The sequence below is a fragment of the Pseudomonas sp. NPDC088414 genome (genome assembly GCF_044753325.1).
Taxonomy (GTDB): domain Bacteria; phylum Pseudomonadota; class Gammaproteobacteria; order Pseudomonadales; family Pseudomonadaceae; genus Aquipseudomonas.
Genome location: NZ_JBIVMY010000003.1, coordinates 1 through 56,295 on the forward strand (window position 1 = coordinate 1; position 56,295 = coordinate 56,295).

The 56,295-nt window shown below is 61.2% G+C and carries 42 protein-coding genes; 20 read left to right on the plus strand and 22 right to left on the minus strand.

Annotation, left to right across the window (positions count from 1 at the left end):
* The first annotated feature begins 40 nt into the window (after positions 1-40).
* From ACIP8I_RS05000 to ACIP8I_RS05015, 4 genes are all read left to right on the plus strand, one after another.
* On the plus strand, positions 41-1,060 hold the full coding sequence (locus ACIP8I_RS05000) for an alpha-ketoacid dehydrogenase subunit beta (RefSeq protein ID WP_400759176.1): 1,020 nt from the start codon (positions 41-43) through the stop codon (positions 1,058-1,060).
* Positions 1,061-2,341 carry a dihydrolipoamide acetyltransferase family protein gene (locus ACIP8I_RS05005; RefSeq protein ID WP_400759179.1) on the plus strand — a complete coding sequence of 427 codons (1,281 nt, stop codon included), beginning with the start codon at positions 1,061-1,063 and terminating at the stop codon, positions 2,339-2,341. It abuts the gene before it with no gap.
* Between the two features lie 4 nt (positions 2,342-2,345).
* Entirely contained in the window at positions 2,346-3,719 is a 1,374-nt protein-coding gene (lpdA, locus tag ACIP8I_RS05010) for a dihydrolipoyl dehydrogenase (protein ID WP_400759182.1), read from the plus strand.
* 319 nt (positions 3,720-4,038) lie between these two features.
* Positions 4,039-5,058, plus strand: a complete 1,020-nt coding sequence (locus ACIP8I_RS05015) for a branched-chain amino acid aminotransferase (RefSeq protein ID WP_400759185.1) — start codon at positions 4,039-4,041, stop codon at positions 5,056-5,058.
* 160 nt (positions 5,059-5,218) lie between these two features.
* Here ACIP8I_RS05015 and ACIP8I_RS05020 read toward each other — a convergent pair whose 3' ends face one another.
* The 3 genes from ACIP8I_RS05020 to ACIP8I_RS05030 form a co-directional block, all read right to left on the minus strand.
* On the minus strand, positions 5,219-6,040 hold the full coding sequence (locus ACIP8I_RS05020) for a TIGR03915 family putative DNA repair protein (RefSeq protein ID WP_400759188.1): 822 nt from the start codon (positions 6,038-6,040) through the stop codon (positions 5,219-5,221).
* Complete coding sequence (locus ACIP8I_RS05025; RefSeq protein ID WP_145595444.1) at positions 6,037-7,257, minus strand: putative DNA modification/repair radical SAM protein; 1,221 nt, start codon at positions 7,255-7,257, stop codon at positions 6,037-6,039. The genes ACIP8I_RS05020 and ACIP8I_RS05025 overlap by 4 nt, the downstream gene beginning before the upstream one ends.
* A 136-nt stretch (positions 7,258-7,393) precedes the next feature.
* Positions 7,394-8,152 (minus strand): ArsR/SmtB family transcription factor, encoded by a 759-nt coding sequence (locus ACIP8I_RS05030; protein ID WP_400759191.1) that lies wholly within the window; start codon positions 8,150-8,152, stop codon positions 7,394-7,396.
* Between the two features lie 78 nt (positions 8,153-8,230).
* Between ACIP8I_RS05030 and ACIP8I_RS05035 the strand changes: the two genes are divergently transcribed.
* Positions 8,231-9,334, plus strand: coding sequence for a cytochrome P450 (locus ACIP8I_RS05035; RefSeq protein ID WP_400759194.1), 1,104 nt, complete (start codon positions 8,231-8,233; stop codon positions 9,332-9,334).
* Here ACIP8I_RS05035 and dmeF read toward each other — a convergent pair.
* Together dmeF and ACIP8I_RS05045 are read right to left on the minus strand one after the other, a co-directional pair.
* On the minus strand, positions 9,331-10,257 hold the full coding sequence (dmeF, locus tag ACIP8I_RS05040; RefSeq protein ID WP_400759197.1) for a CDF family Co(II)/Ni(II) efflux transporter DmeF: 927 nt from the start codon (positions 10,255-10,257) through the stop codon (positions 9,331-9,333). The genes ACIP8I_RS05035 and dmeF overlap by 4 nt on opposite strands.
* A 12-nt stretch (positions 10,258-10,269) precedes the next feature.
* Positions 10,270-10,545, minus strand: coding sequence for a metal/formaldehyde-sensitive transcriptional repressor (locus ACIP8I_RS05045; RefSeq protein ID WP_400759199.1), 276 nt, complete (start codon positions 10,543-10,545; stop codon positions 10,270-10,272).
* Positions 10,546-10,834: 289 nt separating this feature from the next.
* Here ACIP8I_RS05045 and ACIP8I_RS05050 point away from each other — a divergent pair, with 289 nt between their 5' ends.
* Both ACIP8I_RS05050 and ACIP8I_RS05055 read left to right on the plus strand, forming a co-directional pair.
* The gene (locus ACIP8I_RS05050; protein ID WP_400759202.1) at positions 10,835-11,158 is read left to right on the plus strand and encodes a type II toxin-antitoxin system RelE/ParE family toxin; all 324 of its coding nucleotides are present in this window, start codon (positions 10,835-10,837) and stop codon (positions 11,156-11,158) included.
* Between the two features lie 3 nt (positions 11,159-11,161).
* Positions 11,162-11,473, plus strand: coding sequence for a helix-turn-helix domain-containing protein (locus ACIP8I_RS05055; protein WP_400759203.1), 312 nt, complete (start codon positions 11,162-11,164; stop codon positions 11,471-11,473).
* Positions 11,474-11,523: 50 nt separating this feature from the next.
* On the opposite strand, the gene ACIP8I_RS05060 is transcribed toward ACIP8I_RS05055, so the two are convergent.
* Together ACIP8I_RS05060 and ACIP8I_RS05065 are read right to left on the minus strand one after the other, a co-directional pair.
* Entirely contained in the window at positions 11,524-11,862 is a 339-nt protein-coding gene (locus ACIP8I_RS05060) for an FKBP-type peptidyl-prolyl cis-trans isomerase (RefSeq protein ID WP_007965615.1), read from the minus strand.
* Positions 11,863-12,050: 188 nt separating this feature from the next.
* Positions 12,051-12,359: an RcnB family protein gene (locus ACIP8I_RS05065; RefSeq protein ID WP_007965617.1), complete on the minus strand. Its 309-nt coding sequence runs from the start codon at positions 12,357-12,359 to the stop codon at positions 12,051-12,053.
* 470 nt (positions 12,360-12,829) lie between these two features.
* On the opposite strand from ACIP8I_RS05065, the gene ACIP8I_RS05070 reads away from it, so the two are divergent.
* Entirely contained in the window at positions 12,830-14,122 is a 1,293-nt protein-coding gene (locus ACIP8I_RS05070; RefSeq protein WP_400759208.1) for an MFS transporter, read from the plus strand.
* A 12-nt stretch (positions 14,123-14,134) separates the two neighbouring features.
* Positions 14,135-14,902: a substrate-binding domain-containing protein gene (locus tag ACIP8I_RS05075; RefSeq protein ID WP_400759211.1), complete on the plus strand. Its 768-nt coding sequence runs from the start codon at positions 14,135-14,137 to the stop codon at positions 14,900-14,902.
* Here the strand turns inward: ACIP8I_RS05075 and ACIP8I_RS05080 are convergent.
* Positions 14,892-15,806: a LysR family transcriptional regulator gene (locus tag ACIP8I_RS05080; RefSeq protein WP_400759213.1), complete on the minus strand. Its 915-nt coding sequence runs from the start codon at positions 15,804-15,806 to the stop codon at positions 14,892-14,894. The genes ACIP8I_RS05075 and ACIP8I_RS05080 overlap by 11 nt on opposite strands.
* 248 nt (positions 15,807-16,054) lie before the next feature.
* Between ACIP8I_RS05080 and ACIP8I_RS05085 the strand changes: the two genes are divergently transcribed.
* The gene (locus tag ACIP8I_RS05085; RefSeq protein ID WP_400759214.1) at positions 16,055-17,863 is read left to right on the plus strand and encodes a monovalent cation:proton antiporter-2 (CPA2) family protein; all 1,809 of its coding nucleotides are present in this window, start codon (positions 16,055-16,057) and stop codon (positions 17,861-17,863) included.
* A 168-nt stretch (positions 17,864-18,031) separates the two neighbouring features.
* Here the strand turns inward: ACIP8I_RS05085 and hcnC are convergent, their stop codons facing one another.
* From hcnC to ACIP8I_RS05105, 4 genes are all read right to left on the minus strand, one after another.
* Complete coding sequence (hcnC, locus tag ACIP8I_RS05090; RefSeq protein ID WP_400759217.1) at positions 18,032-19,291, minus strand: cyanide-forming glycine dehydrogenase subunit HcnC; 1,260 nt, start codon at positions 19,289-19,291, stop codon at positions 18,032-18,034.
* Positions 19,284-20,693 (minus strand): cyanide-forming glycine dehydrogenase subunit HcnB, encoded by a 1,410-nt coding sequence (hcnB, locus tag ACIP8I_RS05095; protein WP_400759220.1) that lies wholly within the window; start codon positions 20,691-20,693, stop codon positions 19,284-19,286. Before hcnB ends, hcnC begins: the two co-directional genes overlap by 8 nt.
* Positions 20,690-21,004 carry a (2Fe-2S)-binding protein gene (locus tag ACIP8I_RS05100; protein WP_007965626.1) on the minus strand — a complete coding sequence of 105 codons (315 nt, stop codon included), beginning with the start codon at positions 21,002-21,004 and terminating at the stop codon, positions 20,690-20,692. The genes hcnB and ACIP8I_RS05100 overlap by 4 nt, the downstream gene beginning before the upstream one ends.
* A 485-nt stretch (positions 21,005-21,489) precedes the next feature.
* On the minus strand, positions 21,490-22,431 hold the full coding sequence (locus ACIP8I_RS05105; protein ID WP_367084887.1) for a hypothetical protein: 942 nt from the start codon (positions 22,429-22,431) through the stop codon (positions 21,490-21,492).
* Positions 22,432-22,738: 307 nt separating this feature from the next.
* On the opposite strand from ACIP8I_RS05105, the gene ACIP8I_RS05110 reads away from it, so the two are divergent.
* Positions 22,739-23,422 (plus strand): response regulator transcription factor, encoded by a 684-nt coding sequence (locus ACIP8I_RS05110; RefSeq protein ID WP_027613239.1) that lies wholly within the window; start codon positions 22,739-22,741, stop codon positions 23,420-23,422.
* Positions 23,400-24,794 (plus strand): HAMP domain-containing sensor histidine kinase, encoded by a 1,395-nt coding sequence (locus tag ACIP8I_RS05115; RefSeq protein WP_367084888.1) that lies wholly within the window; start codon positions 23,400-23,402, stop codon positions 24,792-24,794. Before ACIP8I_RS05110 ends, ACIP8I_RS05115 begins: the two co-directional genes overlap by 23 nt.
* Positions 24,795-25,025: 231 nt before the next feature.
* Here ACIP8I_RS05115 and ACIP8I_RS05120 read toward each other — a convergent pair whose 3' ends face one another.
* From ACIP8I_RS05120 to ACIP8I_RS05130, 3 genes are read right to left on the minus strand one after another with little or no spacing between them, the layout of a single operon-like run.
* Complete coding sequence (locus ACIP8I_RS05120) at positions 25,026-25,436, minus strand: SRPBCC family protein (RefSeq protein ID WP_400759224.1); 411 nt, start codon at positions 25,434-25,436, stop codon at positions 25,026-25,028.
* Between the two features lie 30 nt (positions 25,437-25,466).
* The gene (locus ACIP8I_RS05125) at positions 25,467-26,264 is read right to left on the minus strand and encodes an SDR family NAD(P)-dependent oxidoreductase (RefSeq protein ID WP_400759226.1); all 798 of its coding nucleotides are present in this window, start codon (positions 26,262-26,264) and stop codon (positions 25,467-25,469) included.
* Positions 26,261-27,283 (minus strand): aldo/keto reductase, encoded by a 1,023-nt coding sequence (locus ACIP8I_RS05130; protein WP_400759228.1) that lies wholly within the window; start codon positions 27,281-27,283, stop codon positions 26,261-26,263. The genes ACIP8I_RS05125 and ACIP8I_RS05130 overlap by 4 nt, the downstream gene beginning before the upstream one ends.
* A gap of 112 nt (positions 27,284-27,395) precedes the next feature.
* On the opposite strand from ACIP8I_RS05130, the gene ACIP8I_RS05135 reads away from it, so the two are divergent.
* Positions 27,396-28,358: a LysR substrate-binding domain-containing protein gene (locus ACIP8I_RS05135; protein ID WP_400759230.1), complete on the plus strand. Its 963-nt coding sequence runs from the start codon at positions 27,396-27,398 to the stop codon at positions 28,356-28,358.
* 557 nt (positions 28,359-28,915) lie between these two features.
* On the plus strand, positions 28,916-29,575 hold the full coding sequence (locus ACIP8I_RS05140; protein ID WP_400759232.1) for a methyltransferase family protein: 660 nt from the start codon (positions 28,916-28,918) through the stop codon (positions 29,573-29,575).
* A 105-nt stretch (positions 29,576-29,680) separates the two neighbouring features.
* Here ACIP8I_RS05140 and ACIP8I_RS05145 read toward each other — a convergent pair whose 3' ends face one another.
* Together ACIP8I_RS05145 and ACIP8I_RS05150 are read right to left on the minus strand one after the other, a co-directional pair.
* Entirely contained in the window at positions 29,681-30,349 is a 669-nt protein-coding gene (locus tag ACIP8I_RS05145; protein ID WP_400759234.1) for an HAD-IA family hydrolase, read from the minus strand.
* Positions 30,350-30,427: 78 nt separating this feature from the next.
* The gene (locus ACIP8I_RS05150) at positions 30,428-30,841 is read right to left on the minus strand and encodes a response regulator (RefSeq protein ID WP_007965948.1); all 414 of its coding nucleotides are present in this window, start codon (positions 30,839-30,841) and stop codon (positions 30,428-30,430) included.
* Positions 30,842-31,040: 199 nt separating this feature from the next.
* On the opposite strand from ACIP8I_RS05150, the gene ACIP8I_RS05155 reads away from it, so the two are divergent.
* Both ACIP8I_RS05155 and ACIP8I_RS05160 read left to right on the plus strand, forming a co-directional pair.
* Entirely contained in the window at positions 31,041-31,982 is a 942-nt protein-coding gene (locus tag ACIP8I_RS05155; protein WP_400759237.1) for a class I SAM-dependent methyltransferase, read from the plus strand.
* Positions 31,983-32,170: 188 nt separating this feature from the next.
* On the plus strand, positions 32,171-36,541 hold the full coding sequence (locus tag ACIP8I_RS05160; protein WP_400759239.1) for a hypothetical protein: 4,371 nt from the start codon (positions 32,171-32,173) through the stop codon (positions 36,539-36,541).
* A gap of 168 nt (positions 36,542-36,709) precedes the next feature.
* On the opposite strand, the gene ACIP8I_RS05165 is transcribed toward ACIP8I_RS05160, so the two are convergent.
* The 3 genes from ACIP8I_RS05165 to ACIP8I_RS05175 form a co-directional block, all read right to left on the minus strand.
* Positions 36,710-37,069, minus strand: coding sequence for a DUF6124 family protein (locus tag ACIP8I_RS05165; protein ID WP_400759241.1), 360 nt, complete (start codon positions 37,067-37,069; stop codon positions 36,710-36,712).
* Between the two features lie 135 nt (positions 37,070-37,204).
* Entirely contained in the window at positions 37,205-37,576 is a 372-nt protein-coding gene (locus ACIP8I_RS05170; RefSeq protein WP_400759242.1) for a DUF6124 family protein, read from the minus strand.
* A gap of 887 nt (positions 37,577-38,463) precedes the next feature.
* Positions 38,464-47,808, minus strand: a complete 9,345-nt coding sequence (locus tag ACIP8I_RS05175) for a retention module-containing protein (protein WP_400759245.1) — start codon at positions 47,806-47,808, stop codon at positions 38,464-38,466.
* A gap of 532 nt (positions 47,809-48,340) precedes the next feature.
* On the opposite strand from ACIP8I_RS05175, the gene ACIP8I_RS05180 reads away from it, so the two are divergent.
* The 3 genes from ACIP8I_RS05180 to ACIP8I_RS05190 all read left to right on the plus strand — a co-directional run bounded on the left by ACIP8I_RS05180 (position 48,341) and on the right by ACIP8I_RS05190 (position 53,555).
* Entirely contained in the window at positions 48,341-49,699 is a 1,359-nt protein-coding gene (locus ACIP8I_RS05180) for a TolC family outer membrane protein (RefSeq protein WP_007962570.1), read from the plus strand.
* 158 nt (positions 49,700-49,857) lie between these two features.
* A complete protein-coding gene (locus tag ACIP8I_RS05185; RefSeq protein WP_400759247.1) occupies positions 49,858-52,020 on the plus strand; it encodes a type I secretion system permease/ATPase in 2,163 nt (720 codons plus the stop codon).
* A gap of 173 nt (positions 52,021-52,193) precedes the next feature.
* Positions 52,194-53,555 carry an HlyD family type I secretion periplasmic adaptor subunit gene (locus ACIP8I_RS05190; RefSeq protein WP_400759250.1) on the plus strand — a complete coding sequence of 454 codons (1,362 nt, stop codon included), beginning with the start codon at positions 52,194-52,196 and terminating at the stop codon, positions 53,553-53,555.
* A 59-nt stretch (positions 53,556-53,614) separates the two neighbouring features.
* On the opposite strand, the gene ACIP8I_RS05195 is transcribed toward ACIP8I_RS05190, so the two are convergent.
* Together ACIP8I_RS05195 and ACIP8I_RS05200 are read right to left on the minus strand one after the other, a co-directional pair.
* Positions 53,615-54,211, minus strand: coding sequence for a tRNA-uridine aminocarboxypropyltransferase (locus ACIP8I_RS05195; protein ID WP_400759252.1), 597 nt, complete (start codon positions 54,209-54,211; stop codon positions 53,615-53,617).
* A gap of 5 nt (positions 54,212-54,216) precedes the next feature.
* Positions 54,217-55,110 (minus strand): LysR family transcriptional regulator, encoded by an 894-nt coding sequence (locus tag ACIP8I_RS05200; protein WP_400759254.1) that lies wholly within the window; start codon positions 55,108-55,110, stop codon positions 54,217-54,219.
* 383 nt (positions 55,111-55,493) lie between these two features.
* Between ACIP8I_RS05200 and speB the strand changes: the two genes are divergently transcribed.
* The coding region (speB, locus tag ACIP8I_RS05205; RefSeq protein WP_400759255.1) for an agmatinase at positions 55,494-56,295 on the plus strand (802 nt) is incomplete at its 3' end.

The window sequence follows — 56,295 nt, forward strand, 5'->3', positions numbered from 1 at the left end:
CATGAACGATCACAAAAACAAAAATCACTAGGAAACCTCAATGACCACGACCACAATTACCATTATCCAGGCCCTGCGCTCGGCCATGGATGTGATGCTTGAGCGTGACGACAATGTGGTGGTGTTCGGTCAGGACGTCGGCTACTTCGGCGGCGTGTTCCGTTGCACCGAAGGCCTGCAGACCAAGTACGGCACCTCGCGGGTATTCGATGCGCCGATCTCCGAGAGCGGCATCGTCGGTGTGGCGGTGGGCATGGGCGCTTACGGCCTGCGTCCGGTGGCCGAGATCCAGTTCGCCGACTACGTTTACCCGGCTTCCGACCAGATCATTTCCGAAGCCGCACGCCTGCGTTATCGCTCGGCCGGCGAGTTCACCGCGCCGATGACCCTGCGCATGCCCTGCGGCGGCGGGATCTACGGCGGCCAGACCCACAGCCAGAGCATCGAGGCGATGTTCACTCAGGTCTGCGGCCTGCGTACCGTGATGCCGTCCAACCCGTACGACGCCAAAGGCCTGCTGATCGCCTCCATCGAAAACGATGACCCGGTGATCTTCCTAGAGCCGAAACGCCTGTACAACGGCCCGTTCGACGGCCACCACGACCGTCCGGTGACCCCGTGGTCGAAACACCCGCAAGCCCAGGTGCCGGACGGCTACTACACCGTGCCGCTGGACGTCGCCGCGATCACCCGTCCGGGCAAGGACGTCACTGTGCTGACCTACGGCACCACCGTGTACGTGTCGCAAGTGGCCGCCGAAGAATCCGGCGTTGACGCCGAAGTCATCGACCTGCGCAGCCTGTGGCCGCTGGACCTGGAAACCATCGTCAAGTCGGTGAAGAAAACCGGCCGCTGCGTGGTGGTACACGAAGCTACCCGCACCTGCGGTTTTGGCGCCGAGCTGGTGTCGCTGGTGCAAGAGCATTGCTTCCATCACCTGGAAGCGCCGATCGAACGCGTCACCGGTTGGGACACCCCCTACCCGCACGCGCAAGAGTGGGCGTATTTCCCAGGGCCGTCCCGAGTGGGCGCGGCGTTGAAACGGGTCATGGAGGTCTGAATGGGCACGCACGTTATCAAGATGCCGGACATCGGCGAAGGCATCGCAGAAGTAGAACTGTCGCAGTGGCACGTCAAGGTCGGCGACCTGGTGGTTGAAGACCAGGTGCTGGCGGACGTGATGACCGACAAGGCGATGGTCGATATTCCATCGCCGGTGCACGGCAAGGTGATTGCCCTCGGCGGTCAGCCGGGTGAAGTGATGGCGGTCGGCAGTGTGCTGATCAGCATCGAAGTTGAAGGCGCCGGAAACCTGAAGGAATCCGCCGCACCAGCACCGGTTGCTGCGAAAGAAGCACCTGCTGCGCCGAAAGTTGAAACAGCAGTCGAGAGCAAACCTGCCGCCGCTGCCGCGCCGCGTCCGGCACCGGTTTGCCAGGGACCGATGGTTGCCCGTGAAGCTGATGAGCGTCCGCTGGCCTCCCCGGCCGTGCGCAAACATGCGCTGGATCTGGGCATTCAGCTGCGTCTGGTACGCGGTTCCGGCCCGGCCGGTCGAGTGCTGCACGAAGACCTCGAGGCCTATCTGGCGCAAGGTCAGTCGAATGCTTCGGCGCCGGCAGCCGCCGCTTACGCCCAGCGTCACGATGAAGAGCAGATTCAAGTGATCGGCATGCGCCGCAAGATTGCCCAGCGCATGCAGGACGCCACCCAGCGCGCCGCACACTTCAGCTACGTCGAGGAAATCGACGTCACCGCGATTGAAGAACTGCGCGCGCATCTTAATGAAAAACACGGTGCCAGCCGGGGCAAGTTGACCTTGCTGCCGTTCCTCGTCCGCGCATTGGTCGTTGCCCTGCGCGACTTCCCGCAGATGAACGCCCGTTACGATGACGAAGCCCAGGTCATCACCCGCCTCGGCGCAGTGCATGTCGGTGTCGCCACGCAAAGCGATGTGGGCCTGATGGTGCCGGTGGTGCGTCACGCCGAAGCGCGCAGCCTGTGGGACAGCGCCGCGGAAATCTCGCGTCTGGCCAATGCCGCACGCAATGGCAAGGCCAGCCGCGACGAATTGTCCGGCTCGACCATCACCCTCACCAGCCTCGGTGCGTTGGGCGGCATCGTCAGCACCCCGGTGCTGAACCTGCCGGAAGTGGCAATCGTCGGCGTTAACAAAATCGTCGAACGCCCGATGGTCGTCAAAGGCCAAGTGGTGATCCGCAAGATGATGAACCTCTCCAGCTCCTTCGATCACCGCGTGGTCGACGGCATGGACGCGGCGCTCTTCATCCAGGCCATTCGTGGCTTGATCGAACAACCCGCGACCCTGTTTGTGGAGTGATGCAATGCAAACCTTGAACACCACGCTGCTGATCATCGGCGGCGGCCCCGGCGGTTACGTCACGGCGATTCGCGCCGGGCAACTGGGCATTTCGACGATTCTGGTCGAAGGCCAATCGCTCGGCGGCACTTGCCTGAACATCGGCTGCATTCCGTCCAAAGCGTTGATTCACGTGGCCGAGCAATTCCATCAGACCCGCCATCACAGCCAGCATTCGGCGCTGGGCATCAGCGTTTCGGCGCCGAGCCTCGACATCGGCAAAAGCGTCGAGTGGAAGGACGGCATTGTTGATCGCCTGACCACCGGCGTCGCGGCGCTGCTGAAAAAGAACAAGGTTCAGGTCATCAATGGCTGGGCCAAGGTCATCGACGGCAAAACCGTGGAAGTCGGCGACACGCGCATCCAGTGCGAGCATCTGGTGCTGGCGACCGGTTCGACCAGCGTCAACCTGCCGATCCTGCCGATCGGCGGGCCGATCATCTCCTCCACCGAAGCGCTGGCACCGAAGTCCGTGCCTAAACGTCTGGTGGTGGTGGGCGGCGGTTACATCGGTCTGGAGTTGGGCATTGCCTATCGCAAGCTCGGCGCCGATGTCAGTGTGGTCGAGGCGCAGGACCGTATCCTGCCGGCCTACGACGCCGAACTGACCCAACCGGTGCACGAAGCGCTGAAGCAACTGGGCGTGAAGCTCTATCTCAAGCACAGCGTGCTGGGTTTCGACGGCACCTTGCAGGTGCGTGACCCGAACGGCGACACCCTGAACCTGGAAACCGATCAGGTGCTGGTGGCGGTCGGTCGCAAGCCGAATACGCAGGGCTGGAACCTTGAAGCGCTGAACCTGGACATGAACGGCTCGGCGATCAAGATCGACAGCCGCTGCCAGACCAGCATGCGCAATGTCTACGCCATTGGCGACCTGAGCGGCGAGCCGATGCTCGCGCACCGCGCCATGGCTCAGGGCGAAATGGTTGCCGAACTGATCAGCGGCAAATCCCGCGAATTCAACCCCACCGCCATCGCTGCCGTGTGCTTCACCGACCCGGAACTGGTGGTGGTCGGCCAGACCCCGGACGCAGCCAAGGCTGCCGGGCTGAACTGCATCGTGTCGAGCTTCCCGTTCGCCGCCAATGGCCGGGCGATGACCCTGGAATCGAAAAGCGGCTTCGTGCGCGTGGTCGCCCGTCGTGACAATCATCTGATTGTTGGCTGGCAGGCAGTGGGCGTTGGGGTTTCCGAATTGTCGACCGCGTTCGCGCAAAGCCTGGAAATGGGCGCGCGCCTGGAAGACATCGGCGGCACCATCCATGCGCATCCGACCTTGGGTGAAGCGGTGCAGGAAGCGGCGTTGCGGGCTTTGGGGCATGCGTTGCACCTGTAACGCCCAGCTTCTGTGGCGAGGGAGCTTGCTCCCGCTGGGCTGCGTAGCGGCCCCAAACCCTGCCATTGCGGTACATCTGATGCACCGCGATGGCCGGCTTTACCAGTGCTGCGCACTGGAGCGGGAGCAAGCTCCCTCGCCACAAAAGAGCAGAAAGATAGAGGAATGATGGGAATTTAATAAGCAAGCTACGATTTTTGCCTATCCCCCCATCGTCCGGGCTGCGAAACCGCGCAAGAATGAAGTATTGTTGTGCCCATCCAAAAAAACGTCAGAAGCCTTGAACCGTTTCGACGGTTGTTCAGTGATAGAGGGTGTCATGGGTAACGAAAGCATCAATTGGGACAAGCTGGGTTTTGACTACATCAAGACCGACAAACGCTATCTGTCGTACTTTCGCAATGGCGAGTGGGACAAAGGCACCCTGACCGAAGACAACGTGCTGCACATCAGCGAAGGCTCGACGGCCCTTCACTATGGCCAGCAGTGCTTCGAAGGCCTGAAGGCCTATCGTTGCAAGGACGGCTCGATCAACCTGTTCCGTCCCGACCAGAACGCCGCGCGCATGCAGCGCAGCTGCGCTCGCCTGCTGATGCCGCACGTCTCCACCGAGCAGTTCATCGAAGCGTGCAAGGACGTGGTTCGCGCCAACGAGCGCTTCATCCCGCCATACGGCACCGGCGGCGCGCTGTACCTGCGTCCGTTCGTGATCGGCGTGGGTGACAACATCGGCGTGCGCACCGCGCCGGAGTTCATCTTCTCGGTATTCGCGATCCCGGTTGGCGCCTACTTCAAGGGCGGCCTGACCCCGCACAACTTCCAGATTTCCAGCTTCGACCGCGCCGCGCCACAAGGCACCGGTGCGGCCAAGGTCGGTGGCAACTACGCCGCCAGCCTGATGCCGGGCTCCCAGGCCAAGAAAGCGCACTTCGCTGACGCCATCTACCTGGATCCGCTGACTCACAAGAAGATCGAGGAAGTCGGTTCGGCCAACTTCTTCGGGATCACCCACGACAACAAGTTCATCACCCCGAACTCGCCGTCGGTGCTGCCAGGCATCACCCGCCTGTCGCTGATCGAACTGGCGAAAACCCGTCTGGGCCTGGAAGTGATTGAAGGCGACGTGCTGATCGACAAACTGTCGGACTTCAAGGAAGCCGGCGCTTGCGGTACCGCTGCGGTGATCACGCCGATCGGTGGCATCAGCTACAACGACCACCTGCACGTGTTCCACAGCGAAACCGAAGTCGGCCCGGTCACCCAGAAGCTCTACAAAGAGCTGACTGGTGTGCAAACCGGCGACATCGAAGCGCCAGCAGGCTGGATCGTCAAGGTTTGATCTGACGGTTAGATGTACAAAAGCCCCCCATCAAGTGATTGATGGGGGGCTTTTTATTGGAAGCAAGATCAAAAGATCGTCCGAACGCGGCCCGAGCCTGCGGCAGCTCCTACAGGAGATCTGTGTAGGAGCTGCCGAAGGCTGCGATCTTTTGATTTTTCTATTTCAAGGCAATCCGCTTACCGCCTCGCGCGGCTATCCCGCTCGCCTGCCCGTTCTGCTGCTTGCCCGTGCGCGCCTGGGTAATCAGCCCGGGAATCAACTCCCCTTCCGGCAGATTCTTCCAGAACCGTACCGGCAAATGCCCTTGCATGACCTTCTCGTTCAACCTCGCCGGGTTGAAGATGTGGCTGTAGTACGTCAGCCACAACTCGCCATGCGGGTCATCGATGTTCTGCGCCAGTTGCTGCCATTCCAGCGGGCACTGACGCTGATGAATCAACTGTTCGCCATCGTAATAAACCCCGTCACGCGGCGTGGCGATCAACCAGCGGTGGCGGCCCATGCGCCCGATGAAATGTTCGCTGGCGCTGTGCAGGATGTCGTGGGCCGGTTCGTGCCACGCGACGTATTGCGGGCCTGGCTGATCCTGCGGGCGTTCGATGAAACGCACGAACGCATGCAAATGGTGGGCTTCACGCTGCACCTGCTTGATCCGCCGCTGCAACTCGCTGCCGAGTTTGTCGCCGGCCATCATCGCCGTGCGATCGCCATGGCTGACGCGCCACAGCACTTCATACAACAGACTCCAGCGCTGGTCGCCACGGTACTGCGCCGCTTGTTCCAGGGTGTCGAGCAAGGCGCGGGGGATGCGTGCCTGAAACGGCCCCTGCCCCTCGGGTACCGAGACGTCACTGGCAAACAGATCGCTCACGCCTTCCGACGCCCAGCTCACCAGACTCGGGTCGACTTCATGACTGAGCAGCCAGCGTGCCTGCTGGCGCCAGGTGTCGAACAGATCGTCGCAATCGAGATTGATCATCCCCACAACCCCATCTGCTGCGGCTGCGGCCGGTCGCGCAGTTGCTGATAAAGCATATGGCTGGTGACTTCGGCCTGCTGCGGGTGGTAATCGCTGGTGATGATGAACGGCTTGGCTTTGGCCAGTACACAGCGCATGCGCGCCACGTCTTCATAGCGGATGCGCCGTTGCTGGCGCAATTGCACCAAACGCTCGGTGGTGCGCAGGCCGATGCCGGGAATGCGTGCGATCAGCGACGGTTCGGCGCGATTCAGGTCCAGCGGAAACACTTCGCGATTCTGCAGTGCCCAGGCCAGTTTCGGGTCGATGTCCAGCGCCAGATTACCCGGGCCCTTGAGCAACTCATCAGCGTTGTAGCCGTAACTGCGCAAGAGGAAATCGGCCTGATACAACCGGTGCTCGCGCATCAACGGAGGCGCGGCCAGCGGCACGCTTTTCGGACTGTCGGGAATCGGGCTGAAGGCCGAATAGTAGACCCGCCGCAAGCGGTAGTTGCCATACAGCGACTGGGCGCTGTGCAGGATCGTGCTGTCGTCGGTGTCATCGGCGCCGACGATCATCTGCGTACTCTGCCCGGCCGGGGCGAACTTCGCCGAACGCGGTTCGTTGAGCACCGTTTGCACGCCAGTGTAGATGGTGTTCATCGCTTGCTTGATCGACCCGATCTGCTTCTCCGGCGCCAGGGTTTGCAGGCTGGCATCGGTGGGCAGTTCGATATTGACGCTGAGACGGTCGGCGTAGCGCCCGGCCTCCTCGATCAATGCCGGATCGGCTTCGGGAATGGTCTTGAGGTGAATGTAGCCGCGAAACTCGTGCTGTTCGCGCAACAACTTTGCCACGCGTACCAATTGTTCCATGGTGTAGTCCGCCGAGCGGATGATCCCCGAGCTGAGAAACAGCCCGCTGACGCAGTTGCGCCGGTAGAAATCCAGGGTCAGCGTGACCACTTCCTCAGGGGTGAATCGGGCGCGCGGCACATCGCTGGAGCGGCGGTTGACGCAGTACTGGCAGTCGTAGAGACAGAAATTGGTCAGGAGGATTTTCAGCAGCGACACGCAACGACCGTCCGGCGTGTAGCTGTGGCAGATGCCCATGCCGTCGGTCGAGCCCAACCCGCTCTTGCCCTCAGAGCTGCGCTTGGGCGCACCGCTGCTGGCGCAGGAGGCGTCGTACTTGGCGGCGTCGGCGAGAATGCTCAGCTTGTCGATGATTTGCATGGCGCGGGCTCTTTACTGTGTGGATATACAGTATAGGTCCGAGCACGGGGTTACAAGGTGCTAGAGCGCACCTCGTCGGGCGGAAGCTCAAGATCAAAAGATCGCAGCCTTCGGCAGCTCCTACATCGATTGAGATTTATCGGAGGTTCGTGATTACTGTAGGAGCTGCCGCAGGCTGCGATCTTTTGATTTTCGCGTCTAACGGCAACTCAAGACCAAACCGCAGGCCCATTTCCTTTCGCCCCGCCACGGTCAGCGCCAACGCCCGACTGTCCAGATCCTGCGTCACCCATTTGCGTTTCAACGCCATCTGCAACAACGCCGCGCCCAACGAACCGCCCAGATGCGGCCGGCGCATGCTCCAGTCCAGGCACGGGCAAGCAAACTTGCGGCGCAGGGTACTCAAATCCTGAACCTCGATACCCAAACCCTCAAACAACGCCTCGCCACTGTCGCTCAGCCGATAAGCGCGCTCGTCAGTTTCCACCAGCCATCCCGCCTCAAGCATGCGGTCGTGCAGCAACACCGCCAGCGTGCCGGCCATGTGGTCGTAGCAGGCGCGGGCGAATTGCAGGCGATCCGGGGTGTGCGGCTTGAAGCTCGGCGCGGCGTTCTGGCCGATCACCATCAACGCTTCCAGCGCCTGAGCCACGCGCTGATCGGCGAGGCTGTAATAACGATGGCGGCCCTGCACATGCAGGCGCACCAGCGATAGATCCTTGAGTTTGGCCAGGTGTGCACTGGCGGTGGAAGCGCTGACCTCGGCAACGGCGGCCAATTCAGTGCTGGTGCGGGCGTGGCCGTCCATCAGCGAGCAGAGGATCTTCGTGCGTGCCGGTTCGGCGATGGCGGCCGCCACCTGCGAAACGCCGATGTCTTGATGTTCTGCGTGCATATTTCGCTCCCCGACGAATCGTCGTCGCTGCGAACTGAAGATACTCGCATCACTTTCCCGACGACAAGGCTGTGAACCATGGACCCGATCATCGCTGCGACGCATGCCGATCCCTACCCCTACTACGCCAAACTACGCGCCGAGGGCGGACTGACCTTTGATCATGGATTGAAGCTGTGGGTCGCCAGCAGCGCCCGAGCAGTGTGTGCGGTGCTGACGCATGCCGATTGTCGGGTGCGACCGCTGCAGGAGCCGGTGCCCAAGGCGATTGCCTCGGGGCTGGCCGGCAAGGTGTTCGGGCAGTTGATGCGGATGAACGATGGCGAACGTCAACGCTGTCCGCGTGTGGCAATCGAGCCGTCACTGCAGTTGATAGATGACGAGCAAGTACAGGCACTGGTGGCCGCGCGTCTGATGACAGCGGACGCCGACGGCTTGTATAAGGCGATGTTTCGCGGCCCGGTGTGTGTGGTCGCGGCGCTGCTCGGCTTCACCCCGGCGCAGGGCCGGGCCATCAGTGAGCTGACCGCGGATTTCGTCGCCTGCCTGTCGCCGCTGAGTAATGATCTGCAACTGGCGGCGGCGCATGCGGCGGCGGAGCATTTGCACGGATATTTCATCGAGTTGCTGGCCGAAGCCGATAGCGAGTTGCTCAAGGCTATCGAGCAGCGATTTGCCGGTGACGGGGAAAGCCTGATCGCCAACCTGATCGGTCTCTGTTCGCAGACGTTCGAAGCGACTGCCGGGCTAATCGGCAATGCACTGTTAGTGCTGCGACGTCAGCCCGAGTTGCGCGATGCCTCTGTGGACGCGCTGTTGGCCGAGGTTCAGCGCTTTGATCCGCCAGTGCAGAACACTCGGCGGTTTGTCGCGCAGACTTGTGAGATCGATGGTGTGCGGCTTGAGGCCGGCGAAGTGATTCTGTTGCTGCTGGCCTCGGCCAACCGCGATCCTTTGTTGAATGCAGAGCCCGAGCGGTTTCTGCTGGATCGTCCTGACCGGCGCAGTTTCAGTTTTGGCAGCGGGCGGCATCAGTGTCCGGGGCAGACACTGGCGCTGAGCATTGCCGCTGCGACTGTCAGAAAAATCCTTGATCAGGGTATGAATCTGCAACAACTATCGTGGCATTACCGCCCATCCCTTAATGGGCGGATACCACTGTTCGACGCGCTACAGCCTTAGGCGCTGCGCAGCTCGATGGTCAGGTGCGACAACTCATGCACCGGCGCCAGCCGCTCGCGAATCGCCTCCGCCGTCACACCCGCCGCCGCGACCACACTGACAATCGCCGCCCGCGACTGCGGGCCGACCTGCCAGACATGCAGATCGCTGATGCGTACATCGTCAGAGGTTTCCAGCAGCTCGCGGATCTCCGCTGCCACCGGCTCGTCGGTGGTGTCGAGCAGCACCGCGGCGCTGTCGCGCATCAGGTTATAGGCCCATTTGGCGATAACGATGGAGCCGACAATCCCCATCACCGGGTCCAGCCATACCCAGCCCAGATAACGGCCGGCCAGCAACGCGGCAATCGCCAGCACCGAGGTCAGGGCATCGGCCAGCACATGGACGTAGGCCGAGCGCAGGTTATTGTCGTGATGGTGATGATCGTGGCCGTGGTCATGCTGATGGCCGTGGTCATGCCCGTGATGGCCCATCAGCAGGAAGGCGCTGAGGATGTTCACACCTAGCCCGACGATGGCAATCACCGTCGCTTCGCCGAATGCCACTGAGGTGGGTTCAAACAAACGAAAAACCGACTCGCCGGCGATGCCCAGGGACACCAGGCCCAGCACCATGGCTGAGGCGAGACCGGCCAGATCGCCGACCTTGCCGGTGCCGAAACTGTAACGGCGGTTATTGGCATTGCGCCGGGCAAAACCATAGGCCGCCGCAGCGATGCCCAACGCGCCGGCATGGGTCGCCATGTGAAAACCGTCGGCCAGCAGGGCCATGGAGCCGGTGAGGTAACCGGCGGCGATCTCGCCGATCATCATCACGAAGGTCAGCGCCACCACCCACAGAGTGCGGCGGGCGTTTTCGTCGTGGGACGCGCCGAGGAACTGGTGATCGTGGCTGAAACGGTCAGCGTTTGGGGTCAGGCTCATGATGCGTGTGCTCTATTTGGCATAACGGCGGATGGCTTGCAGCAGATCTTCCGCGCCCTGGGCGCGCTGTCCGTCAGTGAGATCGGGATGGGCCACGTGCTCACGGGTGTGGGCCTCGATGAACTGCTCCATCAACCCGTTGACCGCCCCGCGAATCGCCGCCACCAGGTGCAAGGTCTTGGCGCAATCGGCATCGCCCTCCAGGGCTTTTTCAACGGCCTGCACCTGCCCGGCAATCCGCCGAACGCGGTTGAGCAGCTCGTCTTTGTGTTCGTGAATGTGCGACATACCTATACCCCCTACCCCTATATAGCGGGCATGGTCGCCGATGGCTTGGGCAATCGCAAGTTCGGGTGAGCATTCAAGGGATGAATGGATGCTGAAAGCAACTTCAATCCCATGTGCGAGCAGACTGGCGATGGCGATACCGAATATCAGAAAAGGAAAATCGAGCTTGATTTATATCAGTTTCGATATAGCCTGCTGATAGGTGACTTCTGCCATTCTTTGCAACACACCGCCGCAACGCGTTTCCGTATGAGCTATTACGCTTCTCCTTCCAACACAGGAGAAGTCGATGCCAAGACACAAGGAAGTGGTGTTTGTCGGAAGTGCACTCAAGGATCTGAGAGCTTTTCCCTTGGATGCTCGCAGAGCTGCGGGATTTCAATTGGATCTGTTGCAACAGGGAGACGATCCTTTCAATTGGCGCCCAATGAAAACAGTAGGACAGGGTGTCAATGAAATCAGAATCATCGAGGACTCAGGAGCGTTTCGAGTGTTTTACGTGGTCAACCGGCCCGACGCGATTTATGTACTGCACGCCATGCAAAAGACCACTCGCAAAACTGAAACGCGAGATATCGAACTGGCACGCGCCCGATACCAGGAAATAGGTTAAGCCATGAAGGATCATCAACACCCTCCCCAGCATTTCTCAAGCGTCTGGGACGCACTGGAAGACACGCCGCAGGACGCGGCCAACATGCGCCTGCGGGCCAAACTTATGCGCACGCTTTGCGAGACGGTTCGTGCCTGGGAGCTTCCTCAAAAGGACGCCGCCAAGCGCTTGGGAATTACTCAGCCACGCCTCAATGACGTACTCAACGGGAAAATCGACAAATTTTCTCTGGATGCGCTGGTCAATCTGTCGGCCGCAGCGAAACTGGAAGTAGACATATGCTTCCCCCTGATCGCACCACCGCACTGGGCCTGAAGGCAGCTCGGATTCTTGGGCAAAGAGGCGGTGTCTTTATTACATTCGCCTCAATCCTCCCGCGTCAAAACCTCCAGCAATTCAATCTCGAACACCAGATTCGAATTCGGCGGAATCTTGCCCATCGTTCGCTCGCCGTACCCCAAATGCGCCGGCACCAGCAGTTTGCGCTTGCCGCCCACTTGCATGCCCATCAGCCCCTGATCCCAACCCTTGATCACCCGGCCAGTGCCAATCACGCACTGGAAAGGTTTGCCACGGCTGTGGGAAGAATCGAACTCGCTGCCGTCTTCCAGCCAGCCGGTGTAATGGGTGGTAATCAGCGCGCCTTTGACGGCAGCCTTGCCCTCGCCCACCTGGAGATCGATTACCTGCAGTTCATCCGTCATGACATTCACTCAATTGCTTTACTGGCGGCCGTTTTCCCAGAAATGCCGGTGATTGGCAAGCCGATGGCGCAGAGCAACGCTATTAATTCGCGGATTGTGAATCTGGCGATGCAGGAGGCCAGACACAGCAGGATTTTGGGGCGGGAAGCCCTGCACGAGTGCATGCGCAGGGCCTTTGAGTCGGGGGATTAACGCTCGACAGGCTGCATCTCAACGATAGTGCCGTTGGTGATCATGACCATCACGTACTTGTCGTTGATCTGCACCCACTGCGCCTGGTCGATCGGTGCTTTCAAACCTTTCTGTTTCCAGTTCTTCAGTGCTTTGTCGCTGCGCTGATAGATGTCCGGGGCGCGGTCGTTGACCTTCAATTCACGGTCGCTGGTCGGCGATTGGACGGTGGGTTCGCTTGAGGTTTGCGCCGCTTGAACAAGTGGGCTGATCCCGGCAATGCCGGCGACGAGGGCCAGGCTGGCGATTAGGGTTTTGCTGTTCATCGGTGAACCTCCTTCAGATGGGTGATGCCTGTACTCCGACTGCTGAGTCAGGAAATCATTCCTTGTTTTTTGCCTGGGCTGGTTGGGGGATTGTAGTTGGCAGGCAGATCGTCATCGCTGGCAAGCCAGCTCCCACAGGGCCGCTGATGAAACAGGATGTGTGATCGACCCGGGAAACTGTGGGAGCGAGCTTGCTCGCGAAGGGGCCGGCACATTCAGCATCTTCATTGCCTGACCCAAAGTCATCGCGAGCAGGCTCACTCCTACAGGTTTGGCGGTGTTGCAAGATTTGTGTTCGACCCCGCTCCCACAGGGCCTGGTGGTGTTTCAGGGGATTGATCCGCTTTGCACATCAATCCATGCCAACAATGCAATTAACATCCGGTTACACCTGCGCGACCATCCGCCGCAATAACAACCGTGCGCCGCTTCCACGTCGCGCACGTCATAAAAGCGGTGGAGATTTTTCTATGACAGCCTCAATCCCACACGGCGGCTCGCGAGCCGGCGCCATTTTCCGGGTCACCTCGGGCAACTTCCTCGAACAGTTCGACTTCTTTCTGTTCGGCTTCTACGCCACGCAGATTGCGGCGGTGTTCTTCCCGGCGAGCAGTGAGTTCGCTTCACTGATGATGACTTTTGCCGTATTCGGCGCAGGCTTTCTGATGCGTCCGCTGGGGGCGATCGTGCTCGGCGCCTACATCGATGACGTCGGTCGGCGCAAAGGTCTGATCGTCACCCTGTCGATCATGGCCAGCGGTACGATCCTGATTGTGCTGGTGCCCGGATACGAAACCATTGGTCTGTTTGCCCCGGCGCTGGTGCTGATCGGACGGCTGTTGCAAGGCTTCTCTGCCGGTGCGGAACTGGGCGGAGTTTCGGTGTACTTGTCGGAAATCGCCACGCCCGGCCGCAAGGGCTTTTTCACGGCCTGGCAGTCGGCCAGTCAGCAGGTGGCGATCATTGTCGCTGCGGCGCTGGGCTATGCGCTGAACGCGTGGATGGCGCCGAGCGTGGTGGCCGATTGGGGCTGGCGCATTCCGTTTTTCGTCGGTTGCATGATCGTGCCGTTCATCTTCCTGCTGCGCCGTAACCTGGCGGAGACCGAAGAATTCGCTGCACGCAAACACCGCCCGAGCATGAAGGAAGTGTTCCGCACCCTCGGCCAGAACTGGGGCGTGGTACTCGGCGGCATGCTGATGGTCGCGCTGACCACCACTGCGTTCTACCTGATCACCGTGTACGCGCCGACCTTCGGCAAAACCGTGCTGCACCTGAGCACTTCCGATGCGTTGCTGGTGACTTTGCTGGTGGGCGTGTCGAACTTTTTCTGGCTGCCGATTGGCGGCATGTTGTCCGACCGCATCGGACGGCGCCCGGTGCTGATCGCCATGGCGCTGCTGGCCCTGGCCACCACCTATCCGGCGCTGTCGTACCTGGTGCAGGCGCCGAGCTTCAGTCACATGTTGCTGTCGCTGCTGTGGCTGTCGTTCATCTACGGCATGTACAACGGCGCGATGATTCCGGCGCTGACCGAGATCATGCCGGTGGAAGTGCGGGTGGCCGGTTTCTCCCTCGCCTACAGCCTGGCGACCGCGATTTTCGGCGGCTTCACCCCGGCGATGTCGACCTTCCTGATCCAGTACACCGGCGACAAAGCGGCACCGGGTTACTGGATGAGCGTCGGCGCACTGTGCGCGTTGTGCGCCACGTTGTACCTCTATCGTCGCGCAGGCGGCCGTCTGCAATCGGTTGCCGCATAAGGAGCAATCACCTTGAAAAAACTGATCAATCTCGGCGCTATCGCCCTCTTCGCTTTCAGCGCCCTGGCCCATGCTGAACAGCTGAACGTGATGACGTCGGGCGGCTTCACCGCCGCCTACAAAATCCTCGGCCCGAAATTCGCGGCCGCCACCGGCAACACCCTCGATACCCAGCTCGGTCCGTCGATGGGCAAAGCCCCGGAAGCGATCCCCAACCGCCTCGCCCGCGGTGAGCATGCCGACGTGGTGATCATGGTCGGCTATGCCCTCGATGACCTGATCAAACAAGGCAAGGTCGACCCGGCCTCGCGGGTCGAACTGGCGGATTCACGGATCGGTCTGGTGGTGCGTGAAGGCGCGCCGAAGCCGGACATCAGCAGCGTCGAAAGCCTGAAGAAAACCCTGCTCGACGCACAATCGGTGGCCTACTCCGACAGCGCCAGCGGCGTGTACATCGAGAAGGAGTTGTTCAACAAACTCGGTGTCGAGGATCAACTGAAACCGAAAGCGAAGATGATCCCGAAAGTCCCGGTCGGCTCGGTGGTCGCCACTGGCGATTATCAACTGGGCTTCCAGCAGGTCAGCGAATTGCTGCCGGTGCCGGGGGTGAGTTTTGTCGGGAAGATTCCGGAATCGGTGCAGTCGGTGACGCGGTTTGCCGCCGGCATCCCGGTCGGCGCGCAGCATCCGAAAGAGGCCAAGGCCTTGCTCGACTACCTCGCCGCGCCTGCCGCTCAGGCTGACGTGCAGGCCACCGGGCTGGATTCGGTCAAGCGCTGATCGTTGGCGGCTGGACTTTCATTTCCACCACCAGCCGCTCCAGTTCCAATGCTGCCGGGGTCAACGTGCGACCCCGGCGCTTGATGATGCCGACACTGCGCATCACTTGCGGATCGGTCAACGGCACTCGCGTCAGAATCGGATGATCCGGTCCGGGCATCGCCATCAACGGCACCGCCGCCACTCCCAGCCCCGCTTCCACCAGACCGATCATCGTCGTCACGTGCCGCGTCTCGCAGATGCTCGGGCGCTGCGGCACCACGCTGCTCAAGGCCTGATCGAGCAGGAAACGGTTGCCGGACGTCTTGTCGAGCGAGATGTAGTCCTGCTGATAGAACTCGTCCCAGCTCACGCTGCTGCGTCCGGCCAACGGGTGATCGCGACGACAGGCGACCACATAGCACTCCTGCACAAGCGGTTCGAAATCGACTTTGGCATCCTGCGTGCCCAGAAAACTCAAACCGAAATCCGCCTCGCCGTTGACCACCGCGCTGAGCACATCGTGGGCGCTGGAGTCGAGGACTTTGACCTTGATCCGTGGAAATTGCTGGTGATAGCGAGCGACCACTCGCGGCATGAAGTAATACGCCGCCGACGGCACGCAGGCAACGGTAACGTGGCCCAGACGCGTGGAAGCCACTTCACTGATCCCCAGCAATGCCACATCCAGATCATCGAGCAAACGCTCGACGCTGGGCATGAACCCGCGCCCGGCCTGGGTCAGGCTGACCTTGCGCGTGGTGCGCTCGAACAGCTTTACGCCCAGTGCGTCTTCAAGCTTTTCGATGCGTCTGCTCAGGGCCGGTTGTGACAGGCGCACGGTGTCGGCAGCCTTGCGAAAACTGCCCTGCTCGACCACGGCGCGAAAAGCTTGCAGGTCGTTGAGATCGAAGTTGATGGCCATGGCGGAACTCGCAGGAATTGATTCGCAAAGGCTATCAATGTAACCAACTGATGCAAATTATTACAGACTCACACCGCCCCTGTAGGAGCTGCCGCAGGCTGCGATCTTTTGATCTTGATATTGATCCTCAAAAACAACATCAAAAGATCGCAGCCTGCGGCAGCTCCTACAGGGATCTTCGGTGGATCTTGAATCGATTCAGCCTTTATCCTTGTTGCCCCCGCCGTACCGCTGTCAGGAGTTGTGTCATGCCCCATGAAGGCAATCTGTTACAAGCCGCTGTCGTGTTTCTCTTCGCAGCCGTTCTCACCGTGCCCCTGGCCAAGCGTCTGCAACTGGGCGCGGTGCTCGGTTATCTGTTGGCGGGGGTGATCATCGGCCCGTCGGTGCTGGGCCTGATCGGTAATCCGCAGAGCGTCGCGCATATTTCCGAACTGGGCGTGGTGTTGCTGCTGTTCATCATCGGCCTTGAGCTGTCGCCACGGCGCTTGTGGGTGATGCGCAAATCGGTATTCGGCGTGGGTCTGGCGCAGGTGCTGCTGACTGCAGCGGTGATCGGCGTACTGGCGTTGTACGTGTTCGGTCAGCCGCTGAACAGTGCGATTGTGCTCGGCCTTGGCCTGGCGCTGTCGTCCACCGCATTCGGCCTGCAAAGCCTGGCCGAGCGCAAGGAACTGACCAGCCCGCACGGGCGGCTGGCGTTTGCGATTCTGCTGTTTCAGGACATCGCGGCGATCCCGTTGATCGCGCTGGTGCCGATGCTCGCCGGCAGCGCCCACGCCAGCAGCAACGCGGAAAGCCTGAACCACGGTCTGCAGGTGCTCGGCGGGATCGCCGTGGTGGTGGTCGGCGGGCGTTATCTGTTGCGTCCGGTGTTCCGCGTGGTGGCGAAAACCGGTCTGCCGGAGGTGTCTACCGCCACCGCATTGCTGGTGGTGATCGGGACGGCGTGGCTGATGGATCTGGTTGGCGTGTCAATGGCGCTTGGGGCTTTCCTCGCTGGCCTGCTGCTGGCGGATTCGGAGTATCGCCATGAACTGGAAGCGCAGATCGAGCCGTTCAAGGGCTTGCTGCTCGGGTTGTTTTTCATCAGCGTCGGCATGGGCGCCAACCTGAGTCTGCTGCTGAGTGCGCCGATCACCGTGCTGGGCCTGACGCTGCTGCTGATCGGCTTGAAGTTGCCGCTGCTGTTTGTGGTCGGACGCCTGGCGGGTGGGCTGACCAAAGTCAGTGCGATCCGCCTCGGTATCGTCCTTGCGGCCGGCGGTGAATTTGCCTTTGTGGTGTTCAAGATCGGTCGCGATCAGGGCCTGTTCGAACCGCGCCTGTATGACCTGCTGGTACTGACCATCACTCTGTCGATGGCGTTGACGCCGTTGCTGTTGTTGATCTGTGCGCGATTGGTCAGCCCGAAAGTGCAGCCGGTGGAGGTGCCGGAGAAATTCCGCGAAATCGACACCGAAGCACCACGCGTGGTGATCGCCGGCATGGGGCGGATGGGCCAAATCGTGGCGCGGATTCTGCGCGCACAGAACATCAAGTTCGTGGCGCTGGACACGTCGGTGGAAACCATCGAACTGTCGCGCAGTTTTGGCGGCGTGCCGGTGTTCTATGGCGACCCGATGCGCCCGGAAATCCTCAATGCGGCGAAGGTGGGCGAGGCGGAATATTTTGTCATCGCCACGGATGACCCGGAGACCAACATCAAGACCGCCGAGATCGTGCGCAAGCTGTATCCGCACATGAAAATCATCGCCCGCGCACGTAACCGTCAGCATGTGCATCGTCTGGTGGACGTCGGCGCCGAGCCGATTCGTGAGACCTATTACTCAAGCCTGGAAATGAGCCGCCGCACGCTGGTCGGGCTGGGTCTGACCCAGGCCCAGGCCGATGCGCGGATCAAGCGCTTCAAACATCACGATGAGCAGGTGCTGGAAGCCCAGCACGCGATCTACGACGACGCCGCCAAAGTCCTGCAAACCGCCCAGGAAGCCCGGGCGGAGCTGGCGCGATTGTTCGAGTCGGATCAACTGGAAGAGGAAGCGCGCAAGGCCTGACCTCCTTGCCCAGATCCAGATTTCGTACCGACAGGCCTGACGCCTTCGCGGGCAAGCCCGCTCCCACAGGTTTTGTGAACGCCCGAAAACCCTGTAGGAGCTGCCGCAGGCTGCGATCTTTTGATCTTAAAAGATCGCAGCCTGCGGCAGCTCCTACAGGGGATTGGGTCAGGCCAGCTCTAATTCGCGCTCTTGCTTGACCGGTGCAGTCTCAAACCGATCCGCGAGGAACGGCGTGATATCCAGCGGCAGCGTTTCCTGGTTGACCAGTTTGTCCAGCAGCACCCCGGTAATCGCCGAGGTCAGGATGCCGGTGCGAAAGTGCCCGCAGGCATTCAGATACCCCTCCACCCCGCGCATCGGCCCCAGGATCGGCAGTTCATCCGGCGAGCCCGGGCGCAAGCCGGCCCAGGTGCGCTTGAGATTGACGTCCTTGAGTTCTGGCAGGCAACGCACCGCGCCCTGCACCAGCCCGGCGATTTCCGGGTAGGTGGTGGTGACGTCGAAGCCTTTGTCTTCGGTGGTGCTGCCGATCAGGATCTCGCCGTTGTCCTTCTGCGCCACATAGCAGTCGCTGGTGGTCAGGCAGCCGTTGAGGATCTTCGGCATGCGCTCGGTCAGCAGGATCTGGCCCTTGACCGGTTTCACCGGGATACGAATCCCCGTCGCCCACTCACTCAAGTCCGCCGCCCAGGCACCAGCGGCGTTGATCAGGGTCTTGCAGTGGAACACGCCCTCCTCGGCCGTCTGCACGCCCGTCACGCGGCTGCCGTGGTGCAACACACCGGTGACGTTGGTGTTGACGAAGATGTCGACGCCATTCTGCCGCGCGCCTTCCATGTAGGCATCGGCGAGGCGGAACGGGCTGACCTGGTGATCGCAGAGAAACTCCAGCGCACCCCGGGCCTCGTGGCTGACACTCGGTTCGGCTTCACGCAGCGCGGCCTGATCGAGCCAGCGCACCTGATCGGCCAGATGCGGAATGCAGCTGACAATGTGCTCGGCGTAGAGGCGGTCCTCGTCGTCATAAATGACGAACTTCAGCCCGGTCCTTTCGAACTTGAAATCCATCCCGTGCTTGTCTTTCAGCTCGCGATGCAACGCCGGGTACAGCGCGTTGGACTGCAAGGCGAAATCGAAGAACGACTCTGGCAGGATGTGCGGCGTACTGGCGTCCACCGCGACCGCCGCGCCCTGGGTTTCGCGCTTGCGGTTGGCCGACATCATGCGGAAGAAAATCACCCCGCAGCCCAGCCCCACCGACTCGCCAATGGCCCACAAGCCGCCGGCCGAAGCGCGGGTCGCATTGCCCGGGCGCTTGGCGTCGATCAGCGCGACCTTCAGATTCTCGCGCTTGGACAATTGATAGGCACAGGACGCCCCGATCACGCCGCCGCCGGCAATGACCACGTCATAGAACTTACTCATGGGAAGCGGCCTCCGTGCCGACGGACTGGAAAGCGGAAAAAGGAATCGGATCGATCGGGAAACGCGGGCGCAGCCAGCCGACGTCCTTGCGCCCGGTGGCCTGACGCAAACGGTCGCTGCAGTAGCCGACGCACATCCGTCCCTGACAATCGCCCATGCTCACGCGGGTGCGCATCTTCAGGCTGGCGATGTCCTGCACGCCCTGCTCCAGCGCCAGATCAATGTCCGCGCGGGTCGCATGTTCGCAGCGGCAGATCACCGTATCGGCGGCCGGCAAAGCGGTCTGGCCGACACCGCGTTCGGTGTAACGGTCGACGGCTGCGCGAAAACGCACGATGGATTTGAGTTTGCCCAGATAACGGTCGCGGCGAACCCGCGCCAGCTCTTCTTCGATCACCCCGCGTTGCAGGAGGATCGAGGTGGCGGCGATCTTGCCGGCAAGCATCGCCGCTTCACCGCCGCGAATTCCACCCATGTCACCGGCCAGGTGCACGTGCGGCTCGTTGCTTTGCTGCCAGTTGTTCGAATTGGCGCGCAGGTAGCCGTCGTCGCTGAAACCGTGATCGAGACCCATCTGCTGACTGAGTTGCGTGCGCGGGATGAAGCCGTAACCGACCGCCAGGGTCTGGGCTTCGAAGCGCTCGATCCGCGTCAGATCAGGCTCCCAGGTGGCCGAATACGGCGCAACAGTCACGCTCTTCAGTTCACCTTCGCCATGCGCTTCGACCACGCCCCAGCCATAGTTCATCGGGATGCCGTGCAGTTTCAGATACGCAAGCATGCTCAGGCCGTCGAGGAACAGTTGCGGTTTGTTCAGCAGCGCCAGGCTTTCGCGGGCGATCTTGCCGAACGCGCAGGCTTCATACACCCCCGCGACCTTGACCCCCGACGCATGCAGCTGCGTCGCCACCAGCGGCAGCAGCGGCCCGGTGCCGGCGATGATCACCGGCCCTTGCGGCTTGACCACGCCACTTTTGATCTGCAGTTGAAGGCCACCGAGCATGATCACCCCCGGCAGGGTCCAGCCGGGGAACGGCACGCTGCGCTCGTGGCAACCGGCGGCCAGCAGCAATTGCGGATATTCGATCTCGTGCAATTGCTCGTCGCCGTCGAGCACCACCAGCGCGCGGGTGCCTTCGGCGCCGACCACGCGGTGATTGAGGCGCACGTCGATCAGCCCGGATTGCTCCTGAAAATCACCGTGCAGTGTGCTCAGGGCTTCGGCATAGCGCGGCCCGAGATAATCCAGTTGCACGCCGTCGCGCAGCGGCCCGCGATAGACCACGCCGCCGAGGCGCGAGGCTTCTTCGAGCAAGGTGCAGCGCACACCATGGCGCGCCAGTTCGATGGCCGCCGCCATCCCCGCCGGACCACCGCCGACGATCACCGGTTGCAGGCTCATACAACCTCCTGCTCGTTGATGCGGTTGACCTGGGTTTCAATCTGCATGCCGTCGCGCACCACGGTCTGGCAGGCGCGGCGCTTGTGGCGGCCGTTGATTTTCACCAGGCAGCACTGGCACACGCCCATGCCGCAGTAAGCACCGCTGATCTGGTTGTGATCGTTGCGTGCGACCTGGCGCACGCCGAGGGACTGAATCACGCTGAGGACGGTTTCGCCGATGGCCGCGCTGACCGCTTGGCCGTTGATGTGGACAGTCATATCCGCCTGGGTCAGGGGCTGGATATCGAAGGTGCGTTCTAGGCAGTGCATTACGATGTTCATCCGTGAAAAGGTTCGGGTGGGGTTTACGTCAGCTCCTTGCTGCGCTCTGCCTGGCGACCCGCTCTGATTATTTGATGGGGGTCTGCCGGGCTACTCCATGAGCGCAGCAAATTGCGCACCGGAGCACTGTAGTCGATACCGCGACAAGGGCCTGGATCTTTTAAGTTAGGTGATATCGCGAGAGTGAATATTGATCCAGATCGACAAATCCACCTCTACCCGTGTAGGAGCTGCCGAAGGCTGCGATCTTTTGATCTTGATCTTGAAAATCAAAAGATCGCAGCCTTCGGCAGCTCCTACAGGGAGCATGTGGCGGGCATGAAAAAGCCGCTTTCACCGTGAAGTGAAAGCGGCCGAGGCATGGGCCTCAATGGAGCATTTGAATCAGTGTACGAACAGGGCGATCAGGATGATGATCGGGATCGGCACACCGAGGAAGAACAGAAGTAGAGAGCGCATGGTGATTCTCCTTGTTAACGAACTGGAGGCAGTGTGGTGGTGGTGGCGTAGGTTTCGACTTCGACGTACTCGACAGCATCCCGGCGACGACCGCCGAAGGTGGCTGCGAGGCTGGCGAAGAACGCACCGGCCAACAGTGCAATGAACATCCACAGCGAAGTCCAGGCAGCGACTTTGGCAGCGGTGTCGGCAGCCTGTTGGGCTTTGACTTTGGCGTCAGCGATGGCTTTCTGAGTGCGGGCATAGACGTCGTCGACACGTTTCTCGGCGTCGGCCTGACTCAGGTTGGTCCGTTGTGCGACCAGTTGTGCGAGGTAGGTACGGTCTTCAGGGCTGAGTTGGCCGTTGGCCAGGCTCTGGGCGAAGATCCGGGTCACCGCACCGTGGGCGGCGTCGTCGCTGACGGACGCTGGGCGGTCGTCACGGAACAGGCTGTCGACAAAGTAACCGTACTGGTCGCTGTTGGTGTTGGCTGCGGCAGTACCGGCCGCTTGAGTCGCGGCAGCCGCTGCGCCACCGGCAACACTGGCACCGGCCTGCACACCTCCGCTGATTACACTGCTGACCGAACCGACCACCAGCACAGCGGTGACCAGCGTGGCCACGCACCAGGCGAGGAAACCATGGGCGGTATCACGGAAATACACTTCATCACCGTGCATGTTGGCCCACTTCACCCGCAGACGACCGGCGATATAGCCACCGAGGCCTGAGGCGATGATTTGCGTCGCCGCCAGCCAGACAATCGTCGAAATCCCCAGACCCTTGGCGCTGATGCCTTCCCCGGCCCAAGGTGAAACGGCAGAGAATCCCAAACCGAAGCCAAGCAGCACCAAAATCATCGACAGTGCTGCGGCCGCCGCTGCGCCCGCGAAAATCGCGCCCCAGGACACGCCTGACACGTTGCTCGACTCTCCTTCGAAGGCAGGATAAAACCCATCAGGGGATCTATTCATTGTTGTAGTGCTCCAGGCATGAAAAATGGTGTTACAACTCGTCATCAGATGAATTGCAGCGACCGTGCCATTCGCCAACTTTAAATAAGTCGTTATTTTTCAACAGGTTAAAAAGACTGAACTTCTTAGGACCATGCAATTTGCAACAATCGGCCGAAAGCAGCGGGTTTTATGCATTGAAGCCAAATCCGCAACGCTGTCGGAATTTGCAGGAGTGACAGGCTATACATGAAAGTTAATTTAAAGCGCGCCGGAAAATACTTGGCAAAATGCTGCCATTCCGTTTGAACCGATCAAGGCTTGCTCTATGACTCGTATTTTGACCATCGAAGACGACGCCGTGACTGCCCGTGAAATCGTCGCCGAACTCAGCAGCCACGGCCTGCAAGTGGATTGGGTCGACAATGGCCGCGAAGGCCTCGACCGTGCCGTCAGCGGCAACTACGACCTGATCACCCTCGACCGCATGCTGCCGGAACTCGATGGCCTGGCCATCGTGACCACCCTGCGCACCATGGGCGTTGCCACGCCGATTCTGATGATCAGCGCCCTCTCCGATGTCGATGAGCGTGTACGCGGCCTGCGTGCCGGCGGCGATGATTACCTGACCAAACCGTTCGCCACCGACGAGATGGCGGCGCGCGTGGAAGTGCTGCTGCGCCGCCAGAACAGTGTCGCCACCCAGGCCACCACGCTGCAGGTCGCCGACCTCGAACTGGATTTGATCAGCCACGAAGCACGCCGCGCCGGGCAGGTGCTGACGCTGCTGCCCACCGAATACAAGCTGCTGGAATTCCTCATGCGCAACAGCGGGCAGATCCTGTCGCGGATGATGATTTTCGAAGAGGTCTGGGGTTATCACTTCGACCCGGGCACCAACCTGATCGACGTACACATCGGTCGTCTGCGCAAGAAGATCGACGCGGCGGGCAACGTTCCGCTGATTCGCACGGTACGGGGCTCGGGTTATGTCATTGCCGAACCCGTCTGACGGCTGGCGTTCCTCCAGCAGTCGACTGCTGGCGCTGTACAGTTCGCTGTTCGTGGCGTGGAGCGCGATCCTCATGGGGGTCATGTATTTCGAGGTCTCCGGTTACCTCGACAACCTCGCCAAGCATTCGCTGATGCAACGTCAGCATCTGTTTTCGCACTTTCGCGGTGAGCAACTGGAAGAAGCCCTCGCCGCCAGCATGACCTTCGATATCCGCGGCATCGACGCCTATGGCCTGTTCGATGCCCAGGGCGTGTACCTCGGCGGCGCCCTGCAGCAGTTGCCCGAAGGTCTGCCGCTGGATGGCAAGATCCACACGCTCGACGACTGCGCCGACTCCGACGACCCGACCCTGCCCGCCGACAGTTGCGACGCGGTGGCGACCCAGACCCGCGACGGTCGCTGGCTGGTGTTGTTGCGCGATAACGGTTCGTTGTTCGCGGTGACGCGGATCATCCTGCATGCGTTGTTCTGGGGGGTGTCGCTGACGATCCTGCCGGGGATTGCCGGTTGGCATCTGCTGCGCCGCCGGCCGATGCGCCGTATCCGGGCAATTCAGGACAGCGCCCAGGCAATTGTCGCCGGCGACCTGACTCACCGCTTGCCGCTGTCCAATCGCCGCGATGAACTGGACATGCTCGCCGCCATCGTCAACGCCATGCTCGATCGCATCGAACGGCTGATGCATGAAGTCAAAGGCGTGTGCGACAACATCGCCCATGACTTGCGTACGCCGCTGACGCGTTTGCGCGCGCAGTTGTATCGCATGCAGCAGCAGGCCGGTGAAGGTTCACAGGAAGCGGCGCAACTGGATCTGGTGCTGGCGGAAGCGGATACGCTGATGGCGCGGTTTCGCGGATTGCTGCGGATTTCCGAACTGGAAGATCGCCAGCGCCGCTCGGGTTTCGTCGAGCTGGACCCGGTGCAGTTGCTGGAAGAACTGCATGAGTTCTATCTGCCGCTGGCGGAGGAAGGTGAACTGCTGTTCGTGCTGAACATGCCGGAAACCCTGCCACCGCTCAATGGCGACCGGGCGTTGTTGTTCGAGGCGCTGGCCAATCTGTTGAGCAACTCGATCAAGTTCACCCCGGCAGGCGGCACGGTGATTCTGCGTGGCGTGAATGATGGCGGGCATACGCGGATCGAGGTTCACGATTCCGGGCCGGGGATTCCCGAGGCGGAGCGTGAGGCGGTGTTTCAGCGCTTCTATCGTGCCGAGGGTGGACAACCGCAGAGCGGCTTTGGCCTGGGCCTGTCGATCGTCGCGGCGATTGTCAGCCTGCATGGCTTCAATCTTGAAGTGGGCAGCAGTGAGTTGGGCGGGGCGAAACTGGTGCTCGATTGTCGGCAGAGTTTGATCGCCAACTCCTGATCCCCTGTGGGAGTGAGCCTGCTCGCGATGATGGTGGATCAGCCAACCTATTTGTTGAATGACCCACCGCTATCGCGAGCAGGCTCACTCCTACGATCCGCGGTCCTGAAAACATGCGATCCCCTGTGGGAGCTGGCTTGCCAGCGATGACGGTGCTTCAGTCGATATCGGTATTGACTGGACCGCCGCTATCGCTGGCAAGCCAGCTCCCACAGGTTTTTGTTGGATTGATCAGGCCGGGTAGTTGGCCCGCAGTGCCTCAAGCCCACCCTGATAGATGCCGCTGAACAGCGCCACCACTTCCTCATCGCTCACACCTTTGGCGTTGAAGCGGCCCGACCATGTCACCCGGGCGCCCTGCCCCTGGGCTTCGACCTTGATCGTTGCCAGGTAATCGGTGGCCGGGAACGGCGCCTGTTCGATCGAGTAGCTGTAGGTCCTGGCGGCGTTGTCGAACGCTTGCAGACGCTCGATCACCACGCCGCCATCGGCGGTTTGCAGGGTGCGCACGCGCCCGCCTTCGCTCAGCTCACTGTTGGGAATGAACGGCAGCCAGTCCGGCAGCGTGTTGAAGCCGCCGATCAATTGCCAAACCTGGTCGGCCGAAGCCGGGATGTCGATGGTTGCTGATGCAGTTGCCATAAATAAAAGTTGCTCCAGAAAGATTCGGGTTCAGATCGCCATGCTGTCGACCACGCCGCCATCGACCCGCAGGGCCGCGCCGGTGGTCGCCGAGGACAGCGGCGAAGCGATGTAGGTGACCAGATGCGCGACTTCTTCGACATCCGCCACGCGCTGGATGATCGAGGTCGGGCGGGCCTTCTGCACAAAGGCATCGGCTTCATCGCGCAGGCTGCGGCCGGATTCGGCAGCGGCGTCCTTGAGCATCTGCTCCAGGCCATCGGTGAAGGTCGGCCCCGGCAGGATCGCATTGACCGTGACGCCAGTGCCAGCCAGACGCTTGGCCAGACCATGGGACACCGCCAGATTGGCGCTTTTGGTCACACCATAGTTGAGCATGTCGGCCGGCGTCGCCACGCCGGATTCCGAAGACAGGAAAATGATCCGCCCCCAACCCTGCTCGACCATCGCCGGCGCGTAATGCCGCGACAGGCGCACGCCGGAAATCACGTTGACCTCGTAGAAACGCGTCCACTCGCTGTCCGGGGTGTCGAAAAAATCCACCGCATCGAAAATGCCGAGATTGTTCACCAGAATGTCGGCGCGCGGCTCGGCGGCGAACAGTTTTTCCGCGCCTTCGGCGGTGCCCAGATCCGCCGTCAGACCGCGCAATTGTGCAGCCGGCACCTTCTGCCGAATGATCGCCAGCGCCTGTTCGACCTTGGCCGTGTCCCGACCGATCACCACCACTGTGGCGCCGGCTTCGGCCAGCGACTGGCTGATGCCCAGACCAATGCCCGCGGTGCTGCCGCTGACGATTGCAAGTTTTCCACTCAGATCTATTTTCATGCTTTCACCTCATCGATTGGCAACGGTGCACGTTCGGACACCAGTTTTGCGTCACGCATGGCCTGCCAGAAACCGGCGGGAATCAGCGCCGACAATGCCGCGACATCTTCAGCAATGCGCCCCGGTTTGCTCGCACCCGGAATCACCGCAGCAACGGCGGGATTGGCCAGAGAGAATTGCAGGGCTGCCGCTTTTACATCGACGTTAAACGTAGCGGCAATGCGTTTGATCTGCTCGACCCTGGCGATGATCTGCGGGCTGGCCTTCTGGTATTCGAAGTGCGCGCCGCCGGCCAGAATCCCGGAACTGTACGGGCCGCCGACCACGATCTCGACGTTCTGCGCCAGCGCCGCGTCCATCAGACGTTGTAGCGCACGGTCGTGATCGAGCAAGGTGTAACGCCCGGCGAGCAGGAAACCATCCGGTTGCGCTTCCGTCAGATCGAGGGTCAGTTCGCACGGCTCGACCTTGTTCACACCCAGACCCCAACCCTTGATCACGCCTTCTTCACGCAGCCGGGTCAGCACTTTGAAAGCGCCGGTGCGGGCCTGATTGAAGTACTCCAGCCATTGATCGCCGTAGAAATCCTGAGCGATGTCGTGGACCCAGACGATGTCCAGGCGATCGGTCTGCAGGCGTTTGAGACTGTCTTCGATCGAGCGCAGCGTGGCGTCGGCGCTGTAATCATTGACGATTTTGTTCGGCCGACCGTGTTCGAACACCCCGCTTTTTTCGCCCAGATCACGGGCGGCGGCGTCTTCGACTTCATCGAGAATCACCCGGCCGACTTTGCTGCTGAGCACGTAGTCATCGCGCTGGTACTGCTTGAGCGCCTCGCCGAGACGGATTTCCGAAAGCCCCGAGCCATAAAACGGTGCGGTGTCGAAGTAGCGCACACCGGCATCCCACGCGGCGTGCACGGTGGCTTGCGCTTCGTCTTCGGGGATGGCTCGGAACATGTTACCCAGTGGCGCGGTGCCGAAGCCCAGTTGGCCGGGCAATTTGTCTTTCAAGCTCATTGCGTTGTCCTCATAGGTGTCTGGTCTGTATGACCGTTGAGCAGATCCTAGATTGCCGGACTTAGACCGTCCAAGACATAATGCGCAGCACTTGAGTCCCCAAAGGTCTGACATGATCGACATCCGCCAATTGCGCTACTTCGTTGCCGTCGCCGAAGAAGAACACGTCGGCCGCGCGGCCGAACGACTGCATATTTCCCAGTCGCCGCTGAGCCGGCAGATCGCCCAGCTTGAAGAGCGCCTGGGCCTGACCCTGTTCGAGCGCAGTCAGCAACGCATCCGCCTGACCCGCGACGGCCAGACCTTTCTTGCCGAAACCCGCGCCCTGCTGACCCACGCCAGTCGCCTGGAATCCCTCGGCAAACGCCTGGGTCGCGGCGAAGAAGGCGGTTTGTGCATTGGGTACAGCGAGAACGCCATGCACGCCGGGGTGCTGCCCAATGCCCTGCGGGTGTTGCGGGTGGATCGGCCGAATGTGCACGTCGCGTTGTACAACCTGAGCTCTGCTGAACAACTCGAAGGCCTGCGTCAGCGTAGTCTCGATATCGCTTTGGTGAGTGAACCGCCGACCGATGACGATCCGGACCTGCTGGGGTTTCAGGTGCTCGACGATCCGATGTTGCTGGCGCTGCCGGAACAGCATCCGCTGGCCCGTCAGGCCGAGTTGCGTCCGCAGGATCTGGCGGGGCAGGAATGGATCGGCGTGCAAGCGCGTCAGGGCGCGGGCGACGAGTTCGTCAGTGCCTGCATTCGCGCGGGATTCACTCCCGATGTGCGCATGCAGGCCACCGAGCCGTTCACCGCGCTGGGGCTGGTGGCATCGGGGCTGGGGATCGCGATGATCCAGAAAGGCCTGAGCCACAACGCCCCGCCCGGGGTTGTGCTGCGCGAAGTGCCGTGGCTGGCGTTCACCACACCGCTGTGGGCGGCGTGGCACCGGATCAATTTGCGGCCATTGGTGGAGACGTTTCGCAAAGTCCTGACGGACCCAACCCCTTCTGACCAATCCACTCGCGCCAGTGGGGGGCAGCCTGCTGGCGATGGCGGTGGCAGAGTCGGCATCACTGTGGACTGACAATCCGCTTTCGCGAGCAGGCTCGCTCCCACCGGTACAGCGGTGACGGCGTAATTTGTGCCTGGCGCAAATCCCTGTGGGAGCTGGCTTGCCAGCGATGGCGTTGGCTCAGCCACATCCTTGCTAGCTGACACACCGCTATCGCTGGCAAGCCAGCTCCCACAATGGAATGGCGGTGTACCCGGTCTCTGCAGGGAGCACAAAACCTGTGGGAGCTTGCCTGCAAGCGATGGCGGCGGGTCAGTCACATCCTTGCTAGCTGACACATCGCTATCGCTGGCAAGCCAGCTCCCTCAGGTACAGCGGTGACGGCGTAATTTGTGCCTGGCGCAAATCCCTGTGGGAGCTGGCTTGCCAGCGATGGCGTTGGCATGTCCGGCATCGCTGTCGACTGACAGTCCGCTTTCGCGAGCAGGCTCGCTCCTACAGGTCTGGGGGGATTTCCGATTTCGGTTCGGCCCCGCCCTTTGTCAAAAGATCGCAGCCTGCGGCAGCTCCTACAGGGAGGTGGCCGCGGATCTACACTGAGCAGATCAGCAATGTGCCGTGAGGTGCCCATGAAAATGTCTGCGCAAATGACCGTGGTCGCGGTGCTGGCCACCCTTGCCTATCTGGGGCTGGCGGTGTGGGGCATTGGCGGGCCGGCGGTGTTCTTTTCGCATGGGGCGCTGGTGCTGGTAGCGCTGGCCACGGTGCTGATGGTGCTGGCGTCGTTGTTCACCGATGTGAACATGAGCTCGGGCGAGCGCGAGGACCGAGCCAATCGCTGGGTGATTCCGGCGTTCGCGGTGATTGGTCTGCTCAGCGGTTTTCTCCCGGCGTACTGCGATCGCATCGACTTCTGGACCTTCGGCGCTGAAGGCGTGCGTTGGCTCGGCGCGTTGCTGTTTATCGCCGGTGGCGCGCTGCGGCTGTGGCCGGTGTTTGTGCTGGGCCGGCGGTTCAGCGGTTTGGTGGCGATTCAGCCGGGGCATCGCTTGGTCACCGACGGCATCTACACACGCCTGCGCAATCCGAGCTATCTGGGGCTGGTGGTCAATGCCGTGGGCTGGGCGCTGGCGTTTCGTTCCAGCGTCGGGTTGATGCTGGCGGCGCTGACGTTGATCCCGCTGATCGCGCGTATTCACTCGGAAGAGGCGCTGCTGCGCGGGCAGTTTGGTGCGGAGTACGAGGCTTATTGCGCGCGTAGCTGGCGGCTTCTGCCGGGAATCTATTGATGCCCGTGTAGGAGCTGCCGCAGGCTGCGATCTTTTGATCTTGCTTTTGAAAATCAAAGTCAAAAGATCGCAGCCTTCGGCAGCTCCTACACGGGCGGCGTTGTGTCAGGTTTTTTGCAGGTGCAGTTGATTTTGGCTATCGAGGGTGACGCTTAGCGACTCATAGCTGTCGGTAGTCGCGTGGCGGGTTTCGAGCGGATGCTGGTGCGTCGTGGTGATGATCATCAGCGCTGCACCCGCCGCTTCCGCGGCCTGGATACCGACAGTGGCGTCTTCAAAGATCAGACAGTCAGCAGGCTCGATCCCAAGGCGTTTCGCCGCCAGACGGTAACCCGCCGGATCAGGCTTGCCAGCGGTCACATCCTCAGCCGTAATCATCACCGCAGGCTCTGCAATGCCCGCCGCCGCCATCCGCCGCAACGCCAGAGCCCGTGGCGCGGAGGTCACCATGGCCCAGCGTTCGGCAGGCAGGCTGGCGAGAAACGCCGCCGCCCCGGGAATCTGCACGATCCCTTCCACGTCGTCGATTTCCGCCTGCGCGATAAACGCCGCTTGCGCCTCGGCGTCTACCCCCGGCAGGTTCAGGCGGCGGATGGTGTCGATGGCGCGAGCACCGTGAATGGTCGGCAGGAAGCTCTCGACATCAACCCCGTGCCGCTCGGCCCACGCGGCCCAGACCCGCTCGGCAGCGGCGATGGAGTTGAGGACGGTGCCGTCCATGTCGAACAGGAACGCGCCGAACGCGCGGTCGAAGACGTTATCGTGAGCAGACAAAAGTCGCATCCTTTGACAGAACTGGGCGGATTGGCCGGGCAATGTAGCATTTTTGCCCGGCCATTCGTCCCGAATGGCTCAGTGCAGACGCGCGGCCTTGGACTTGAACGCGCTGTCGACACAGTCGAGCAACTGGCCGATGGCCCAGGGCTTCTTGATGAACGCCACCGGGTGCTTGACCCCGGAAGTCTCCGGGGTTTCATAACCGGACATGACCATCACCGGTTTGTCCGGCCAGCGCTCGCCGACCAGGTTGGCCAGCCCTGCCCCGTTGATTTCACCGGGCATGGTGATATCGGTCAGCAGCAACGCGACATCCGACGCATGCTTTTCCAGATACAGCTTGGCTGCATCCGCACTGGTTTGCGGCTCGACCTTGAAACCTTCCTCCTGAAGAATTTCGCAGAGAAACTCCAGAATCAACGGGTCGTCCTCAACCACCAGAATCAACCCGCCAGGAAGGAGCGCGCTCGGTGTCGGTGTTGGACTCATGAACTGGCACTCCCTGAATTGCATTAACGACTTAGCGGCTTGAATCCGCTGCTTATCTGGTATGAGCAGCGCGCCCTGCATAAATTCATTTTTGATACAGGTCTTTTCTTAACAGTCCTGATCAGCCTGCGCCGACGAGCGTTCGTCAGGTGGTTTTTGTGGTTAAAATGCCGGCCCTTTTGCTTGCCGACCATGACTGATGAACCCTGAAGCCCTCGCCACCCTCCGCGCCCATCTGCTGCCTGCAATCGCTGCGGCACCGAGCGAAACCCGCCGCCTGTTCCATGGCCGTGGGCGTTGCTGGCCAGGGCTGGAACAGTTGACGGTGGACTGGCTGCAAGGCGTGGTGCTGGTCTCGCTGTTCAAGGAGCCGCTGCCGGAGCAACTCGAAGCGCTCAAGCAATTGCTGCTCGACCTCAGCACCTCAGCCGAATGGCAACAGTGCGGCGCCCACACCTTGCTGCTGCAACATCGGTATTTGCCACAAAGCACCGCCGAATGGCTGCTGGGCAATGAAATCGACGAGATGAGCATCGTCGAGGGCGGCTTGCAGTACCGCGTCGACCTGGGCCGCAAGCAGAACGCCGGGCTGTTTCTCGACATGCGTTACGGGCGCAACTGGGTGCGTGAACAAGCGGCGGGCAAACGCGTGCTGAACCTGTTCGCCTACACCTGCGGGTTTTCCGTGGCGGCCATCGAAGGTGGCGCCAGCCATGTGGTCAACCTCGACATGTCCCGCGCGGCCCTGAGCCGTGGTCGCGACAATCACCGCTTGAACGGACATGACCTGAGCAAGGTGAGTTTCCTCGGCCACGACCTGTTCAAGTCGTGGGGCAAGGTGATCAACAGCGGCCCGTACGACCTGGTGATCATCGACCCGCCGTCGTTCCAGAAGGGCAGTTTTCTGCTGACCAAGGATTACCAGCGCGTGCTGCGCCGTTTGCCGGAATTGCTCACGGCGGACGGCACGGTGCTGGCGTGCATGAATGATCCGTCGTTTGGTTCGGACTTTTTGATTGATGGCGTAATGCAGGAAGCGCCGAGTCTGCGCTTTGAGCAGCGGCTGGAGAACCCGCCGGAGTTTGCGGATGTTGATCCCGAGAGCGGTCTTAAAGCGCTCGTCTTCAAACGCCTCGATTGACGTTACCTCCCGGGAACACCGCGGCCCCGCGTGGGAGCCAAGTGGTCTGGGAGGGAAATCGGTGATCACGTCGTGACCGCTACCACTCGTCACAAACACGCCCCTACCTGTCAGATCTGACAGTAGCCAAATCCCCCCGCTTGATCGCTCAATCACTCCACCGCCCCCCTTCGGCAGGAGTTCCCGTCATGCTGGTCCAACCCAAAAAGGCCATCGGTACACGCGCGCTGCTCGACCCCGAAATCCCCGGCGCCAAGTTGCTACCGGACGGCAAGTGGGCCATCAACCGCGCCGCCGCACTGCTCAATTTTCCGGCTCTGGGCCTGAAGGTGCAGCTCCCGGTCTGGTCGAACAAAGATCTGGGCGACAAGGTCGAGCTGCTGCTCAACAACGTTCCGGTCGACCAGCAAACCGTTACCCAGCCGGCCGAGCAGACCCAGCGCACCACCCTGTTCGTCGCACCGGGCCGCTTTCAGACCGGCGCCTGGGAGCTGGCCTATCGGGTGACACGAGTCGCTCAACAGCCGGAGCCTTTTGCTCCACCGCTCCAACTCGCGGTCAAACTGGAAATCCCCGCCGGCCAGGACACCAACCCAGAGCAGGGCCACTCCAACCTGCACATGGCTTTCAGGCCACCGGAAATTGTTCAGGACGGTGTCGACAAGGACACCGCCGAAAAAGGTGTGGACATTGTGGTGAATGCCGTACCCGGCAGTGGCTCCAACCTGCCTTATCCCGACATCGCCGTGGGCGACGTGATCATCGCGAGCTGGGGCGGCAAGCTGGTGGCGTCGGCGCCGGTCACTCAAGCGCAGATCGACGACCCGCTGAATAACCCGATCGTCATCCATATCAGTAAAGACATCATCCTGGCGGCGGGTGATTCCGGGAACGAAGGGCTGGCGGTTTCATTCTTTGTCAGAGACTTTGTCGACAACGACTCCGAGGACTGGTGCAAGGAAGCGCGCATTGTCGTCGACACCGGCAACTCGCGGCTGGATGCGCCGATTCTCAAACAGGCTGACGGCAACGAACTCGACCTCGACCAGTTAGGCAATGAACAATTGCTGCTCCAGGTCTTTGCTGCATCGTCCGACGACTTCAAACTCGGCGACATCATCATCATGCACTTGCAGGGCACCACCCTCGACGGCGACCCCGTGGCGGTCGACGCTCGCCAGCGCGTCGACAAAAATCCACCGCTTGTGGTCGAGGTGCCGATGGACAACGACGGTGCCCGGGCACTGGCAAAAACCCAGGGGGTGTTTTTCTTCGATCTGGAACGTGACGGCCGCATCATTCAACGCTCCAGAGGCCGCTTCATCAACATGAAGGGCGAACCCAAACGCCTGGCCGCCCCCATCGTCGAAAGCGCCGTGAGCGGTGCGCTGGATCCGGACCTGGCGAACGTGATCGTACGCATCCCCTACGATCCGCTGATTACCCCGGACAACGCCATCGAACTGCTCTGGAGCATCACCCTGGCGGACGGCACCGTTTTCGAACCCGAACTGGACTGGATCTTTCCGACTGAGGATGAGGCCAGTAACCCCGGCGGTTTCCCCGCCACCGTTCGAGGCCCCGACTACCTGAAACCCGGCGAAGGCGGCACCCTGAAGGTGTCGTACAACCTGCTCAGCGAAGGCGAGAACGACGAGGTCATTCGCCGGCCTTCCCTGCCCGCCGCGCCGCTGAACATCGGCGAGCCCAGGCTTGAGCTGGTTCCGCCCATCCTGCTCGGTGAACAGGACGGTGCGCTGGAACCCAAGGACCTGCCCAACGGCATCAGCGAAGTCACCTGCCCCAACCCGGTGAACAATCCGACCCTGCCCAAGGATGGGGTGCACTGGCAATTGCATGATGCGTCGAACAAGTTGCTGTTCGAAGACCACAAGACACTCAATGCCCTGAGCGCCGGCAAAGACGTTAAATTTCCGCTCAACGCCGCGTTTGTGCAGCAGTACTTTGAAGCCCGTCGCGGTGAACAGTTGAGTGTGCGCTACCACATCGTTCGGGAGGCGACGGGCAAGATCAGTTATTCGAATCCGTTGGTTTTTGTCGTCGGGGAAGTGGTGGAATTGGTACCACCAACTATTGACTCGGTGAAGGGTTTACCTGGCGAGGTGGAAATCCCGGATGGCGGTACGACTGTCGACACCATGGTCAAGCTGTCAGGGGCCGGGGCCAAAGGACAGAAAGTCCAGATCAAGGATGGCACCACCGTCAAAGGTACGGCTGACGTCGATCCACAGCGTGGTGACTGGGAGTTGGCGGTGACGGACTTGAGCCTGGGTGACCACCGTTTCACCGCCATCGCTCTGTATGGAAATGAGCAGGTATCGGATCCGTGGGTCGTGGTCGTGACGGCCCCCCTCGCCCCGACCGTACGCGGTCAGACCGGCAACACCTTCAAGCCGACTCTGCCTGAAATCGTGGTGCTGATCCCCGGGGCAAGCCTGCTCCACGATGACAAACTGAGCGTGCAATGGACAGGCGCCACTGCGGCAGCCGGCGGCTCCCACACCAGCCCGCTGCAACTGGTCAGCGAAGGGCTGCAGATCACGGTGCCGCTGTCGGTGTTGGCCTTCAGCCTCGGCAAAACCGTCACCGTGACGTACACCGTCATCCGCAGCGCTGTGCCTCGTACCTCGTTGCCGCTGTTGTTGAATATCGAAGCCCTGCCGGACTCAAGCTTGATCCTGCCGGTGATTCTGGACGCCGACAACAACGGCGCCGGTCCACAGTTCGATGTGAGTAAATTGACCGCTAATGCCACCTATCGCATGGGCGTCTGGCCGTTGATTGCCACAGGCCAATATGTCTGGCTGCGTCTGAAAGGGACGAACACGGATGGCAGCGACTACAACCTGCAGATCCATACGGCACCAGGCTCAATGGTCAGCACTCAGTGGCTCGATCAAGGCTATTACGAGCGGAGCATCGCCCTTGCAGGCTTGAGAAACCTCAAGGATGGCAGCACGCTGAGGATGGAATTCAAGGCAGCGTTCGGCAAGAGCACGAATGAAAGCGAGGCAGTGGTTTTCCCTGTGCGCACTTACATGATCAAAGCATTTGAAGATGTGCGGCCAGCAATTACCGGATCGAAAGACTCTAAAGAAGTAGCAATTGCCGAAGGCGCAATCACCGTTGATACCCAAGTCAAGCTTGAAGGAACCGGCGCCAAAGGGCAGAAAGTCCAGATCAAGGATGCCAATACCGTCAAAGGCGAAGCCACGGTTAACCTGACGACCGGCCTGTGGGAGTTGACCATGACAGGCTTGAGCTTGGCCGCTCACAGCTTCACCGCCACTGCGCTGTATGGCATTGGGCAGGTATCCACGCCGTGGACGTTGACGGTGACGGCCAATACCGCACTGACCATCACCTCAGTAAAAGATCAGAGCAACTGGAGCATTCCCGATAACGGTCATACCGTGCACACCAGCGTCACACTCACCGGCTCCGCGCCTATCGGCCAGAAGGTGGAAGTTTTCCTCGGCACGATCTCCAAGGGCTTCGCGGAAGCTGGACCCGACGGGATCTGGACCCATACCGTCAGCGAGTTAGCGCTGAACGTGCTGCACTCCTTAAAGGCCGTTGGCCAATACGCGAACAACCCGACGTCTAACCTCTGGCGTTTGACGGCGTTGAATGGCGTGGCGCCGGCCATCACCGCCGCGCATGATTCCAACGGGCAGCCGATCAATAATGGTGGCAACACTGTTGACCGCACTGTTCATCTGACGGGGACGGCGAATACCTTTCTTGAGGTGGAGATTTTCGACGGTGCCACCTCCACTGGCAAAAAGGACAGGGCCGATGACAAAGGTGAATGGACGGTTGAGCTGACGGGGCTGTCGATCGCACGCCATGATTACAAGGCCAAGGCGTTGTATGGCAGCGGGACCGAGTCGGAGGTGTGGGCGTTGACCGTGACGGACAGCGCTGCACCGATTTTCGTCGACCCTTCGACCATGTTTCTTCGCGGGGTGCGACTGATCAATGACTACGGATGGGCTCGAAAGCCTGAAACGGAGTCAGTGCGTCGGCGTGAGGCAACCGGCGGCGTCCCGCCCTATAAGTACACATCGACGGTTCCAGCCATCGCAAGCGTAACCGATGACGGGATAGTGACCGGCCTCCGGGAGGGGTCGACTGTCATATGGGTGAGAGACCAAAATGGCGCCCAAGCACAATTCCACGTCCAATGCAGCGAAATAACAATATACAAGGTAGTGAAGTCGTCGACCCCCGTGCCCGGAACCTACGCAGCGATTTCTGGATGGATAGCCTCAGTCCGAGGAGTGACGAATGAGTTTCTCATCCGCACATTGATGAATCACTTCAGTATCGAATACCCAGACGCTAGTGTTGTATTGAATCCATCCGAGCCACACGCCCCATGGCCGTACTGGGCTTATTACTTCCACTCCCCGGACTCCGACATCATTCGCGTCATATCTGCGGTATCTCCTGAAAATAAACGCTTCGACTCCTCTTCAATACTCTCGCCCCCCGAACGAGTCTCCGGATACGTCCTCGCGTTAGTCCCTGTCTGACAGGCCTCAAGGCCACTGATTATGAACAGGAAGAGGACGGATTCATTTGATGGCAATTGCGAGCAGGCTCACCACTACAAGGGATCTTTGCCGGGCACATAACCTGTGACCAACGCAGATCCCCTGTAGGCCTTCGCCTGCTCGCGATGAGGCCAGACCTATCAGCGCCTATTCCTTTGGCACAGCATTATCCAACGCCTGATTCACCGCCAACTCTCCCAGCATCACCACCTGCGCAATGCCCAACGCCGTATTACGACCCGGCCCCTCCAGCGTCCCGGCGAAGTCACCGAGCATGACCGTGGCTGAGGCCAGGGATTCGCAGGCGTTGGCCAGCAGCGATTCGGTGTCGGTTTGCGGGTTGACCAGGAACATGCTGCTGGGGGTGTAGGGGGTTGCCATGATGTTTGCGGGTGCGAGGTAGTGGTCTAGGGCGCGTTCGGCGGCTTCGTGGAGTTTTCTGGAGTTGCGGGATTCGTAGGGTGATACCGATTCTGTGATCGGCGGATTGGTTGGGGTTTCGGGCATCAGCTGGAACTCCGATCAAGGTACTTTGAATGAATTACTCACTGTAGGAACTGCCGCAGGCTGCGATCTTTTGATCTTGAAAAACAAAATCAAAAGGTCGCAGCCTGCGGCAGCTCCTACACGGGGACCGAGCAGTTAGTTCGGGATGCGGCGGCCGTCCAGTACCCGGTTGACCATCAGTTCACTGAGCATGATCACCTGATGCAGCATCAACATCGCCCGGCGCTGTGAGTGGTCGACGGTGTCGCCGATATCGCGGGCCATGTCGCTGGCGGCGGCCAGCGATTCGCAGGCTTCGACGAGCAAGGTTTCTTCGTCCACGGTGGGGTCGATGAGGAAGATTCTGTTCGACTGGCGTGACGAGGCTGTAGGGATCGAAATCTTCAGTGCGCCGGGGTTGAGGTAGAAGTTGATGGCGCGGTCGGTTGCCGCTTTTATCTTCTGCGGGTCGAGGGCTGGGTCGTACGGGATCGAGGTGTCCGGGGGGTTGGGTGTGGCTTTGAACATAAATGAAACTCCAATTTGAACAATAGGAGCCATCACCCTCGCTACCAAACGGCGGGTGGCGGCCATGCGCGGGTTGGTAGACCGGTCAAATTGGGTAACCCGGCGCTCACGAATGAGCCCCACGCATGCCCACCATACAAAGCCATATCTCAAAAAAGAAACAGCAATGAAGGTGTCGCAACAACGACAATTTAAGACGGGCTACCAAACCCGATCACTGATTTTCAGTGACAGGGATACGATATAGCCCGCCCCATAGCCGTGTAAGCCGGCGGATTCTGGCGTACGCGTAGGTAACGGCGCAAGGCGTTGTAGCCGTTATGGCGTAACGGTTCGTGTACTTTAAACGTGGTTGCGGGGTGATGTTTATTTGCGGCGTTTGCTCTGTTGTTTTGATTTTGTCTGGTAGGCCGCTTTCGCGAGCAAGCTCGCTCCCACAGTTGGAATGCGTGCATTCAGGTGGGAGGTTGGTCGGCGGGTAGGCCGCCATCGCTGGCAAGCCAGCTCCCACAGTTGGAATGAGTGCATTCAGTTGGGGATTGGTCGGCTGGGAGGCCGCTTTCGCGAGCAGGCTCGCTCCCACAGTTGGAATGAGTGCATTCAGGTGGGAGGTTGGTCGGCTGGGAGGCCGCCATCGTTGGCAAGCCAGCTCCCACAGTTGGAGTGTGTACATTCAGTTGGGGATTGGTCGGCAGGGGGCCGCTTTCGCGAGCAGGCTCGCTCCCACAGGGGAGCTTTGTTGTTCACAAAATGCTGAGCACCCTAAATCCAGTGTGGGAGCGAGCTTGCTCGCGAAGGCTGACTCACTGGCAACGGAGTTCTCCAGACAGAAAAAACCCGCCGCCCCGATCAACCGGAGCGGCGGGTTTTGTCGTTTCAGGCCTTGATCACACCGTGTCCACCTTCAGTGAATGATCATTGAGCATCCCGCTGATGATCGTCGCCGTGTCGTGCCCGCCGGCCACCACCCCACCCGCCCCCGGCGTCACGCCGTAGTGGCTGGCAAGGTTGACGCCGGCCAGGTCGATGGTCTGGTTCGGCGTGGCGCCGGCCAGGGCGCTGACGTCGATGCTGGTAAGGACAGAAGCGCCGCTGCCGGTGACGGTGAAGTGCAGGTAGTCGTCGAGCGACGCGGTGGTGCCGTTTTCACCTTGCAGCAGTTGCGACAGGTCGAGCTTGTCGGTGCCGGGGGTGAAGTCGGTGATGGTGTCGTGGCCACTGTTGCCCTTGAGGTACTGGAAGGTGTCCGCGCCGGCCCCGCCAGTCAGGGTGTTGTTGCCCATGCCACCGATCAGCAGATCATCGCCACCGCCACCGTTGAGGATGTCGTTGCCCAGGCCGCCGTTGATCACGTTGTTATTGTTGTCGCCGATCAGGGTGTCGTTGAAGTTCGAGCCGACCAGATTTTCGATGTTGCTGATCGTGTCGGTGCCGGCGCCGAGGGTGTTTTGCGCACCGAGCAGGCCGAGGTTGACCGTGACCCCGGCGGTGGCATGCGCATAGCTGACCGTGTCGATGCCGGTGCCGCCGTCGAGAATGTCGTTGCCCGGGCCGCTGTAGAGCAAGTCGTTGCCCGCACCGCCGTGCATCTCGTTGTTGCCGGAACCGGCAGTCAGTACGTCGTTGCCGTCGCCGCCATTGAGGATGTTGTTGCCGGTGCCCGCCACCAGAATGTCATCCCCGGCCGTACCGGTGAGGGTGTGGCCATCCTGATAGGTGATGCTGACGTTGGCGGTGTCGCTGCCGCCATGGTTGTCATTAGCGGTGTAGGTGCCTTGGAAATCCGGCGTCACGTCGTGGGCGCCGGCGTAGTTGACCGTCATCGTCAGTTGATAGTTTTCCGCTGCCGTCGGATTGCTGCCGCTGGTGTTGCTGATGTTGGTCACGTGAATCTGGTAGGTGCCATCGGCGCTGGCGGTGATGGTGCCGCCATCGGCGATGCTGACGAACGCGCCGCCGTTGACCGAGTACTCCATCGTGACGTGACCGGCCGCGAGGTTGTGGTCCAGGTTCAGCGTCTCGCCCTGTTTCAGTTTGACAGTGATCAGGTCCTCATCATTGGCATTGGCGTTGGTCACCGCGCCGAGGTAACCGCTGACCACCAGCACCGCGGTCATCGCGGCGGTGTTAGCGGCGAACGCAGCGCGTACGTCGGCCAGGTTCTGGTTGGCGGCGGTGTTGCCGGTGCCGGCGAAGTTGATCGCACCGGTACCGGTGAAGTCCGCACCCTTGGCCGCCCAGCCAGTGTTGAAGGTGGTTGGCGAGGCGTTGAGCGGGTCGCCGTCCGGGTCGCTGTCGTTGGCCAGCAACAGTTCGCCCGGCACCGTGACACTGCTCGACAGCACGTTGGTGATGACGTGGTCGTCCGTCGCCACCGGTGGCGAGTTGGGGATGACTTTCACGGTCAGCGTCGAGCTGGCGAGGTCGCCGTCGTTGTCGCTGAGGGTGAAGCCGATATTCTCGGTGATCACCGTTGTTGTGGTTTTTTGCGAGGTGTAGCTGTAGTCGCCGGTGTCGAGGTTGATCACCAGCGTGCCGCTGTTGTTGGTGGCGATGCTGATCGTGTTGTTCACGGTGTTGAACGTGCCGTGATTGGTGCCGCCGGATGCGGTCAACGAACCCTGACCGCTGTTGGCGCGCGGGTCATAGGTGTAGGTGGTGCCGTCGACCACGATGGATTTGATGAAGCCGCCATCGGCGCCGAACGTGCCGCCCTCGCCCAGCAGCGAACCGGTGACCGGGGCGCCTTCGACGGTGCCCGACAGCACCGAGTTGAGCTGATTGAGATCGGTGACCACCACCGCGTTGGTGTTGGTGTGGCTGATGCCGTCATAGGCCAGCGGGTCGAGGTTGGCGTTACTCACGCCGCTGCCCAGACCGATCGCGTAGTTCTTGATGTTGTTGGCATCAAGGAAGTTTTTCAGCGCGGCTTCGTCAGCAGCGTTGATGTCGCCCTCGTTGGGTTTGCCGTCGGAGAAGAAGTAGCCGACGTTCTGCGCCCCGGTGAGTTTCCCCGAGGTGTTGAACGCAGTCTGCATCACCGCCACGGCGGCGTCGTAGTTGGTACCGCCACCGGCGGTGAGGCCGGCGAGTATGGACTTGGCCGTCGCCACATCGACCCACACCGAAGTCCGGTCAGTGGCATTACTGCTGAAGGTGACGAGCTGCACCTTCACATCACCGAGGTCATCGTATTTATCGAGCAAGGCACTGATGGCCTGCTTGGCCAGCGCCAGCCGTGACAGCCCCGGCACACCGGAGGCGTCGGCCATACTGCCGGAGATGTCGAGGACGATCAGCAGGTTGGAATCGATCTCCACCGCCGCCACCGAGCGATCCGACGCCACGGCTTTGGGCACGTCGTCGACGATATTGACCACGATCGTGCTGGTGGTGCTGTTACCCAGCGCATCGGTGGCTTTGTAGGTGAAGCTTTCGCTCAGGGTGTTGGCGCCGTCGTTGGCGTTCGGTGTGGTTTTCGGTGCCGAGGTCAGGGTGTAAGTGTAGGTACCGTCGGCGTTGAGCTGGATCTGCCCGTAAGTGCCAGTGGCACTGCCGACCAGGGTGTAGGTGAGCGCCCCGCTGCCGCCGGTGACCGCGCCGACCAGGGTGCCGGTGGCGGTTTCGCCGGTGTTGCTCGGGTCGCTGCCGGTGACCGTGCCGGGGGCCAGATCCTGGCCGTCCTTGGTCAGGTCGAGGGCTTTTTCGTAGACCGTGACGTCCTGATCCACCGACGCCACCAGTTTGCTGTCGGCGACATTGATGGTGATGGTGGTGGTGCTTTCGTCGCCATCACCGTCGCGGATGGTGTAGGTGAAGGTGTCGGTGGCACCCGGCGGGCTCACCGAGTTCGGGTTGCTGTGGTAGATGGCGTTGCCTGCCGCGTCGAGGGTCAGGTAACCGTAGGTGCCATTGATGTTGCTGTTGAGGCCGCCGATCGCCGAGGTCGCGGTGTTGCTGCCGGCGCGCACGCCGACCACTGCCCCGCCTGCCGCTGCGCCATCGGCGCCGGTGACGTCGTTGCCGAGCACGCTGATATTGACCGTGCCGCCCTCCGCCACCGAGCCGGTGTCGGCCTTGGCGGTCGGCAGGTCATCGATGATGTTGACGTTGATCTGGCCGCTGGCGGTACTGCCATCGGTGTCAGTCGCGACCACGTTGAAGTTTTCGGTGAGGCTGTTGGCGCCGTTGCCGGTCGGGTGGTTTTCGTTATCCACCAGGGTGTAGCTGTAGCTGACCACGCCGGTCGCCGGGTTGTAACCGGTGACGGTGAACGTGCTGCCCAGCGGCGACACCACCGATTGCGGGAAGCCTGCGGCGACCCCATTGGTCACGACGGCAATGCCACCGACAGTGAGGGTTTGCAGTCCATCAAGGGCAGTGACGGTGAAGGTACCGCTCTGGGTCAGCGCAGGAGTGTCAGGGCTGGTGCCGTCACTGAGGTTTTTCTCGTAGACGGTGAGTTCGCCGCCATTGACGTCAAGGCCGTTGAGCACCACCGGATCGTCGTTGTTGTGGATGTTCAGCACCAGGTTGGCGGTGCTGGTATCGCCGTCGGCATCGGTGAGCGTGTAGGTGAATGTCTCGGTGCCGTTTCCACCGCCGTGCAGTGCCTTGAAATCGGCATCAGCCGGGTTGAGCGTGTAGGTGTAAGTGCCGTTGGCATTGAGCACCAGCGTGCCGTAAGTCCCGGTGAACGTACCGGCGGTGATCGGCCCGGCATTCGGTCCGGTGGCGACCACATCGGCGCCTTGCACGTCGTTAGTCAGCACGTTGCCGGTCAGGGTCAGCTGGGTTTCCGAGGCGCTGGTGGCGTTGCTGTCGTTGAGTGCTTTTGGCACGTCATCGACGATGCTGACGACGATGGTGCTGGTGACCACATTGCCCAGCGAATCGGTGGCCTGATAGGTGAAGGTTTCAGTCAGGGTATTGGCCCCGTCGTCGGCATGCGGTGTGGTGGTCGCCGGCGAGGTCAGGGTGTAGGTGTAAGTGCCGTTGGGGTTGAGCACGATCTGCCCATAGTTGCCGGTGGCACTGCCAACCAGCGCATAGCTGATGGCGCCGACCGCACCGGTGACCGAACCGACCAGTGTGCCGGAGGCGGTTTCGCCGGTGCTGGTCGGATCGCTGCCGATGACCGTACCGGGGGCCAGATCGGCGCCGTCCTTGGTCAGGTCGAGGGCTTTTTCGTAGACGGTGACGTCGGTATCGCTGGTCGCATACAGCTTGCTGTTGGCGACATCGATGGTGATGGTGGTGGTGCTTTCATCGCCATCGGAATCGCGCACGGTGTAGGTGAACACATCCACCGCACCGGGGCCGTTCACGGCATTGGGGTTGCTGTGATAGACCGCGTTGCCATTGGCATCGAGGGTCAGGTAACCGTAGGTGCCATTGATGTTGCTGTTGAGGCCGCCAATGGCCGAGGTCGAGGTGTCGGAGCCGGCGCGCACACCGACCACCGCGCCGGTCACCGCCGGGCCGTCGGCGCCGCCGATGTCATTGTCGAGCACGTTGCCGCTGACGGTGCCGCCCTCCGCCACCGACGCGGCATCAGGATGCGCACTGGGCAGGTCATCGACGATGTTGACATTGATCTGGCCGCTGGCGGTGCTGCCGTCAGTGTCAGTCGCCACCACGTTGAAGTTCTCGGTGATGCTGTTGGCGCCATTGCCGTTCGGATGGGTTTCGTTATCGACCAGGGTATAGCTGTAGCTGACCACGCCGGTCGCCGGGTTGTAGCCGGTGATGGTCAGCGTGCTGCCCAACGGCGTGACGGTTGATTGCGGGAAGCCTGCGGCCACACCACCGGTGACGACGCTGATGCCGCCTACGGTCAGGGTTTGCAGACCGTCGAGCGCGGTCACGGTGAAGGTGCCGCTTTGAGTCAGCGCCGACGCATTGGGGCTGGTGCCGTCGCTGAGGTTTTTTTCGTAGACGGTGAGTTCGCCGCCATTCACGTCGAGACCGTTAAGGATCACCGGATCGTCGTTGTTGTGGATCTGCAGAACGAGGTTGGCGGTGCTGGTATCGCCGTCGGAATCGGTGATGGTGTAAGTGAAATTCTCGGTGCCGTTGCCGCCGCCGTGCAGGTTTTTGAAGTCGGCGTCGTTGGTGTTGAGGGTGTAGGTGTAAGTGCCGTCGGTGTGCAGTTCCAGCGTGCCGTAGGTGCCGGTGAACGTGCCGGCGGTGACCGGGCCGGTGGGTACGCGGTCGGCGCCTTGCACGTCGTTGGTGAGGACGTTGCCGGTCAGGGTCAACTGGCTTTCCGACGCGGTGTTGGCGTTGGAATCGTTCAGCGCTTTTGGCAGGTCGTCGATGATGTTCACATCGAGGGTAGCGTTGGCGGTGGTGCCGTTGTCGTCCACCACGGTGACGGCGAACTGCTCGGGCAGGTTGTTGGCGCCGTTGGCGGTTGGGTGGGCGTCGTTGTGATCCAACGTGTAGCTGTAACTCACAACACCCGTAGTGGCGTTGAAACCGGTGATGGTCAGCGTGCTGCCGAGCGGTGTGGTGACCGATTGCGGGAAGCCTGCGGCTACGCCGTTGGTGACCACCGCAATGCCACCGACGGTCAGCGTGGTGACGCCGTCCAGAGCGGTGATGGTGAAGGTGCCACTTTGGGTCAGTGCCGTGGAATCCGGGGCGCTGCCGTCGCTGAGATTTTTCTCGTAGACGGTGAGTTCACCGCCATTTACGTCGAGCCCGTTGATGATCACCGGATCGTCGTTGTTGTGGATCTGCAGCACGAGATTGGCGGTGCTGGTATCGCCGTCCGAATCGGTGATGGTGTAGGTGAAATTTTCAGTGCCGTTGCCGCCGCCGTGCAGGTTCTTGAAGTCGGCGTCGGTGGTGTTCAGCGTGTAGGTGTAGGTGCCGTCGGTGTGCAGTTCGAGGGTGCCGTAGGTGCCGGTGAACGTACCGGCAGTAACCGGGCCGGTGGGCACGCGGTCGGCGCCCTGAACATCGTTGGTCAGCACATTGCCGGTGAGGGTGAGATTGGTCTCTGACGCGGTATTGGCGTTGCTGTCGTTCGCGGCTTTTGGCAGGTCGTCGATGATGTTGACGTCGAGGGTGGCGTTGGCAGTGGTGCCGTTGTCGTCCACCACGGTGACGGCGAACTGTTCAGGCAGATTGTTGGCGCCGTTGGCGGTTGGGTGGGTCTCGTTGTCGACCAGGGTGTAGCTGTAGCTGACGACACCAGTGGTCGCGTTGAATCCGGTGATGGTCAACGTGCTGCCGAGCGGTGTGGTGACCGATTGCGGGAAGCCTGCGGCTACGCCGTTGGTGACCACCGCAATGCCGCCGACGGTCAGCGTGGTGACGCCGTCCAGAGCGGTGATGGTGAAGGTGCCACTTTGGGTCAGTGCCGTGGAATCCGGTGCGCTGCCGTCAGTGAGATTTTTCTCGTAGACGGTGAGTTCACCGCCATTGACGTCGAGCCCGTTGATGATCACCGGATCGTCGTTGTTGTGGATCTGCAAGACGAGGTTGGCGGTGCTGGTATCGCCGTCCGAATCGGTGATGGTGTAGGTGAAGGTTTCGGTGCCATTGCCGCCACCGTGCAGGTTTTTGAAGTCGGCGTCAGAGGTGTTCAGCGTGTAGGTGTAGGTGCCGTCGGTGTGCAGTTCCAGGGTGCCGTAGGTGCCAGTGAACGTACCGGCAGTCACTGGGCCGGTCGGTACGCGGTCGGCGCCTTGTATGTCGTTGGTCAGGACATTGCCGGTGAGGGTCAGATTGGTTTCTGACGCGGTATTGGCGTTGCTGTCGTTCGCGGCTTTTGGCAGGTCGTCGATGATGTTCACATCGAGGGTCGCGTTGGCGGTGGTGCCATTGTCATCCACTACAGTTACAGCGAACTGCTCGGGCAGATTGTTAGCGCCGTTGGCGGTTGGGTGGGCGTCGTTGTGATCCAACGTGTAGCTGTAACTCACAACACCCGTAGTGGCGCTGAAACCGGTGATGGTCAGCGTGCTGCCGAGCGGTGTGGTGACCGATTGCGGGAAGCCTGCGGCTACGCCGTTGGTGACCACCGCAATGCCACCGACGGTCAGCGTGGTGACGCCGTCCAGAGCGGTGATCGTAAACGTGCCACTTTGAGTCAGCGCATTGGCATCAGGCGCGCTACCGGTGCTGAGGTTTTTTTCGTAAACCGTCAGCTCGCCGCCGTTTACGTCGAGGCCACTGATGACCACCGGATCGTCGTTGTTGTGGATCTGCAGCACCAGATTCGCGGTGCTGGTATCGCCGTCCGAATCGGTGATGGTGTAGGCGAAATTTTCAGTGCCGTTGCCGCCGCCGTGCAGGTTCTTGAAGTCGGCGTCGGTGGTGTTCAGCGTGTAGGTGTAGGTGCCGTCGGTGTGCAGTTCCAGGGTGCCGTAGGTGCCGGTGAACGTACCGGCGGTAACCGGGCCGGTGGGCACGCGGTCGGCGCCCTGAACATCGTTGGTCAGGACGTTGCCGGTCAGGGTCAGATTGGTTTCTGAGGCAGTGCCGGTGTTGCTGTCGTTCACCGCTTTTGGCAGATCGTCGACCACATTGACGTCGAGGGTCGCATTGGCCGTCGTGCCGTTGTCGTCCACCACGGTGACGGCAAATTGCTCTGGCAAGGTGTTGGCGCCGTTGCCGGTTGGATGCGCGTCATTGTGATCGAGGGTGTAGCTGTAACTCACCACGCCGGTGGTGGCGTTGAAACCGGTGATGGTCAGCGTGCTGCCCAACGGCGTGGTGACCGATTGAGGGAAGCCTGCGGCCACGCCATTGGTCACCACGGCAATGCCACCCACAGTCAGCGTGGTGACACCATCCAGTGCGGTGATGGTAAACGTGCCGCTCTGGGTCAGTGCATTGGAATCCGGCTCGCTGCCAGTGCCGAGGTTTTTCTCATAGACCGTCAGCTCGCCACCATCGACGTTCAAGCCATTGATCAGCACCGGATCATCGTTGTTGTGAATCTGCAAAACCAGATTCGCAGTGCTGGTATCGCCGTCCGAATCGGTGATGGTGTAGGTGAAGGTTTCGGTGCCATTGCCACCGCCGTGCAGGTTTTTGAAGTCTGCGTCGGTGGTGTTGAGCGTGTAGGTGTAAGTGCCGTCAGTGTGCAGTTCCAGGGTGCCGTAGGTGCCGGTGAACGTACCGGCGGTGACCGGGCCGGTGGGTACACGGTCGGCGCCTTGCACGTCGTTGGTCAGCACGTTGCCGGTCAGGGTCAGCAGGGCTTCCGAGGCGGTGTTGGCGTTACTGTCATTCACCGCTTTGGGCACGTCGTCGATGATGTTGACGTCGAGCGAGCCGGTGGCGCTGTCGCCATTGCTGTCGCCAGCAGTGACGGTGAAATGTTCGCTGAGGCTGTTGGCACCGTCACCGGCCGGATGGGCGTCGTTGCCGTTGAGGGTGTAGCTGTAGCTGACGACTCCGGTCGCGGCGTTGTAGCCGGTGATGGTCAGGGTGTTGCCCAGTTGTGTGGTGATCGACTGCGGAAAACCCGCCGCCACGCCACCGCTGATCACGTTGATGCCGCCGATGTTCAGGCTGCTCAGGCCATCCGGCGCCGACACCGTAAAGCTGCCGCTCTGGGTCAGCGCGCCGGGGTTGGCGGAGGAGCCGGCAGGCAGGTTGGCTTCGTTGAGGGTCAGCTCACCGCCAGGCACGGCAAGGCCACTGAGGGTCACCGGATTGTTGACCGGCGGCGGCACGATTGGCGTGTTGTCGCCATTGTCGATGACGACGTTATGGCGCTCTTCGGGAAACTCGGGAATACCGTTGAAACCGGCAGTCGGGAAGCCGATCACCGGGTCCACACGCCCACCGACTTCCGTCAGCAGCACAAAACTGTGACCGCCACCCAACTCACCCGGCACGCCGCCCGGTGCATTCGGGCCGGCGGCGGTGGCCTCTGCCGCTTTGGTCGGGTCTTCGCCGGCAGCGATGGCTTTCTGAATCTGCTCGACGTCAGTCAGTTGTACTTCGCTGGGGGTCAGCGCTTCAGGGGAATCGACATGTACGGCCTGATTGGCCAGCAGCTGCCCGGACAGGGTCATGCTGCTGTCGCGGCCCAGGGTCAACTCGTGACCATTTTGCAGATGAATGGCGACGGCACCTTCTGCCCCGGTGATCACTTGATCGCCGGCAAACAAGCGGTCGCCCTCGACCAGGGCGCGGCGCGTGCCGTCAGTGCCCTGCGCAAAAACCTGACCAATGACTTTAGTGACGATCCCGATGAGCGTTGCCATGTGAAATTCCTCCGCTGCCGACCACCGTCGGCACTGGTTCGCGAAGCAGCCCATGGCTCAAGCGGGTTGCCGGGGTGACGCTCGCACCTCGACAGTTCGTTTCGCAGGTCGCGCAAACAAGGAAACTTCAGTGCTTTCAAGCACTTCGGAGTCCTGATCGATGCGGTTGGCCCACTAACGCTACGTAACGGTGGTGAATCACCTGAGTGACAAAAATCTGTCGCTCGTTTGCCGCTACGCGTCCCTCCCCTTCAGCAGTACTTCGCCGTATGTCGCAAAGTGAGTGGAACTTTCCTCAAGCCTTTTTGTGCTCCCTAAAGCGCATGAAACAAAGGCTTTCGCCCTGAACAATGTGCCGGTTTTCGCCAAGCGCATAAGTTTTTTTCGGCATAAGGCTTATGAAAATTTTTTCTTAGCTACGCTTCAGGATGTTCTTAGCTCTGTTGTTACAAGAGTGAAACGCTTACTCCTCAAATTATCGTCAAATATTTGGCGACAGTAACGCACCATCAGGACCAGGGAGATGCACCCCATGCGCGTTTTAACCCCCCTCTGCAGCGCGGTTTTGCTGGCCATGGCTTGCACTTCCCAAGCCCAGGCCATGAACCTGACCGAAGCGATTCAAAGCACCATCGCCACCCACCCGGATCTCGCCTCGCGCGTGGACGCCAAACTGTCCGCCGATGAACAGGTGAAAGTGGCCAAGGGTGGCTTCTATCCGTCCGTCGATTTGAATGCCGCTTACGGGCGCGGTTACAGCGACAACACCAATACACGGGCTTTCGGTAATCACCACACCGAAATCCTCAATTACACCCAGTCGGAACTGCGCCTGCGGCAGATGATCTTCGACGGCTTCAACACCGCCAACGAGGTCGAGCGCACCAAGGGCGTGTCCAACTCGCGCGCCTATTACGCACAGGGCACCGCTCAGGATCTGGCGCTGCGCACCATCGAGGTCTACCTCGAAGTGCTCAAGCGCCGTGAACTGGTGACCCTGGCCCGGAACAACCTGCAAGCGCATTTGCGCGTCAACGATCAGATCGGCCTGCGCACCCAGCGCGGCATCGGCAGCACCGCCGACTCCGATCAATCGGTGGCCCGTAAGGCGCTGGCGCAAAACAACCTCGACACTGCCGAGGTCGATCTGGCGGATGCCGAATCGAACTTCTACGCCGTGGTCGGGCGCATGCCCGATGAACTCGAAGCGCCACCGTCGACGCGCGGCGAAATCCCCACCAGCCTGCCGGAAGCCCAGCAGAGCATGGTCGAGAACAACCCGTACCTGAAATCCGCGCAGGCGGACGTGCAGTCGGCCGAGAGCCAGTACGAAGTTGCCAAGTCGCCGTTCTACCCTCGCTTCGACGCCGAAGCGGCGGTGGGTGCGAACAACAACGTGCAGGGCGATGAAGGCCACGACAACGAATGGCGCGTCGGCGTGATCATGAATTACAACCTGTTCCGCGGCGGCAGCGACAAGGCCCGTCTGGCCTCCGATGCGCATCAGATCAACCAGGCGATGGACATCCGCAACAACGCCCTGCGCCAGTTGAACGAGAACATTCACCTGGCCTGGAACGCCATGGTCAATGCGAACAAGCAGACCCCGACCGCCCGCGAATACGCCGAGACCACCAAGCGTGTGCGCGCGGCGTATCAGGATCAGTTCGGCCTCGGCCAACGCACCCTGCTCGACTTGCTCGACAGTGAAAACGAGCTCTACAACGCCAATCGCCGCTACACCGAAATCCGCTACACCGAGGAATATTCGATGTACCGCGTGCTGGCGAACATGGGCCAGTTGCTGAGCAAGCAACGGGTGGTGCTGCCGGCGGATGCGATCGCCGCAACCGAGGTGAAAAATGAAGCGCGCCTGCCCGAGCTGAAGTAAGTCCCACGATCCATTGTGGCGAGGGAGCTCGCTCCCGCTGGGTTGCGCAGCGACCCCAAAGATTTGAGCAGCAATGAGATCCATGGGGCTGCTGCGCAGCCATCGGGGATAAATCCCCTCGCCACAAGGTTGGACCAGTCATTACAGGGGCGATCAATATGACCAGCATGGCCGAAGGCGGACACACCGGGATCGATCCGCGGCTAAGCTTCGATGACCCGTTGCTCGACGGTCTGTTGATCCTCTGCAAACTGCATGGCGCGACGGTCAGTCGCGCCAGCCTGAGTGCCGGGCTGCCTCTGAACAAGCAACGTCTGAGCCTGGACCTGCTGCCCCGCGCAGCGGCCCGGGCCGGTTTGCAGGCGCGTTTGTTGCGCCGCGAGCTGAAGGATATTTCTACGCTGAATCTGCCGATCCTGTTGCTGCTCAAGGATGGGCGCACCGCCGTCCTGCGGCGTTTTGCCGATGACGGCAAGGCGCTGATCCTGCCCAGCGAAGCCGATGGTGGCGAGCAATGGGTGGAGCGCGAAGAACTCGCCGAACACTACAGCGGCCAGGCCTTGTTCGCCCGTCCGCGCCACGAACTCGAAGACTTGCGTTCACCGCTGGTGCCGCGAGTGCATGCCTGGTTTCGCGACACTCTCAAGCTGTCGAAATGGCTGTACAGCGACGCGATCCTCGCCAGTTTCCTGATCAACCTTTTAGGCCTGATGGTGCCGCTGTTCGTCATGCAGACCTACGACCGCGTGGTGCCGAATCAGGCCACCTCGACCCTGTGGGTGTTGGCGATCGGCCTGCTGATCGGCACCGGTTTCGAACTGGTGCTGCGGGTGGTACGCGCGCACCTGCTGGACACCGCCGGCAAGAAAACCGATGTGATCCTTTCTGCGACTTTATTCGAGCGCATCACCGGCATGGCGATGAAAGCGCGGCCGGCGACCATCGGCGGTTTCGCCCAGAGCATTCATGACTTTCAGGGCCTGCGCGAATTCCTCACCGCCGTGACCCTGACCAGCCTGATCGACCTGCCCTTCGTGGTGTTGATGCTGGTGGTGATCGGTCTGCTCGGTGGCTGGCTGGTGGTGATTCCGCTGCTGGCGTTTCCAATCACGATCATTTTTGCTTTGGCGATCCAAGTGCGCCTGCGTGACACCGTGCAGAAAAGCCTGAGCCTGGGTGCCGAACGGCAGGCGCTGCTGATCGAAACCCTCGGCGGCCTGGAAACCCTCAAGGCCTGCAGCGCCGAAAGCGAGCGCCAGCACAAATGGGAAAGCACCCACGGCGCCCTCACCCGCCTCGACAGCCACGCACGCAACCTCTCGGCGCTGGCGACCAACGGCACGCTATTCATTCAGCAGTTTTCCGGGATGGCGACGATTGTCGCCGGAGTCTACAGCATCATCGCCGGCAACCTCAGCGTCGGTGCGCTGGTCGCCAGCTACATGCTCGGCAGCCGGGTTCTTGCGCCGCTGGGGCAGATCGCCGGGCTGATCACCCGCTACCAGCAAGCGCAGCTGACCATGAAAAGCACTGACGCGCTGATGGGCCTGCCGCAGGAACGCGACGGCAAGCAGCGGCCCCTGGAGCGCACGCAGTTGCAAGGCGCGCTGGACGTCAGCGGCGTGACCTTTCACTACAACGGCCAGAACGCGCCGGCGCTGAGCAACGTCAGCTTCAGCATGAAACCCGGCGAGCGGATCGGCATCATCGGCCGCAGCGGCTCGGGCAAAAGCACTCTGGCGCGGCTAGTGATGGGTTTCTATGAACCCGAGGAAGGCCAGTTGCTGCTCGACGGCCTCGACCTGCGGCAACTGGATGTCGCCGACCTGCGCCAGCAGATCGGTTATGTCGCCCACGACCTGCCGCTGCTGGCCGGCAGCCTGCGCGACAACCTGACCCTCGGCGCCCGCTACATCAGCGATTCACGCATGCTCGAAGTCGCCGAACTGACCGGCGTCACCGAACTGGCGCGCCAGCATCCGCAAGGTTTCGACCGGCCGGTAGGCGAACGCGGCCAATTACTTTCCGGCGGCCAGCGCCAAGCGGTGTTACTGGCCCGGGCGTTGCTGCTCGACCCACCGATCATGCTGCTCGACGAACCCACCAGCGCCATGGACAACAGCAGCGAAGACCTGCTGCGCCAGAAGCTCCACGGCTGGGTGCAAGGCAAAACACTGCTGCTGGTCACCCACCGCACCTCGATGCTGAGTCTGGTGGACCGGTTGCTGGTACTGGACAACGGCCGGGTCGTCGCCGACGGCCCGAAAGAAGCGGTCATCGATGCGCTGCGCAAGGGCCGCGTCGGCTCGGCGGCGGTTTAGTCGATGCAACATAAACCTGCGGCCACCGACTGTCTGTGGCGAGGGAGCTTGCTCCCGCCGGGTTGCGAAGCAGCCCCAAAGATCTTGTGGGCGCTGCGCACCCAAGCGGGAGCAAGCTCCCTCGCCACAAGGATTGTGTTGACCTGTTTCTCTTGAGTGAGGGGTATCGCCCCATGTCTGCAGCTTCAGATAGCAAATCACGCGGCTACTTCGACAGTTTCGGCAAAAGCGCCGAAGCCGAGTTCATGCCGGAAACCGCCGGCGCTTCGTTGCAGGATTCGCCGCGCTGGTCGCGGATCACCGTGTGGCTGGCGGCGGCACTGCTGATCAGTGCGCTGGTCTGGGCCAAGTTCGCCGTGCTCGAAGAAGTGACCATGGGCGAAGGCAAGGCGATTCCGTCGAGCAAGGTCCAGGTGATCCAGAACCTGGAGGGCGGGATCGTCACCGAGATTTTTGTCCGTGAAGGACAGATGGTGAACAAGGGCGACAAGCTGTTGCGTCTGGATGACACACGCTTCCTGTCGAACAAGGGTGAAAGCGAGGCCGATCGTTACGCCCTGACCGCGCAAGTCGAACGCCTCTCCGCCGAAGCCGAGGGCCGTCCGTTCAAGCTGTCTGACGAGGTGATCGCCAAGGCGCCACAGGTCGCCGAAGACGAGCGCGCGCTGTACGACCAGCGCCAACGGCGTCTGGCCAGTGAGCAACGCACCCTCACCGAACAGCTGCGGCAGAAGACTCAGGAGCTGGCGGAATTCCGCTCCAAACAAGGCCAGTACAGCTCCAGCCTGGCGCTGCTGCAGCAAGAGATGAACATGTCGGCGCCACTGGTCGGCACGGGTGCGGTGTCGCCGGTGGAGATCCTGCGGCTGAAACGCAGCGCGGTGGAAATTCGCGGTTCACTGAACGCAACGACCCTCGCCATCCCACGGGCGGAATCGGCAATCAACGAGATCAAGAGCAAGATCGACGAATCGGAACAGACCTTCCGCTCCGACGCCGCCAAGGACCTCAATCAGAAGCGCACCGACCTGTCGAAAATCACCGCGTCGAGCATCGCCATCGACGACCGCGTCAGCCGTACCACCGTGACCTCGCCGGTGCACGGGGTGATCAAGCAGCTCAAGGTCAACACCATCGGCGGCGTGGTGCAGCCGGGCAGCGACATGGTGGAAATCGTGCCGCTGGAAGACAACCTGCTGATCGAAGCCAAGGTCCGTCCGCAAGACGTCGCGTTCTTGCATCCGGGCCAGAAAGCCATGGTCAAGTTCAGCGCCTACGACTACACGATCTACGGCGGGCTGAGCGCGAAACTGGAGCTGATCGGCGCCGACACCATCACCGATGACAAGGGCAACAGCTTCTACCTGATTCAGGTGCGCACCGATAAAAACCACTTGGGCGGCGATGTGAAACCGCTGCTGATCATCCCGGGGATGGTGGCGACGGTGGACATCATTACCGGGGAGAAAAGTGTGCTGGATTACCTGCTTAAACCGGTGCTGAAAGCCCGGACTGAGGCGATGCGGGAGCGGTAGAAATGTCTGGATTTTGTGGTGAATTGGCTTGCCAGCGATGAGGCCAGTACTGCCAACACTTATCTGTCGCCATGATTACGCTGAAAAACCTCCGCCCCCATCGCCGCAATCTGCCCCTCGATCAACGCCTCGAACGGCTTCAGTAACGGCGAAAAAGTCGTCGGCGCCTCAAGGGTTTCCAGCGCCTGCACAATCGCCTCAATCGTCGACAACGCCCCCGGCCCCGGCGCCTTGCGCAACCGGTAACGCGACACCCCGCCCTGCGCCAGCGTCACCCGCGGCAACGCCGCCAGCAGCGGATTGAGGTGGAGCATCTTGCGTGCCTTGCGCCAGGTGCCGTCCGGCAGCACCAACAGCAGCGGCTCATCGGATTCGCGGTAAGCCTGCATCGGCTGCGCATCGTCAGCGGGAAACAGCAACCGCGCCTGATATCCGGGTCGGTTCAACAACGCCGGCAAATCCTCGAACACCTCCCCCACAATCAGCTCGGCATTGGTCAAACCCAGCGCCGCCAGTCGCGCGGTGTTGAGCGCGTGATTGACCTCGCTCGGATGCTGCAACAGCAGAACGCGGGTGCGGCTGTCGAGGCTCGGAATCAGCGGGCACAGGCAGTGGGTTTGTGGGCGCAGGCAGCGCGGGCATTGCGGTCTGGACATGGTTCTTATGCCTGATTGAGCTGTGCTTTGAGCAAATCACGGAAAGTCTGGATCAGCGGCTCGCGGCTGCGGCCACGACGCATGATCATCGAAAACGGCGCCTGATAACCGAAGGTCGCCGGCAGCAACACGCGCAAGTCGCCCTTGTCAGCCCAGGCCTGGGCGTAGTGCTCCGGCAGGTAACCGATGTAGGCGCCGGACAGCACCAGAATCAGTTGCGCCTCCATACTTTCCACAGTCGCCGCGCTGTGCTTGAAACCATGGCGCGCCAGTTCCGCCTGGCTCCAGTAACCACGGCCGACCATGCGTTGCTGTGTGATGACCTGCTCGGGGATCCGCCGCTCGTTGAACAGCGGATGCCGGCTGCTGCAATACAGCCAGTGTTGCTCGCGGTACAGCGGCATGTACACCAGACCGCTCATGCGCGTGGAAAACGCGCCGATGGCCAGATCGAGACGGTTGTCCTGCACACCGAGTTGCAGTTCGTAGGGGCTCATCACCGACAGGTGCAAATGCACTGCCGGGTGTTCCTGGCTGTAGGCGCCGATGGCTTCGGCGAACGGCAAGGCCTTGTCGCTGACGGTGGAGTCGATCACCCCGAGGTTGAGCGTGCCACGCAGTTCGCCCTTGAGCGCGGCGGCGTATTGCTCGAAACCTTCGAGTTCGGCCAGCAGGCGCAGGGTTTCCTGATGGAACAGCTCGCCCTTGCTGGTCAGGCTGAACCCGCCGCGCCCGCGATGGCACAGCACCAGACCGAGCGCCGCTTCGAGCTGGCTCATGTAGGTGCTGATCGCCGAGGTCGAAAGGTTGAGTTCCTGCTGCGCGTTGGCAAAACCCTGATGCCGGACCACGCTGACGAAGATGCGCAATAGTTTCAGGTCGGGTAAAGCGTTGCCCATCAGGTACTCCACAAACAAGGATCACAGGTGCGTAGAACGCTGCACCACACCACATCCCTTGTGGCGAGGGAGCTTGCTCCCGCTCGGCTGCGAAGCAGTCGCAAACCCGGCAAATACAGTTGATCAGGTGTACCGAGTCGTGTGGTTTTGGGGCGGCTGCGCCGCCCAGCGGGAGCAAGCTCCCTCGCCACAGGTTCATCAATACATGCCCGAATAGTCTATCCCGCGCCTCTCCATTAGTTTAGAAAAATCTGAACTAAGTTTTTGCCCGTAGCGATTCTTCCCCCGCACTACATTTCGCAGAATCGGCCCCACAGCGGCGTCCGAACCTGTGCTGAACGGTGCGCCGACATAAATAAAACAAAGACGATGAGGCCCTACCCGTGGACAAGATTCTTCACCAACCACTGGGCGGCAATGAAATGCCGCGCTTCGGCGGCATCGCCACCATGCTCCGACTCCCCCATGTACCGACCGCTGCCGGCCTGGACGCTGCCTTCGTAGGCGTGCCACTGGACATCGGTACTTCGCTGCGCCCAGGCACCCGCTTCGGGCCGCGCGACATCCGCACCGAATCGGTGATGATCCGCCCGTACAACATGGCCACCGGCGCCGCGCCGTTCGACTCGCTGTCGGTGGCCGACATCGGTGACGTGGCGATCAACACCTTCAACCTGCTCGACGCCGTGCGCATCATCGAAGAAGCCTACGACAACATCCTCGAGCACAACGTGATCCCGATGACCCTGGGTGGCGACCACACCATCACCCTGCCGATCCTGCGTGCCATCCACAAAAAGCACGGCAAGGTCGGTCTGGTGCACATCGATGCGCACGCTGACGTCAACGATCACATGTTCGGCGAGAAGATCGCCCACGGCACGACCTTCCGTCGCGCCGTCGAAGAAGGTCTTCTGGACTGCGACCGCGTGGTGCAGATTGGTCTGCGCGCACAGGGCTACACCGCTGACGACTTCAACTGGAGCCGCGATCAGGGCTTCCGTGTCGTACAAGCCGAAGAGTGCTGGCACAAGTCACTGGCCCCGCTAATGGCCGAAGTGCGCGAGAAAGTCGGCGGCGGCCCGGTGTACCTGAGCTTCGACATCGACGGCATCGACCCGGCCTGGGCGCCCGGCACCGGCACCCCGGAAATCGGTGGTCTGAAGACCATTCAGGCGATTGTAA

Coding starts and splice junctions, on each gene's coding strand:
- ACIP8I_RS05000 (WP_400759176.1), top strand. CDS start 41: ATGACCACGACCACAATTACCATTATCCAGGCCCTGCGCTCGGCCATG.
- ACIP8I_RS05005 (WP_400759179.1), top strand. CDS start 1,061: ATGGGCACGCACGTTATCAAGATGCCGGACATCGGCGAAGGCATCGCA.
- lpdA (WP_400759182.1), top strand. CDS start 2,346: ATGCAAACCTTGAACACCACGCTGCTGATCATCGGCGGCGGCCCCGGC.
- ACIP8I_RS05015 (WP_400759185.1), top strand. CDS start 4,039: ATGGGTAACGAAAGCATCAATTGGGACAAGCTGGGTTTTGACTACATC.
- ACIP8I_RS05020 (WP_400759188.1), bottom strand. CDS start 6,040: ATGATCAATCTCGATTGCGACGATCTGTTCGACACCTGGCGCCAGCAG.
- ACIP8I_RS05025 (WP_145595444.1), bottom strand. CDS start 7,257: ATGCAAATCATCGACAAGCTGAGCATTCTCGCCGACGCCGCCAAGTAC.
- ACIP8I_RS05030 (WP_400759191.1), bottom strand. CDS start 8,152: ATGCACGCAGAACATCAAGACATCGGCGTTTCGCAGGTGGCGGCCGCC.
- ACIP8I_RS05035 (WP_400759194.1), top strand. CDS start 8,231: ATGGACCCGATCATCGCTGCGACGCATGCCGATCCCTACCCCTACTAC.
- dmeF (WP_400759197.1), bottom strand. CDS start 10,257: ATGAGCCTGACCCCAAACGCTGACCGTTTCAGCCACGATCACCAGTTC.
- ACIP8I_RS05045 (WP_400759199.1), bottom strand. CDS start 10,545: ATGTCGCACATTCACGAACACAAAGACGAGCTGCTCAACCGCGTTCGG.
- ACIP8I_RS05050 (WP_400759202.1), top strand. CDS start 10,835: ATGCCAAGACACAAGGAAGTGGTGTTTGTCGGAAGTGCACTCAAGGAT.
- ACIP8I_RS05055 (WP_400759203.1), top strand. CDS start 11,162: ATGAAGGATCATCAACACCCTCCCCAGCATTTCTCAAGCGTCTGGGAC.
- ACIP8I_RS05060 (WP_007965615.1), bottom strand. CDS start 11,862: ATGACGGATGAACTGCAGGTAATCGATCTCCAGGTGGGCGAGGGCAAG.
- ACIP8I_RS05065 (WP_007965617.1), bottom strand. CDS start 12,359: ATGAACAGCAAAACCCTAATCGCCAGCCTGGCCCTCGTCGCCGGCATT.
- ACIP8I_RS05070 (WP_400759208.1), top strand. CDS start 12,830: ATGACAGCCTCAATCCCACACGGCGGCTCGCGAGCCGGCGCCATTTTC.
- ACIP8I_RS05080 (WP_400759213.1), bottom strand. CDS start 15,806: ATGGCCATCAACTTCGATCTCAACGACCTGCAAGCTTTTCGCGCCGTG.
- ACIP8I_RS05085 (WP_400759214.1), top strand. CDS start 16,055: ATGCCCCATGAAGGCAATCTGTTACAAGCCGCTGTCGTGTTTCTCTTC.
- hcnC (WP_400759217.1), bottom strand. CDS start 19,291: ATGAGTAAGTTCTATGACGTGGTCATTGCCGGCGGCGGCGTGATCGGG.
- hcnB (WP_400759220.1), bottom strand. CDS start 20,693: ATGAGCCTGCAACCGGTGATCGTCGGCGGTGGTCCGGCGGGGATGGCG.
- ACIP8I_RS05100 (WP_007965626.1), bottom strand. CDS start 21,004: ATGCACTGCCTAGAACGCACCTTCGATATCCAGCCCCTGACCCAGGCG.
- ACIP8I_RS05105 (WP_367084887.1), bottom strand. CDS start 22,431: ATGAATAGATCCCCTGATGGGTTTTATCCTGCCTTCGAAGGAGAGTCG.
- ACIP8I_RS05110 (WP_027613239.1), top strand. CDS start 22,739: ATGACTCGTATTTTGACCATCGAAGACGACGCCGTGACTGCCCGTGAA.
- ACIP8I_RS05115 (WP_367084888.1), top strand. CDS start 23,400: ATGTCATTGCCGAACCCGTCTGACGGCTGGCGTTCCTCCAGCAGTCGA.
- ACIP8I_RS05120 (WP_400759224.1), bottom strand. CDS start 25,436: ATGGCAACTGCATCAGCAACCATCGACATCCCGGCTTCGGCCGACCAG.
- ACIP8I_RS05125 (WP_400759226.1), bottom strand. CDS start 26,264: ATGAAAATAGATCTGAGTGGAAAACTTGCAATCGTCAGCGGCAGCACC.
- ACIP8I_RS05130 (WP_400759228.1), bottom strand. CDS start 27,283: ATGAGCTTGAAAGACAAATTGCCCGGCCAACTGGGCTTCGGCACCGCG.
- ACIP8I_RS05135 (WP_400759230.1), top strand. CDS start 27,396: ATGATCGACATCCGCCAATTGCGCTACTTCGTTGCCGTCGCCGAAGAA.
- ACIP8I_RS05140 (WP_400759232.1), top strand. CDS start 28,916: ATGAAAATGTCTGCGCAAATGACCGTGGTCGCGGTGCTGGCCACCCTT.
- ACIP8I_RS05150 (WP_007965948.1), bottom strand. CDS start 30,841: ATGAGTCCAACACCGACACCGAGCGCGCTCCTTCCTGGCGGGTTGATT.
- ACIP8I_RS05155 (WP_400759237.1), top strand. CDS start 31,041: ATGAACCCTGAAGCCCTCGCCACCCTCCGCGCCCATCTGCTGCCTGCA.
- ACIP8I_RS05160 (WP_400759239.1), top strand. CDS start 32,171: ATGCTGGTCCAACCCAAAAAGGCCATCGGTACACGCGCGCTGCTCGAC.
- ACIP8I_RS05165 (WP_400759241.1), bottom strand. CDS start 37,069: ATGCCCGAAACCCCAACCAATCCGCCGATCACAGAATCGGTATCACCC.
- ACIP8I_RS05170 (WP_400759242.1), bottom strand. CDS start 37,576: ATGTTCAAAGCCACACCCAACCCCCCGGACACCTCGATCCCGTACGAC.
- ACIP8I_RS05175 (WP_400759245.1), bottom strand. CDS start 47,808: ATGGCAACGCTCATCGGGATCGTCACTAAAGTCATTGGTCAGGTTTTT.
- ACIP8I_RS05180 (WP_007962570.1), top strand. CDS start 48,341: ATGCGCGTTTTAACCCCCCTCTGCAGCGCGGTTTTGCTGGCCATGGCT.
- ACIP8I_RS05185 (WP_400759247.1), top strand. CDS start 49,858: ATGACCAGCATGGCCGAAGGCGGACACACCGGGATCGATCCGCGGCTA.
- ACIP8I_RS05190 (WP_400759250.1), top strand. CDS start 52,194: ATGTCTGCAGCTTCAGATAGCAAATCACGCGGCTACTTCGACAGTTTC.
- ACIP8I_RS05195 (WP_400759252.1), bottom strand. CDS start 54,211: ATGTCCAGACCGCAATGCCCGCGCTGCCTGCGCCCACAAACCCACTGC.
- ACIP8I_RS05200 (WP_400759254.1), bottom strand. CDS start 55,110: ATGGGCAACGCTTTACCCGACCTGAAACTATTGCGCATCTTCGTCAGC.